Source organism: Zunongwangia pacifica (genome assembly GCF_023499215.1).
Taxonomy (GTDB): domain Bacteria; phylum Bacteroidota; class Bacteroidia; order Flavobacteriales; family Flavobacteriaceae; genus Zunongwangia; species Zunongwangia pacifica.
This window is the reverse complement of the sequence record NZ_JAKHSK010000005.1, coordinates 1-57,671: the sequence shown is the minus strand read 5'-3', so window position 1 is coordinate 57,671 and position 57,671 is coordinate 1. Positions and strand designations below refer to the sequence as shown.

The 57,671-nt window shown below is 36.3% G+C and carries 52 protein-coding genes, 1 tRNA gene and 1 other RNA gene; 36 read left to right on the top strand and 18 right to left on the bottom strand.

The window, feature by feature from the left end:
* Positions 1–228: 228 nt before the first annotated feature.
* Complete coding sequence (locus L1967_RS04770) at positions 229–1,629, top strand: NAD-dependent succinate-semialdehyde dehydrogenase (protein ID WP_249600585.1); 1,401 nt, start codon at positions 229–231, stop codon at positions 1,627–1,629.
* 301 nt (positions 1,630–1,930) lie between these two features.
* On the opposite strand, the gene L1967_RS04765 is transcribed toward L1967_RS04770, so the two are convergent.
* Positions 1,931–2,476: a phosphoglycerate mutase family protein gene (locus tag L1967_RS04765; RefSeq protein WP_249600584.1), complete on the bottom strand. Its 546-nt coding sequence runs from the start codon at positions 2,474–2,476 to the stop codon at positions 1,931–1,933.
* Between the two features lie 37 nt (positions 2,477–2,513).
* Positions 2,514–3,614, bottom strand: coding sequence for an esterase-like activity of phytase family protein (locus L1967_RS04760; RefSeq protein WP_249600583.1), 1,101 nt, complete (start codon positions 3,612–3,614; stop codon positions 2,514–2,516).
* Positions 3,615–3,731: 117 nt separating this feature from the next.
* On the opposite strand from L1967_RS04760, the gene L1967_RS04755 reads away from it, so the two are divergent.
* Complete coding sequence (locus L1967_RS04755) at positions 3,732–3,917, top strand: CsbD family protein (RefSeq protein ID WP_249600582.1); 186 nt, start codon at positions 3,732–3,734, stop codon at positions 3,915–3,917.
* Positions 3,918–3,998: 81 nt separating this feature from the next.
* Here the strand turns inward: L1967_RS04755 and clpB are convergent, their stop codons facing one another.
* Positions 3,999–6,605 carry an ATP-dependent chaperone ClpB gene (clpB, locus tag L1967_RS04750; RefSeq protein ID WP_249600581.1) on the bottom strand — a complete coding sequence of 869 codons (2,607 nt, stop codon included), beginning with the start codon at positions 6,603–6,605 and terminating at the stop codon, positions 3,999–4,001.
* A gap of 183 nt (positions 6,606–6,788) precedes the next feature.
* Between clpB and ytxJ the strand changes: the two genes are divergently transcribed.
* Together ytxJ and L1967_RS04740 are read left to right on the top strand one after the other, a co-directional pair.
* Positions 6,789–7,184, top strand: a complete 396-nt coding sequence (gene ytxJ, locus L1967_RS04745; RefSeq protein ID WP_249600580.1) for a bacillithiol system redox-active protein YtxJ — start codon at positions 6,789–6,791, stop codon at positions 7,182–7,184.
* Between the two features lie 121 nt (positions 7,185–7,305).
* A complete protein-coding gene (locus L1967_RS04740; protein WP_249600579.1) occupies positions 7,306–7,515 on the top strand; it encodes a hypothetical protein in 210 nt (69 codons plus the stop codon).
* A 57-nt stretch (positions 7,516–7,572) separates the two neighbouring features.
* Here the strand turns inward: L1967_RS04740 and fahA are convergent, their stop codons facing one another.
* Positions 7,573–8,862: a fumarylacetoacetase gene (gene fahA, locus L1967_RS04735; RefSeq protein ID WP_249600578.1), complete on the bottom strand. Its 1,290-nt coding sequence runs from the start codon at positions 8,860–8,862 to the stop codon at positions 7,573–7,575.
* 108 nt (positions 8,863–8,970) lie between these two features.
* Here fahA and glyA point away from each other — a divergent pair, with 108 nt between their 5' ends.
* Positions 8,971–10,245 carry a serine hydroxymethyltransferase gene (glyA, locus tag L1967_RS04730; protein WP_249600577.1) on the top strand — a complete coding sequence of 425 codons (1,275 nt, stop codon included), beginning with the start codon at positions 8,971–8,973 and terminating at the stop codon, positions 10,243–10,245.
* Positions 10,246–10,326: 81 nt separating this feature from the next.
* On the opposite strand, the gene L1967_RS04725 is transcribed toward glyA, so the two are convergent.
* Positions 10,327–10,668 (bottom strand): DUF6249 domain-containing protein, encoded by a 342-nt coding sequence (locus L1967_RS04725; protein WP_249600576.1) that lies wholly within the window; start codon positions 10,666–10,668, stop codon positions 10,327–10,329.
* A 148-nt stretch (positions 10,669–10,816) separates the two neighbouring features.
* Here L1967_RS04725 and L1967_RS04720 point away from each other — a divergent pair, with 148 nt between their 5' ends.
* Both L1967_RS04720 and L1967_RS04715 read left to right on the top strand, forming a co-directional pair.
* A complete protein-coding gene (locus tag L1967_RS04720; protein ID WP_249600575.1) occupies positions 10,817–11,398 on the top strand; it encodes an RNA polymerase sigma factor in 582 nt (193 codons plus the stop codon).
* Positions 11,388–11,831, top strand: coding sequence for a hypothetical protein (locus tag L1967_RS04715; protein WP_249600574.1), 444 nt, complete (start codon positions 11,388–11,390; stop codon positions 11,829–11,831). The genes L1967_RS04720 and L1967_RS04715 overlap by 11 nt, the downstream gene beginning before the upstream one ends.
* On the opposite strand, the gene L1967_RS04710 is transcribed toward L1967_RS04715, so the two are convergent.
* Together L1967_RS04710 and L1967_RS04705 are read right to left on the bottom strand one after the other, a co-directional pair.
* Positions 11,828–12,241, bottom strand: coding sequence for an acyl-CoA thioesterase (locus L1967_RS04710; protein ID WP_249600573.1), 414 nt, complete (start codon positions 12,239–12,241; stop codon positions 11,828–11,830). The genes L1967_RS04715 and L1967_RS04710 overlap by 4 nt on opposite strands.
* Positions 12,242–13,309, bottom strand: a complete 1,068-nt coding sequence (locus L1967_RS04705; protein WP_249600572.1) for a glutaminyl-peptide cyclotransferase — start codon at positions 13,307–13,309, stop codon at positions 12,242–12,244.
* 88 nt (positions 13,310–13,397) lie between these two features.
* Between L1967_RS04705 and ffs the strand changes: the two genes are divergently transcribed.
* The 3 genes from ffs (at position 13,398) to fsa (ending at position 15,080) form a co-directional block, all read left to right on the top strand.
* Positions 13,398–13,496, top strand: an RNA gene (ffs, locus tag L1967_RS04700) — signal recognition particle sRNA small type.
* 42 nt (positions 13,497–13,538) lie between these two features.
* On the top strand, positions 13,539–14,357 hold the full coding sequence (locus L1967_RS04695; RefSeq protein WP_249600571.1) for an SDR family oxidoreductase: 819 nt from the start codon (positions 13,539–13,541) through the stop codon (positions 14,355–14,357).
* 66 nt (positions 14,358–14,423) lie between these two features.
* A complete protein-coding gene (fsa, locus tag L1967_RS04690) occupies positions 14,424–15,080 on the top strand; it encodes a fructose-6-phosphate aldolase (RefSeq protein ID WP_249600570.1) in 657 nt (218 codons plus the stop codon).
* A 143-nt stretch (positions 15,081–15,223) separates the two neighbouring features.
* Here the strand turns inward: fsa and L1967_RS04685 are convergent, their stop codons facing one another.
* Complete coding sequence (locus tag L1967_RS04685; RefSeq protein ID WP_249600569.1) at positions 15,224–16,639, bottom strand: TlpA family protein disulfide reductase; 1,416 nt, start codon at positions 16,637–16,639, stop codon at positions 15,224–15,226.
* A 167-nt stretch (positions 16,640–16,806) separates the two neighbouring features.
* On the opposite strand from L1967_RS04685, the gene L1967_RS04680 reads away from it, so the two are divergent.
* Positions 16,807–18,423 (top strand): ABC-F family ATP-binding cassette domain-containing protein, encoded by a 1,617-nt coding sequence (locus tag L1967_RS04680; RefSeq protein ID WP_249600568.1) that lies wholly within the window; start codon positions 16,807–16,809, stop codon positions 18,421–18,423.
* A gap of 108 nt (positions 18,424–18,531) precedes the next feature.
* Here L1967_RS04680 and L1967_RS04675 read toward each other — a convergent pair whose 3' ends face one another.
* Positions 18,532–20,886 carry a TonB-dependent receptor gene (locus L1967_RS04675; RefSeq protein ID WP_249600567.1) on the bottom strand — a complete coding sequence of 785 codons (2,355 nt, stop codon included), beginning with the start codon at positions 20,884–20,886 and terminating at the stop codon, positions 18,532–18,534.
* A gap of 404 nt (positions 20,887–21,290) precedes the next feature.
* Between L1967_RS04675 and L1967_RS04670 the strand changes: the two genes are divergently transcribed.
* Positions 21,291–21,653, top strand: a complete 363-nt coding sequence (locus L1967_RS04670; RefSeq protein ID WP_249600566.1) for a CoA-binding protein — start codon at positions 21,291–21,293, stop codon at positions 21,651–21,653.
* Here L1967_RS04670 and L1967_RS04665 read toward each other — a convergent pair.
* Positions 21,624–23,087, bottom strand: coding sequence for a sodium:solute symporter (locus L1967_RS04665; RefSeq protein WP_249600565.1), 1,464 nt, complete (start codon positions 23,085–23,087; stop codon positions 21,624–21,626). The two genes, L1967_RS04670 and L1967_RS04665, sit on opposite strands and share 30 nt — an antisense overlap.
* Before the next feature lie 83 nt (positions 23,088–23,170).
* Here L1967_RS04665 and recR point away from each other — a divergent pair, with 83 nt between their 5' ends.
* The 16 genes from recR (at position 23,171) to L1967_RS04585 (ending at position 40,037) form a co-directional block, all read left to right on the top strand.
* Positions 23,171–23,788, top strand: coding sequence for a recombination mediator RecR (recR, locus tag L1967_RS04660; protein WP_249600564.1), 618 nt, complete (start codon positions 23,171–23,173; stop codon positions 23,786–23,788).
* A gap of 184 nt (positions 23,789–23,972) precedes the next feature.
* Complete coding sequence (locus L1967_RS04655; RefSeq protein ID WP_249600563.1) at positions 23,973–25,307, top strand: dihydrolipoamide acetyltransferase family protein; 1,335 nt, start codon at positions 23,973–23,975, stop codon at positions 25,305–25,307.
* 94 nt (positions 25,308–25,401) lie between these two features.
* A complete protein-coding gene (locus L1967_RS04650; protein WP_249600562.1) occupies positions 25,402–26,175 on the top strand; it encodes a 3'-5' exonuclease in 774 nt (257 codons plus the stop codon).
* A gap of 3 nt (positions 26,176–26,178) precedes the next feature.
* On the top strand, positions 26,179–27,123 hold the full coding sequence (locus L1967_RS04645; RefSeq protein WP_249600561.1) for a carboxypeptidase-like regulatory domain-containing protein: 945 nt from the start codon (positions 26,179–26,181) through the stop codon (positions 27,121–27,123).
* A gap of 11 nt (positions 27,124–27,134) precedes the next feature.
* Positions 27,135–27,749, top strand: coding sequence for a fumarylacetoacetate hydrolase family protein (locus tag L1967_RS04640; RefSeq protein WP_249600560.1), 615 nt, complete (start codon positions 27,135–27,137; stop codon positions 27,747–27,749).
* 5 nt (positions 27,750–27,754) lie between these two features.
* A complete protein-coding gene (locus L1967_RS04635; protein ID WP_249600559.1) occupies positions 27,755–28,093 on the top strand; it encodes an Hpt domain-containing protein in 339 nt (112 codons plus the stop codon).
* Positions 28,093–29,343, top strand: coding sequence for a competence/damage-inducible protein A (locus L1967_RS04630; RefSeq protein ID WP_249600558.1), 1,251 nt, complete (start codon positions 28,093–28,095; stop codon positions 29,341–29,343). Before L1967_RS04635 ends, L1967_RS04630 begins: the two co-directional genes overlap by 1 nt.
* A 140-nt stretch (positions 29,344–29,483) precedes the next feature.
* A complete protein-coding gene (gene rpmB, locus L1967_RS04625; RefSeq protein ID WP_013070732.1) occupies positions 29,484–29,723 on the top strand; it encodes a 50S ribosomal protein L28 in 240 nt (79 codons plus the stop codon).
* Between the two features lie 26 nt (positions 29,724–29,749).
* Positions 29,750–29,932, top strand: coding sequence for a 50S ribosomal protein L33 (gene rpmG / locus L1967_RS04620; protein ID WP_013070733.1), 183 nt, complete (start codon positions 29,750–29,752; stop codon positions 29,930–29,932).
* 8 nt (positions 29,933–29,940) lie between these two features.
* Positions 29,941–30,090, top strand: a complete 150-nt coding sequence (locus L1967_RS04615) for a DUF4295 domain-containing protein (protein ID WP_092541799.1) — start codon at positions 29,941–29,943, stop codon at positions 30,088–30,090.
* A gap of 141 nt (positions 30,091–30,231) precedes the next feature.
* Positions 30,232–31,182: a signal recognition particle-docking protein FtsY gene (gene ftsY, locus L1967_RS04610; RefSeq protein WP_249600557.1), complete on the top strand. Its 951-nt coding sequence runs from the start codon at positions 30,232–30,234 to the stop codon at positions 31,180–31,182.
* Positions 31,183–31,423: 241 nt separating this feature from the next.
* Positions 31,424–33,082: an amidase family protein gene (locus L1967_RS04605; RefSeq protein WP_249600556.1), complete on the top strand. Its 1,659-nt coding sequence runs from the start codon at positions 31,424–31,426 to the stop codon at positions 33,080–33,082.
* A 65-nt stretch (positions 33,083–33,147) separates the two neighbouring features.
* Positions 33,148–33,360 (top strand): hypothetical protein, encoded by a 213-nt coding sequence (locus L1967_RS04600; RefSeq protein ID WP_249600555.1) that lies wholly within the window; start codon positions 33,148–33,150, stop codon positions 33,358–33,360.
* Positions 33,361–33,498: 138 nt separating this feature from the next.
* Positions 33,499–36,735, top strand: a complete 3,237-nt coding sequence (locus L1967_RS04595; protein WP_249600554.1) for a S41 family peptidase — start codon at positions 33,499–33,501, stop codon at positions 36,733–36,735.
* A gap of 20 nt (positions 36,736–36,755) precedes the next feature.
* Positions 36,756–39,023, top strand: a complete 2,268-nt coding sequence (locus L1967_RS04590; RefSeq protein ID WP_249600553.1) for a GH92 family glycosyl hydrolase — start codon at positions 36,756–36,758, stop codon at positions 39,021–39,023.
* A 135-nt stretch (positions 39,024–39,158) separates the two neighbouring features.
* Positions 39,159–40,037, top strand: coding sequence for an aminotransferase class IV (locus L1967_RS04585; protein WP_249600552.1), 879 nt, complete (start codon positions 39,159–39,161; stop codon positions 40,035–40,037).
* 172 nt (positions 40,038–40,209) lie between these two features.
* On the opposite strand, the gene L1967_RS04580 is transcribed toward L1967_RS04585, so the two are convergent.
* Positions 40,210–41,325 carry a P1 family peptidase gene (locus L1967_RS04580; RefSeq protein ID WP_249600551.1) on the bottom strand — a complete coding sequence of 372 codons (1,116 nt, stop codon included), beginning with the start codon at positions 41,323–41,325 and terminating at the stop codon, positions 40,210–40,212.
* 128 nt (positions 41,326–41,453) lie between these two features.
* Between L1967_RS04580 and L1967_RS04575 the strand changes: the two genes are divergently transcribed.
* The 3 genes from L1967_RS04575 to L1967_RS04565 all read left to right on the top strand — a co-directional run bounded on the left by L1967_RS04575 (position 41,454) and on the right by L1967_RS04565 (position 45,507).
* Positions 41,454–41,705 (top strand): hypothetical protein, encoded by a 252-nt coding sequence (locus L1967_RS04575; protein WP_249600550.1) that lies wholly within the window; start codon positions 41,454–41,456, stop codon positions 41,703–41,705.
* 95 nt (positions 41,706–41,800) lie between these two features.
* Positions 41,801–43,150, top strand: coding sequence for a 30S ribosomal protein S12 methylthiotransferase RimO (rimO, locus tag L1967_RS04570; RefSeq protein ID WP_249600549.1), 1,350 nt, complete (start codon positions 41,801–41,803; stop codon positions 43,148–43,150).
* Between the two features lie 308 nt (positions 43,151–43,458).
* Positions 43,459–45,507 (top strand): LTA synthase family protein, encoded by a 2,049-nt coding sequence (locus L1967_RS04565; RefSeq protein ID WP_249600548.1) that lies wholly within the window; start codon positions 43,459–43,461, stop codon positions 45,505–45,507.
* Here the strand turns inward: L1967_RS04565 and L1967_RS04560 are convergent.
* The 3 genes from L1967_RS04560 to L1967_RS04550 all read right to left on the bottom strand — a co-directional run bounded on the left by L1967_RS04560 (position 45,504) and on the right by L1967_RS04550 (position 49,083).
* On the bottom strand, positions 45,504–46,682 hold the full coding sequence (locus tag L1967_RS04560; RefSeq protein ID WP_249600547.1) for a hypothetical protein: 1,179 nt from the start codon (positions 46,680–46,682) through the stop codon (positions 45,504–45,506). The two genes, L1967_RS04565 and L1967_RS04560, sit on opposite strands and share 4 nt — an antisense overlap.
* Position 46,683: 1 nt before the next feature.
* On the bottom strand, positions 46,684–47,946 hold the full coding sequence (locus L1967_RS04555) for a YaiO family outer membrane beta-barrel protein (RefSeq protein WP_249600546.1): 1,263 nt from the start codon (positions 47,944–47,946) through the stop codon (positions 46,684–46,686).
* A 135-nt stretch (positions 47,947–48,081) separates the two neighbouring features.
* A complete protein-coding gene (locus tag L1967_RS04550; protein ID WP_249600545.1) occupies positions 48,082–49,083 on the bottom strand; it encodes a PAS domain S-box protein in 1,002 nt (333 codons plus the stop codon).
* 206 nt (positions 49,084–49,289) lie between these two features.
* On the opposite strand from L1967_RS04550, the gene L1967_RS04545 reads away from it, so the two are divergent.
* Positions 49,290–50,138, top strand: a complete 849-nt coding sequence (locus L1967_RS04545; RefSeq protein ID WP_249600544.1) for an aldo/keto reductase — start codon at positions 49,290–49,292, stop codon at positions 50,136–50,138.
* Between the two features lie 24 nt (positions 50,139–50,162).
* On the opposite strand, the gene L1967_RS04540 is transcribed toward L1967_RS04545, so the two are convergent.
* Positions 50,163–51,737, bottom strand: coding sequence for an NADP-dependent glyceraldehyde-3-phosphate dehydrogenase (locus L1967_RS04540; RefSeq protein WP_249600543.1), 1,575 nt, complete (start codon positions 51,735–51,737; stop codon positions 50,163–50,165).
* 146 nt (positions 51,738–51,883) lie between these two features.
* Here L1967_RS04540 and L1967_RS04535 point away from each other — a divergent pair.
* A tRNA-Pro gene (locus L1967_RS04535) sits at positions 51,884–51,957 on the top strand.
* A gap of 228 nt (positions 51,958–52,185) precedes the next feature.
* The gene (locus L1967_RS04530; RefSeq protein ID WP_249600542.1) at positions 52,186–53,466 is read left to right on the top strand and encodes a site-specific integrase; all 1,281 of its coding nucleotides are present in this window, start codon (positions 52,186–52,188) and stop codon (positions 53,464–53,466) included.
* 97 nt (positions 53,467–53,563) lie between these two features.
* On the opposite strand, the gene L1967_RS04525 is transcribed toward L1967_RS04530, so the two are convergent.
* Both L1967_RS04525 and L1967_RS04520 read right to left on the bottom strand, forming a co-directional pair.
* Positions 53,564–53,839 (bottom strand): DUF4138 domain-containing protein, encoded by a 276-nt coding sequence (locus tag L1967_RS04525; RefSeq protein ID WP_249600541.1) that lies wholly within the window; start codon positions 53,837–53,839, stop codon positions 53,564–53,566.
* A 526-nt stretch (positions 53,840–54,365) separates the two neighbouring features.
* Positions 54,366–54,929 carry a Crp/Fnr family transcriptional regulator gene (locus tag L1967_RS04520; protein WP_249600540.1) on the bottom strand — a complete coding sequence of 188 codons (564 nt, stop codon included), beginning with the start codon at positions 54,927–54,929 and terminating at the stop codon, positions 54,366–54,368.
* Between the two features lie 237 nt (positions 54,930–55,166).
* On the opposite strand from L1967_RS04520, the gene L1967_RS04515 reads away from it, so the two are divergent.
* Positions 55,167–55,778 carry a TetR/AcrR family transcriptional regulator gene (locus tag L1967_RS04515; RefSeq protein WP_249600539.1) on the top strand — a complete coding sequence of 204 codons (612 nt, stop codon included), beginning with the start codon at positions 55,167–55,169 and terminating at the stop codon, positions 55,776–55,778.
* A 171-nt stretch (positions 55,779–55,949) separates the two neighbouring features.
* Positions 55,950–56,810, top strand: coding sequence for an SDR family oxidoreductase (locus tag L1967_RS04510; protein WP_249600538.1), 861 nt, complete (start codon positions 55,950–55,952; stop codon positions 56,808–56,810).
* 160 nt (positions 56,811–56,970) lie between these two features.
* Here L1967_RS04510 and L1967_RS04505 read toward each other — a convergent pair whose 3' ends face one another.
* On the bottom strand, positions 56,971–57,504 hold the full coding sequence (locus tag L1967_RS04505) for an NAD(P)H-dependent oxidoreductase (protein ID WP_249600537.1): 534 nt from the start codon (positions 57,502–57,504) through the stop codon (positions 56,971–56,973).
* Positions 57,505–57,671 lie beyond the last annotated feature (167 nt).

The following is a 57,671-nucleotide window of genomic DNA, read 5'->3' as shown; positions in this document are numbered from 1 at the left end:
ATCGCGCTTAATGCCAGAAACAAGCAAAATAATCTTCGCATACAAGTTGAAAAAATGAAAATTAAATTTACCAAAATAATGTTTAACCCTCTCTATTGTGAACAAAGATTTAATTAGCGCAATTTTTCTGTTAATAATTCTCAATTAACTTGAATTTCAAAAAGCTTTAACGGAGATTTATCAGCAAAGCCTTTAGCTGCAGTGTACCTTAGAAAAAAATTAAAAGCTATGAGTACATTAATTGAAAACAAAACAATTACCACGGTTAATCCAGCCACGGGAAAAGACCTGAAGGATTATCCGTTAATGACCAATGAAGAAGCAAGTGCAGCCGTAAAAAAATGTCATGAAGCTTTTGTGAAGTGGAAAAAATATTCTTTAGCCGAAAGGGCAGAAGTGCTTAAAAAAATAGGAAGCACATTAAAAGATTATAAAGATGAGTTTTCTAAGCTTATGACCAGCGAAATGGGAAAACTTGTTTCACAAGCTGAACAAGAAATTGAACTTTGTGCAGCTATTTGTGAATATACTGCTGAAAATGGGCAAAAAGAATTAGCTAACGAGCCAGAGCGTGAACTTCCTGATGGAGGACGCGGAATTATTACCTATTCTCCAATTGGGGTGATCTATGGAATACAACCCTGGAATTTTCCTGCTTATCAGGTTGTACGTTATGCTATTGCGAATTTAATGGCGGGTAATGGAGTGTTGCTAAAACATGCTGAAGGTACCACCGGTTCTGGCTTAATGTTGCAGGAAATTTTTGAGAAAGCCGGTTTACCTAAAGACTTATTCACGGTATTGATCATCGATCATGATCAATCTGATGACATTATCGATAATGATTTTGTAAGAGGTGTCACCTTTACCGGGAGTCCAAATGGTGGTAGAGCAGTAGCTAAAAAGGCTGCCGGAAATCTTAAAAAGACAGTGTTAGAGCTAGGATCTAATGATGCCTATTTGGTATTGGATGATGCCGATGTGGAAACTGCTGTAGAGTGGAGTGTAAAAGGTAGGATCTATAATAACGGAGAAACCTGTGTAGCGGCCAAAAGATTTGTGGTAACCGAGAAAAACTACGATGCTTTTCTAGAGTCATTTGTAGACAAAATGAAAAATGTGAAATTTGGTGATCCTACCAAAGAAGATACACAAATAGGGCCAATGGCGCGTAAGGATTTAAGAGGGAAATTGCATGATCAGGTGGAAGACAGCGTGAAAAAAGGTGCTAAAGTACTTTGTGGGGGCGGAATTCCTGAAGGAGACGGATTCTTTTACCCGGCAACAGTGCTTGCCAATGTAAAGCCCGGTCAGCCAGCTTATGATGATGAATTGTTTGGGCCGGTAGCCTCTGTAATTAAAGCTAAAGATGATGAAGATGCGATGAGAATTGCTAATGATAGTAGATTTGGTCTTGGTGGTGGAATTTTCTCTAAAGACGAGGAAAAAGCAATCGAGTTAGCCGAAAAACATTTTGATACCGGAATGGTATTTATTAATTCTTTTGGGGTAGCACAACCCAATATGCCTTTTGGCGGAGTTAAAAACTCTGGATATGGTAGAGAACATGGGGGCTTTGGAATCAAAGAATTTGTAAACGCTAAAGCAATTAATATCCTTAAAGGATAATTGAAGAAATAGCACAATATTAAAGACGCTGGATTTAGTTTCAGCGCAATTGGTTGGAAAAAAGAGGTTGTCTGAAAACATCCAAAAACGTCATTCTGAACTTGTTTCAGAATCTCATCTCATTGATTTAAAAATCGTTATGAGAACCTGAAACAATTCCGATAGCTATCGGAACAGGTTGACTGAAATTGAGTTTTTAGACAGCCTCTTTTGCTTTTCAATTTTTATGCTTTTTATATAAATTTCTCTGGAGAATTCATCTACTTAAAATGCTCGCAAAAAATTGATATTGATTTCAGAATTAGTTTATGGTCAAATTCTGAATGGTATTTTCTCCCTTTAGATGTACCTGCACGATAAATAATTTTCCATGCTGAGTTTCATCAATATCATTCTTAAAATAATCTTCTCCCAACACAGCATTTGCGAAGTACGGCGTGGTATTGGTGTGACCAACAACCAGTACTTTTTTTCCTTTGGTTGCTTTTTGAAACTCTTCGGAATTTAGTTGAGTATGGTCATAAATTTCGATAGCAAGATTTTTACTGTCTGCTGTGGGTTGCGCCGTTTCTTTGGTTCTAATAAAATCTGAACTATAAATCGCATCAAAATCAACATCAGTAAATACATTTTTCCAGTTTTCAGCACGTTGCTTTCCTTCAGCTGTTAAAGCAGGGTTGTGGTTCTCTGTATCTGTAGTATCTTTTTCAGCATGTCTTATAAAATAATACGTGCTTATTTTATCGAATTTCGGCTCCGATTTTTCCTGGTTTTTTTGCGGTTGTTGCTGGCAGGAAGTAGCGATAAAAACAAGGCTTAGCAGAAGATAAAGAATGTTCTTTTTCATGATTTTTAATATATTTTGAATTTAGCTGAAATCGGTTTTATTCTTCAAAATCGATTTCCATTAAAATAAGCTGCGTTAACTGCCTTCCGAAGCTATTAAAGTTGTTATCAGAAATTAATAATAAAGACTGTTTCCCATTTTCAAGTTTTGGGCCAAAACACATGCCTTCTATATTATCGATAATTTTATCGGTAAGTTGATTTTTAACCGATTTAAAATTGAAGACCAAACGTTTTCGAGCCGGCGAAAAACCGGCTTTTTTTAGCGATTCTTTATCTAGAATATCCGTTGCCATTTTGGTATCCACATCAAATAGCTTTACGGTATTGCTATGCGAGCCATGTCCCGCGGAATAAGCCCGTTCTAACACCAAAAAATTACCGGGTTTATATTCCAAAAGCTCAGTTACCCCGTTAACCGCAAAATACATCCAGGGGATTTTGGAAATTCCATCTAATCGATACGCAAATTGATAGGTTGCTTTTTTAATGTCTTTATCAAAATAAGTGATCCTGGTAAAGGATTTTGTAGGAAACAATTTAGGTTTTGGGCCATCTTTTTCCAGCGGAAGTTCGGTCGCAACCCAAAACCCATTACCATCATAAGATTCAGCTAAACCTTCAAAAACACCGTTATGTCTCGGTTTTTGTTCGCCTTTGGCAGTAAAATGCGGAGGAATTTCAAAAGCATCTTTAAAATTTCCATTTTCGTCCAAGATAAAAACCGATGGATCTTTTTGATTATTAATGCTTCCTTCACTACTAATGTACACCTGATTTTCTTCAGGTAAAAACCTAATCGCTTCAGGGTCTAAAGTGTGCTCTTTAAAGAATTCGGCAGATCTTTCAATCATCACCGTCTTTTTAAAGTTTACGGTATCGATTTTATTTCCAGAGAGTTTAATTTCAGCTTCATAAAAACGGGCGTCTGATGGGGTATCCACAATAAGATAATAGGTGCCGTTTTTATAATCGATCCCAGATAAACCACCAACTTTAGTATCGTCTATTTTAAGATCTTTATCAATAACATATTCATCCAGAAATTTAATTTTTACTCTGTCGTTTTCGATTTTTCTGGTGGTCGCACAGGAACAAAAAAATAGTCCTGAAATGGCCAATATTAGTAATTTTTTCATCATCATTTTTTTCAGGCTAAAAATAACAAAAGCTTAAGTAAAATATGGCGAATTATTATGATTAATCGGTGCATTGATATTGTAAATTTAACCTGTTAACCAATAAAAACCAATGTTATGAATAGTGACCAGTTAGAAGGAAAATGGAAACAGATTAAAGGTGAATTTAAACAGAAGTACGGAAAAGTGACTGATGATGATGCAACCTATTCTGAGGGGAAGTTTGATGAAATGCTCGGAAGATTACAGGAAAGAACCGGGAAATCTAAAGAAGAATTAAAGAAAGAGATCGATAGGTGGTAATTTAGAGAATCATCTCAAAAACGGAAAGGGACTGCATTTGCAGTCCCTTTTTTAATGATCATTTTTCTTTTTCTGATTTTTTTATTCAGATTCGGTTAATTCTTCCTGATTTCTGAATACTAAATTGTCATCAAATTCATCTAATAAGATGATGCTATCGGTATGAATATTTCCTGAAAGGATTTCTTTAGATAATTTATTCAATACCTCTTTTTGTACGGTTCTTTTTACTGGTCTTGCACCAAACTGTGGATCAAAACCTCGTTTTGCAAGGAAAGCCAGTGCCTGTTCTGTTGCATCTAAAACAATATTTTGTTTTGCCAGCATCTTCTTCACTCCTTTTAACTGAAGATCAACAATTCTTTTAATGTCTTTCTGAGTTAATGGAGAGAACATCACAATATCATCGATACGGTTTATAAATTCTGGTCGTACACTTTGTTTTAAAAGACCAAGCACTTCAGTTTTGGCCGCTTCCATCGCCGTTTCCACATCCTGGATAGCCTCAAACTTATCCTGAATAATCTGGCTTCCCATATTCGACGTCATAATGATGATCGTATTTTTAAAGTCAGCCAAACGTCCTTTGTTATCTGTTAAGCGTCCTTCATCGAGAACCTGTAACAGGATATTAAAAGTATCGGGATGCGCTTTTTCGATTTCATCTAAAAGGACTACAGAATAGGGTTTACGCCTTACTGCTTCAGTCAATTGTCCACCTTCATCGTAGCCAACATATCCGGGAGGCGCACCAACTAAACGGCTAACCGAGTGACGCTCCTGATATTCACTCATGTCGATCCTGGTCATGGCCCCTTCGTCATCGAATAAATATTCGGCCAGTGCTTTCGCTAATTCGGTTTTACCCACCCCTGTTGTTCCCAGGAATAAGAACGATCCAATGGGGCGATTTTGATCCTGTAAACCGGCACGGCTTCTACGAACAGCGTCACTTACCGCAACAATCGCTTCTTCCTGTCCTACCACACGGCGGTGTAGTTCTTCTTCTAATCGAAGTAATTTTTCCCGCTCACTTTGCAGCATTTTGGTTACCGGAATACCTGTCCATTTCGCAACAACTTCTGCAATATCATCGTTGGTAACTTCCTCCTGAATTAAGGATTTTCCGCTTTCTCTTTCTTTAACTTCTTTTTGAAGACGTTCCAGTTTTTCCTGAGCTTCTTTTATTTTTCCGTAACGTAACTCGGCAACCTTTCCGTAGTCACCTTCACGTTCAGCTCTCTCTGCTTCCAGCTTATATTCTTCGATTTCAGCTTTAGCTCCCTGGATATTATCTACAACTTCTTTTTCGTTTTTCCATTGTGCATGCACCTCGTTACGCTCTTCCTTAAGATTCGCTAAATCTGCGCGTAGGGATTTTAGTTTCGTTTCATCTTTTTCACGTTTAATGGCTTCGATCTCGATTTCTAATTGCATGATCTTACGATCTAAAACATCTAGCTCTTCCGGCTTCGAGTTAATTTCCATACGAAGTTTAGAGGCCGCTTCATCCATCAGGTCAATGGCCTTATCTGGTAAGAATCGGTTGGTGATATATCGTTGTGATAATTCTACCGCTGCGATAATCGCTTCATCTTTAATCCTTACTTTATGGTGTTGCTCGTATTTATCTTTAATTCCTCGAAGAATCGAGATGGCACTTTCAGTATCGGGTTCTGCCACCATTACTTTCTGGAAACGTCGTTCTAGAGCTTTATCTTTCTCAAAATACTTTTGATATTCGTCTAAAGTGGTTGCTCCAATGGCCCTTAGTTCGCCTCTGGCCAATGCAGGTTTTAGGATATTTGCAGCGTCCATTGCACCCTGGCCGCCACCTGCACCCACAAGGGTGTGAATTTCGTCGATAAATAATACAATATTTCCATCACTGCCGGTTACTTCTTTAATTACCGCTTTTAATCGCTCTTCAAACTCTCCTTTAAATTTAGCTCCGGCTATTAACGCCCCCATATCTAAAGAGAAAATTTGTTTCTCTTTTAGGTTTTCCGGTACGTCCCCGGCTACAATTCTATGGGCTAAACCTTCAGCAATGGCTGTTTTACCCGTACCCGGTTCACCAACTAGCATGGGGTTGTTTTTGGTTCTTCGGGATAAGATTTGTAATATCCTTCGTATTTCTTCGTCCCGACCAATCACCGGATCCAGTTTTCCGGTTTCGGCTAAATGGTTTAGATTTTTAGCATATTTGTTTAAGGAATTATAGGTGTCTTCAGCACTTTGCGAAGTTACACGATCCCCTTTTCTTAATTCTTCGATGGCCGTTTTTAAGCCTTTTTCAGTAGCACCCTGATCTTTTAAGATTTGTGCAACTTTACTTGAAGATTTAAATATTGCCAATATTAAATGTTCAATAGAAACATATTCATCATTCATTTTCTTAGCAATACCAGATGCTTCGTTTACTGTTTTGCCGGCTTCCCGGCTCAACATAATATCGCCGCCGCTAACCTTTGGAAAACTCTGAAGCGTATTGTCCAGAATTTGATTAAAAAGGTTCACGTTGATGTTCAATTTTTTCAGCAAAAATGGCGTTACATTTTCGTCTACTACAGTAATCGCTTGGAACAGGTGCTCATTTTCAATTTGCTGATGGCCCATTTCCTGAGCAAGCTGTTGCGCCTGCTGGATGGCCTCTTGTGATTTTATGGTGAAATTATTAAAGTTCATCGTCTCTATCTGTTTTTTGAAATTCTAAATAGCAAATGCTATACCTTCTGAATAATTAGACAAAATGGCATTAATTTTATTAAATTTTAAGACAAATCGGCAGTTTTTGTGTTTATTTTGAAAATATTGTATTAGGAATTAATCATCAGGTTTTAAGATGTATATTTGCAAAAAAATTGAAACATGGGAATTTTTGATAAAATGTTTGGAGGAGGAGAAAAAGAATCGAAAAGCGAATCTAAGATTAATTGGATACCTTTGGTTGATTTATCACAATTGGAGGAAGCTATACAACAGTCTGAACAACATCTTGTAGGGATTTTAAAGCATTCTACACGCTGTGGTATTAGTAAAATGGTGTTAAGACAATTTGAAAATTCTTATGACCTTCCGGACGACGCTCCGATTGATCTTTATTTTCTGGACCTGTTGAGTTATCGTGAAATATCTAATGAAATAGCGAATCGTTTTAAAGTAAGGCACGAGAGTCCGCAACTTATCTTGCTTCAGCAAAAAGAGGTGGTTCATCACAGTTCTCATCAAGATATTGACGTGAAAAATCTTAAAGAATTTTTATAAAATTTGAATATTTTCTTTTTTTAAATTAAATTTAGAAACCTTTGTTAAAGATTATTAATCAATCTGGTGAAATATATGACTATTTGTAATTTTGGTCCAGAGAAAAAGATTAATTAAAGTTATGGATAAAGAGACAGATTTTAAAGAACTCGAAAGAAGATGGGAAGCCATCAAGAAAGGTCAGGAAACTGAAAGACAAAAGCGAGAGTTCCAGGATCACAGTGAAGCTATTCTGCCTGAAGATCGAGAGAAGGGGGGAAGCAGTGACGAAAAAGCTGCGGAAGCTACGATGCGTGAGTCGAGGGAATTTAGAAGCTATAGCCGAATATAGAAACAAAAAGCTGCCATGATCTGGCAGCTTTTTTTATTACCTGTATAAGGGTATAGGTTATTTTTTCTTTGGTTCGAATACGGGTAAAATTTTGGTGTTAATTTCACCAAAACCAATACGTATGCTCTCATTTTCACAGAAACCTCTCATAATTACGGTATCATGATCTTCTATAAAACTGCGAAGGCTACCGTCTTTTAGTTGCACCGGTTTTTCTCCTCTCCACGAAAGTTCTAACATGCTCCCATAAGTATCTGGTGTTGGTCCCGATATCGTTCCTGAGGCCATCATATCTCCCGAGTTTACCGGGCACCCGTTAATGGTGTGGTGAGCGAGTTGCTGACTCATATTCCAATACAAATATTTATAATTAGTCTGGGATAGTAAGTTTTCTTCTCCGTCTTCTGGTTTTAGGAATACTTCAAGATTGATATCAAAACTTTTCTTGCCGGTATATTTTAAATACGACATTAATTCTTTTTCAGGCTCGGGTCCTTCGGTTCTAAAAGGTTCTAAAGCATCCATAGTGACAATCCACGGCGAGATAGAAGACGCAAAATTTTTAGCTAAGAATGGTCCAAGCGGGGCGTATTCCCATTTCTGGATATCACGAGCACTCCAGTCGTTAAACATAACCATACCAAAGATATAATCTTCGGCCTCATCTACGGGGATAGGTTCACCAAGTAAATTGGCATCTGTGGTGATAAAGGCCATTTCCATCTCGAAATCGATCTGCTTTGATGGTCCAAAAACAGGCTCTTTAGCCCCTTCAGGCATGGTTTGGCCTTTTGGACGGTGAATAGGAATGTGACTGGTCACTATAGAAGAACTTCTGCCGTGATAGCCCACCGGGATATGTAACCAGTTGGGTAAAAGCGCATTTTCTTTATCCCTAAACATACTACCCACATTAGTGGCATGCTCTTTACTGGAATAAAAATCGGTATAATCACCTACCTGCACCGGCATTTGCATTTCTATTTCATCTAAAGTAAACAAGACAACATTACGATGCTCCTGGTTATTTTTTAATGCTTCATTCTTCTCGTCAAAAAGTTCAGCAATACGATTTCTCACCAAACGCCAGGTTTTTTTTCCGTCTGAAATAAAATCATTTAAAGTGTCCTGAAGAAAAATATCATCGGTTAAAGGAATACCTTCAAAATAACCAAGTTGATGTAAAGCACCAAGATCGATAGCAAAGTCACCGATTCTTGTACCGATGGTAATGATATCATCTCGGGTTAAAAACACCCCAAAAGGAATATTCTGAATTGGAAAATCAGTGTCCTTTGGAATATCCAGCCAGGTTTTTCTTTTAGGATCATTTGCAGTAATAGACATAGAAAAATAAAAATTTGTTAAAATCTGATTGATTCAAATATATTATTTTCCTGTAATTAACCGAATGTATTTATTACTTTTGATGAATATTTAACGTAAATATTTAAGATGCAACGAGATACAAAAATTTTTGATTTAATCGAGAAGGAAAAAGAGCGTCAACTGCATGGTTTAGAGCTTATTGCAAGTGAAAATTTTGTTAGTGACCAGGTAATGGAAGCTGCCGGATCTGTATTGACCAATAAATATGCAGAAGGTTACCCAGGGAAACGTTACTATGGTGGATGTGAAGTTGTAGATGAAGTAGAGCAGTTAGCGATCGATCGCTTAAAAGAACTTTTTGGAGCCGAGTATGCCAATGTGCAGCCACATTCGGGTTCACAGGCAAACACCGCTGTTTTCCAGGCCTGCTTAAAACCAGGAGAAAAATTCTTAGGTTTTGACCTTTCTCATGGGGGGCATTTAACTCATGGCTCTCCGGTAAACTTTTCTGGTAGATTATATGAGCCTGTTTTTTATGGGGTAGATAAAGAAACCGGACTTATAGACTATGATAAAGTTGCGGAGATTGCCGAAAAAGAAAAACCAAAAATGATTATCGCGGGAGCTTCTGCTTATTCTCGTGAGATAGATTATAAACGTTTTAGAGAGATCGCTGATAGCGTGGGGGCCATTTTATTTGCAGATATTGCGCATCCTGCAGGTCTTATTGCAAAAGGCGTAATTGGAGATCCAATCCCACATTGTCATATTGTAACTTCTACCACCCATAAAACCCTTCGTGGACCGCGTGGCGGAATTATCATGATGGGGAAAGATTTTGATAATCCTTTTGGTGAAAAACTGAAAAACGGAAATCTTAAGAAAATGTCTACTATTTTGAATAGTGCTATTTTTCCAGGAAATCAGGGGGGGCCTTTAGAGCATATTATCGCTGCTAAAGCGGTTGCTTTTGGAGAAGCTTTAACCGATGAGTTTTTGCATTATGCAGTACAGGTAAAGAAAAACGCCAAAACCATGGCAGAGGCTTTTGTAGCCAAAGACTATCAGATAATTTCTGGTGGAACTGATAATCATTGTATGCTTATCGATCTTAGAAATAAACAGGTAAGTGGTAAAGAAGCTGAAGAAGCCTTAACGAAAGCTGACATTACCGTAAACAAAAATATGGTGCCTTTTGATGATAAATCACCTTTTGTAACTTCTGGGATTAGAATTGGTACTGCTGCAGTAACCACCAGAGGTTTAATGGAAGAAGATATGCCTAAAATCGTAGCATTGATCGATAAGGTGATTTCTAATATAAATGACGATACTAAATTAGCTGAAGTAAAATCTGAAGTGAATGCTTTAATGCAAGGTCGTCCACTTTTTAAATCTTAAGCGTTAATTATCAATATGATATAACAAAAAAAAAAGCTACCAATTTTGGTAGCTTTTTTTGTTTGTTTCAGGACCGATAGATTATAATTTTAATTTACGGGTAAGGTAGAAACCTAGAAGTAAAAATGCTCCCGGAGTAAAAAATAAACTGCCGGCATATACTACATCGCCTTCTAAAATGGAGTAGGATTCTAATAAACTACCTATTAAAAAACCAAAACCAACTCCCATAAGCACAAGGGATAGATTAAGTAGGATTACGGCCCAAACCGGTGATGATCTGTCCTTACTAAACTTGAATAGTGAAGCATCTTTATCATGTTCAATAAGGGCTAAGCGTTCTTTATTTCTTGTTTGAAAAAAGAGATACACAATACCAAAAATACAAGAGAAAAAGGCAATACTTATAATAACAGGTTCCATATTTTTAATTTTATTTGATTAATGATTCATTTTTTAAGCGCTTTCAAAAGTTAAGACGATACTTTTCTAAAACAGGTTACAATTAATTTTAAAAAAAAAGTAGAAATTTTGTGTAACCTGGTTTTCTTAATTGCCGTCCTATAATTAAATGACCATCAAAAAAGACCAATTCATCATCGATCAGATCCTGGGCGGAGATAAGCAATTATTCTCGGTACTGGTAGATCGTTATAAAAAATTGGTGTTTACCTTATGTTTAAGGATGCTGAAAAATAGGGAAGAAGCCGAAGAGGTGGCACAAGATAGTTTTGTGAAAATCTATAAATCTTTAGGTAAATTTAAAGGGGAATCAAAATTTTCAACCTGGGTGTATCGGGTGACTTATAATAATTGTCTAGATTTTCTTAAAGCCAGAAAACGTAAGTTTAAGGAATTAAGTGTCGATGCTTATGATGGTTTTGAGATCGAAGATTTAGACAATGCTCTTAGTGACTTAGAAGAAAAGGAACGAAAAAAAGCGATTCTTGCTTGTATAAATATGCTGAATGAAGACGATGCTTTTTTGCTAACTTTACATTATTACGAGGATCAGTCGGTTAAAGAAATTGCTGAAATTATGAAACTTTCGGTGACAAACGTAAAAGTGAAATTATACCGCAGCCGTAAACAACTGGCCATTATTTTGAAGAGGAAATTGTCGAATGATATGTTGCTGAATTATGAAAAATAAAGAAAAGAAATTAGACGAATTTACTAAGAAAGTTTTCAGTGAGACCGGTTTGGAAACCCCATCTTTTAACTTTACCGATAAGGTAATGGTAGATCTTCCTGAAATTAATTCAGCTAAAACAGCTAGCACCAATACTTCAATAAATAAAATAAAATACGAGCCATTAATCTCTAAAAAGGGCTGGGTGATGATTGCAGCTTTTATTACTTTATTGCTAACTACCTCTTATTTTTCTTCAGCAGTAGGAGCTTCAGAAGCTGTAATTGGAAATTGGAGTACAGTGAAGTCGGTTTTTAATTTTTCTCTTGAAATGCCAAATATCAGTATTTTAAATTCTAATGTTTTGGCTATTTCAGCAGTACTTTTTACCGCTTATTTCCTATTGGAGATTTTTTTGCTGAATAACTGGATGAATAAAAAGAGGTTGTATTAATCAGATTTTTTCTGAAATAAAACCTTCATATTTTCGTCGATTCTTGCAGGTCGTTTAGATGCACTGTTCATTAAACACCAGGTGGTTTTTGCTTTCGCTAGGACTTTATCGGTTTTTTTATTTTTAATGAGCACATGCCTTATAGAAGTAACGTTGGTAATCTCATCTACATAAGTTTGCAGCACAATCTCATCATTTAAAAAAGCCTGCTGTTTATAATCAATTTCATGCCGCACCACTACCCAAAAGAATTCTTCTTTTTGTGCCACTGAAGCACGATCTTCCCAATGGCCTTTAGCTACGTCCTGAATCCATTGTACATATTGCACGTTATTCACGTGGTTTTGTTCATCAAGATCGTTTGGAGTAACCTTGATTTCCATTTCAAAAATCTGGGGAGTGGGGATCATTTATTTTTCTACGATTTTTACCTCGAATAATTTGTCCCAGTGTTTTCCGGTTACAAACAATTGTTTAGTGTGAGGATTATAGGCGATACCATTAAGAACGTGGTTTACCTCATCAAGATCTTTTTCGTTCCCTAGTTTATTTCGTAAGCCTCTAAAATCGATAAGGCCCACAACAGCACCATTTTTAGGATCAATAATCGCTACGCCATCTTTTTGATAGGTGTTTGCGTAAATAAGTCCGTCAACCCATTCCAGTTCATTCATTTTAGAATTGATGCTTTTGTGGGTAGCGATCTGTATATAATCTTCTTCAGCTAAGGTTTCAGGATTTAGTAACCATATTTTTTCGGTACCGTCACTTTTGTAAATGTGTTTGCCGTCATTACAAAGTCCCCAGCCTTCTTTGCTTTGGTTATAACTAAAGGTTCCCTTTTTCTCGAAAGTTTCAAGATCATAAATATAGCCTTCTTTGGCCTGCCAGGTAAGCAAAATAATCTGATTGTTAAAAATCGTAAGCCCTTCGCCAAAAACCGAATCATCCAAATCGATTATTTTTAAAACTTCTCCGGTTTTTAGGTCTACCTTTCTAAGATCAGATTCGCCATATTCGCCGGTACTTTCATATAATGTATCGTTTAAGAACTCTAATCCCTGGGTATAAGCTTCGGGATCGTGAGGGTAGGTATTTACAATTTCGTAAGTATAGGCCTTTGGCGGGGTATCGTTATAGATTTTTATCGATTTGGTAGTGGTATCCTTTTGGCCTTCGTAAAATACTTCAGCCTTTAAGGTTTGGTTTCCTAAAAGCTGATCTTTAAGCGGAAGATCAAAAGACCAGTTTGGTGATTTTGCGGTTACTTTTTCAGCGTTCAGATAAACGATAACCGAGTCGATATTCAGCTCTTTTTTGTTTTCAACTAGCCCTGAAATATGCTCGCCAAGCTGAAATTCTTTCTTGTTTTCATCAGTTTTTATACTGAAATGCGATTTTTTTGAGCCAGAATTGCTTCCGCAGGAAAAATATAAAAAAGCTAATGTTAAGATTAACAGAGATTTAAATTTCATCATTTTTAAAAGTCATATTTTGCAAGGCTAAATTAACCAATTCTGTTTAAAAAATGCTTGCCAGAAGTACTAAAGATTGTATATTTGCACCCGGCAAGTCCCACACAACCAGCTCCTGCTGAATCCCCCAGGGCGGGAACGCAGCAAGGGTAGGCGGTCGTAGCGGTGTGATGTGGGTCGCTTGCCTTTTTTTGTATCTGGAAATTAGCAAAATTAATCGCATATTTGCCTTATGAAAACAGATACTCTTTCTCATAAAGTCGTTTTAATTACCGGAGGTTCTTCTGGAATTGGTAAAGCAATTGGCGACTATTTACATCAGCAAAATTTTAAGGTTTACGGTACCAGTAGAAATGCTACCGGAAAATCATCAAATTTTAATCTTATAGATTTAGATGTTACTGATGAAGATAGTATCTTTAAAGCGGTAAAATTAGTCGTAGCTAAAGAAAAGCGAATAGATATTTTAATTAATAATGCCGGGGTTGGGATTACTGGTCCTTTAGAGGAAACACCAACACCCGAAATTCGTAAAGCTTTTGAAACTAATTTTTATGGTCCCATAAATGTTTGTAAAGCTGTTTTACCTATAATGCGTAAGCAAAATGAAGGTCTTATAATTAATGTGACATCGATAGCAGGGTATATGGGATTGCCTTATCGAGGAATTTATTCGGCCTCTAAAGCAGCATTAGAAATTGCAACCGAAGCTTTTAGAATGGAAGTAAAGGGTTTTAATATAAAAATGACTTGTGTGGCTCCCGGTGATTTTGCCACAAATATCGCTTCTGGGCGTTATCATGCTCCTGTTTTAGAGGGTTCTCCTTATAAAAGGTCTTATGGCGATTCTTTAAAATTGATGAATGAGCATGTAGATGCAGGGCAGGATCCAGATATGATGGCCAAGGCGGTTTTAAAAATTATTGAGGAAAAAGAACCAAAAGGACATTATAAAGTAGGGGAGCTTTTGCAAAAAGCAAGTATCGTTTTAAAGAAGATTTTACCCGATAAAACCTATGAAAGAATGTTGATGAATCATTATAAATTATAAAAAGTGTATTTAATGTGTTATTTTTACACTTAAATAAATGAAGAATAAACTTATAAAACTTGCAATATGAAATTTTTTATTGACACCGCTAACCTCGATCAAATTAAAGAGGCACAAGAGTTAGGGGTTTTGGATGGTGTAACTACTAACCCTTCTTTAATGGCAAAAGAGGGAATCACCGGGAAAGAGAATATTATAAATCATTATAAAAAAATCTGTGATATCGTAACTGGGGATGTTAGCGCCGAGGTTATTTCTACAGATTTTGAAAATATTGTAAAAGAAGGAGAAGAGCTTGCAGCGCTTCACGATCAGATCGTCGTAAAGGTGCCAATGATCAAAGAAGGTGTAAAAGCAATTAAATATTTTTCTGATAAAGGTATTAGAACCAATTGTACTTTAGTTTTCTCTGTAGGGCAGGCTTTGTTAGCGGCTAAAGCAGGAGCTACTTATGTATCTCCTTTTCTTGGTCGTTTAGATGATATTTCAACCAATGGTCTTAACCTTATCGAAGAGATTCGATTGGTTTATGATAATTATGGTTATGAAACCCAAATCTTAGCAGCTTCAATTCGCCACACCATGCATGTAATTGACTGTGCGAAGATTGGTGCAGATGTAATGACCGGTCCGTTATCTTCTATTGAAGGTTTACTAAATCACCCTTTAACAGATATTGGGTTAGAGAAATTTTTAGCAGATTATAAAAAAGGAAACGAATAAATTTCTTTTTCTTATAGAACATAAAAAGCTGCCAAAAGGCAGCTTTTTTGTTTAGAATTTGTTTTAAATATCTTGAAAAACAACGAAGCCAAAATAGTATTATCTATACCTATTTTTCTTGGTTACCTTTATACTAATTACTATTACTGATTAAGAAACTCTAGCAACTGAGATTCAAACTCAGCAGAAGAACTAAGCGGAGCGTCACCTCTTGCAATTACCGCATTTTTATCCAGAAAGTTTAAACGGTATAGGTATTTTGTAGCCACATCATTACTGAATTTTCTTTTAGATAGCTGATATTGGTTTTTTTGATCGTAGTTATTTTCATCCAAAATACGTAACCATTTTTTTTCCTGACCAATATCCAGATTAACGCCTATAAAATCTAATTCGGGATATTTTTCTTCGAGCTTTTTAATGGTTCTAAATTGCCAAATGTAGCGCCTTATATTATTAGCCGACCAGAAATAAACAATAGACTTTTTATCGATAACATCACCGTAGGTGGTTTCTTCACTATTGGTGTTTAAAAGCGTAAGATTGGCCACGGATTTACCGGTAAAATAATTTTCTTGAATTTTAGAAAGCTGTCTAATCTGCTCGATTTCCTGATAATTTAAAGATTCAGCAAAATGCAGTACTTTTTTAAGATCCTCCTTATTAGTAACCATGGTAACGGCTTTGCTAAGCAATAAATCCAGGAATTTGTTTCTTATCGAAGGAGTACTGGATAACGAATCTATTAAAACAGCTCTCCTTTTTATATTATCAAAATTAGAAACATTAAAGCAGTCTCTATCCTTATGCTCATCGATGCAATATTCTACGGCACGCGTACGCAGGTAATCATCAATGGTATTGGTGTACAAATAATAATTTTTAAGCAGCTTATTATTAAAATCTAAAGAGTTTCGATAATCGTTAAAACCTTCAGGGATAAGTTTAGTGAATTCTGGATAATATTTTTTAATAAGATAGGTATAGCGCTCGCGAAGATCATAAAATTCGTAATCGATACTTTGTCGGGCTATTTTTTTGAAATTATCGCTTAAATTGTTTTTAGAGGAATTTTCGTTAAATTCTTCCAGTCTTTTTTTATGAATAGAATCACTAATATGCTTAAATTCTTCGGGTTTTATTTTGTAATAGTTAAGGATTAATTCGTTGTTTGCTCTATTCTGAAGAAAAAGATCCAATAAAAAAGAACTTTCCTGGCTGCCACGTCCACTAAAATTAAGGGATTGATCAAAATCATAAGTATTCACCCAAATCATAATACTATCACCAGGTTCAAGGTAGATAACCTGGTTTTCGGGATTATGTTGCAGGGTATAAATACCGGGGTCGATATCGTTTAGGTACTGGCCAAACTGGTTGTCGTTATTAAGCTTTAACGTGTCTATGATATCCTCGTCCCTGGATAGGATAACGTAATCTAAATTTGGATTTACAATTTTCCCGCCAATGTATACTTTATCTGTATTGGTGCTTTTATTCTGGCAGCCAACAATTGAAAATATGGTAGAAAAAATACTTAGCAGTAATAATCTTCTCATTCAAATAATTATAAATCCATTATTAACAACGGGTTTTCATTGGACAACAAATATAGAATGTGGTTAAAACCTTGAATGTTAACCACGAGTTAAAAGGAATTTTCTAAACGTTAATCTTTTAGAAAGTGTACAATATGTGCTACTTTTGCAAAAAATTAGAGGAATTTATGCTTTCAGTTTCAAATCTTTCTGTCCAGTTTGGTAAAAGAGTACTTTTTGATGAAGTGAATACGACTTTTACCGACGGGAATTGTTATGGGATTATCGGTGCTAACGGTGCGGGTAAATCTACATTTTTAAAAATCTTATCTGGAAAATCCGATCCAACTTCTGGGCATGTTCATTTAGAGCCGGGAAAACGTATGTCGGTACTGGAGCAAAATCACAATGTATATGACGATTACCCTGTTTTAGAGACAGTTTTAAGAGGTAACAAACCGCTTTTTGAAATAAAGACAGAGATCGATGCTTTATATGCAGATTATTCTGATGAAAATGCTGATAGAATAGGGGAGCTACAAGTGCAGTTTGAAGAGATGGACGGTTGGAACGCTGATAGTGCTGCTGCATCATTGTTGTCTAACTTAGGTATTAAAACAGATCTTCATTACACGTTAATGAAGGATCTTGATGGAAAGCAAAAGGTAAGGGTTTTATTAGCACAGGCACTTTTTGGAAATCCTGATGTGCTAATTATGGATGAGCCTACCAACGACCTGGATTATGAAACAATTACCTGGTTAGAAAATTTCCTTGCTAATTATGATAATACGGTAATCGTGGTATCTCACGACCGTCACTTCTTAGATGCTGTTTGTACCCATATTTCTGATATTGATTTTGGGAAAATTAATCACTTTAGTGGTAACTATTCGTTTTGGTACGAGTCTTCGCAACTAGCGGCCAGACAGCGTGCACAACAAAACAAGAAAGCAGAAGAGAAAAAGAAGGAACTTCAGGAATTTATCCAGCGATTTAGTGCCAACGTAGCAAAATCTAAACAGGCTACTTCTCGTAAAAAGATGATCGATAAATTAAATATTGAAGAAATTAAACCTTCAAGCCGTCGCTATCCTGCCATTATTTTTGATAGAGATCGTGAGGCCGGAGATCAGATTCTAAATATCGAAAAGTTAGAAGCATCTATAGAAGGAGAAACCTTGTTTAGCGGAGTAGATATTAACCTTGCAAAAGGAGATAAAGTCGTTGTTTTTTCTAGGGATAGCCGTGCGACAACTGCTTTTTATGAAATAATAAATGGTAGAGAGGAGCCGGTTTCTGGAAAATATAGTTGGGGAGTGACCACTTCACAATCCTATCTTCCGTTAGATAACTCCGAATATTTTGATAATGATCTTACGCTTGTAGACTGGTTAAGGCAATATGCGAAGACCGAAGAAGAAAGAGAAGAAGTTTATATTCGTGGTTTCTTAGGTAAAATGTTGTTTAGTGGGGAAGAAGCTTTAAAAACCAGCAACGTTTTATCGGGAGGTGAAAAAGTGCGCTGTATGTTAAGCCGAATGATGATGATGAGGGCAAACGTATTAATGTTGGATGAACCAACAAACCACCTTGATCTGGAATCGATTACCGCCTTTAATAACTCATTAAAGAATTTTAAGGGCACCGTAATGCTTACCACGCACGATCATGAATTTGCACAAACAGTGGCCAACCGTATTATTGAGCTTACACCAAGCGGAGTAATTGATCGTTATATGACTTTTGATGAGTATATGAGTGATCCTAAAATTAAAGAGCAACGTGATAAAATGTATGCTTAATTTATAGCATTTTATCTTTTTGAAAATATGAAAGCCTGAAGTGAAAACTTCAGGCTTTTCTTTGGCTAAACAAACAAATTTTATCAAAATGATATAACTTGTTTTTCTTTAAAACATTCCGCCGCCCTGGGCTTCATCGTTATCTCTTTGTTTTCTTTTTAATTTTTTGCCGTTATTTCCGCCAAAACGGTAACTAAATCCTACATATATGTTTTGGAACTCGCTTTTAAAAATACCGTTTTGTTCGTAAGGGAGTTTAGCACTAAATCTATATTCCTGAGTTCCAAAGACATCATTAAAGTTTAAACTAAGTGTCGCTTTTTTATCCAGGAAGGTGTATCGTCCACCGATATTTGCAAAAAACACATCCTCATTTTTAAACTGAAGTTCTTCGCTTGGTCCTCGATAAAACCCGAATAATTGTAGTGTTAAATCTTCAGTTACAGTAAAACTATTATTCACTCTTGCAGTGTAAACGGTATTGTCTACTTCAACCTCGCTTGTTCCTACAATTCCGCTTTGTGTTTGTTGGTACAATTCAAAACTTCCATTTGCGCTCCACCAATCGGTAAACTTATAGTTAGAAGAAAGTTCAAAGCCGTACGCATTGGTGTCATCAAAATTGGAATAAGAGATGATAAGACTTGCAGGATCTGATGGATCTTCGTTGATTAATTGATTAATATTATCATTGATATTTCTGAAGAAAACACCACCTGTAAAACTTCCGTTTTTGAGTTTTCTGGTATAATTAAATTCTACGGAGTTCGTGAATTGTGGTTGTAAGTTAGGATTACCTACTACTGTTATTGTGGGGGTACTAACCTCTCTTACCGGGCTTACCTGCCTTAAACTAGGACGATCTATCCTCCGGCTATAGCTTACCTGATAACTATTTTTTTCATTAGGCGTGTAGTTGAAAAATCCTGAAGGATATAAGGTAACATAATCGTCACTAAAAACATTTTCTCCATTTACTTCCGCATCTATGTCGAAGCTTTCTAAGCGTGCCCCAAGCTGATATGAGAATTTTTCAAAAGATTGTCCAAATGTGCTGTATAACGAATAGATGTTTCTGTCGTAATTATAATCTGAATTTTGTGCTGCCGGATTGTTGGTGTCGTAATCCTGCTTATTATTTAATAACCTGGCTTCGGCACCGGCTTCAAATTTGGCCTTTTCACCAATCGGTAGAGTGTAGTCGATATTGGTGATTAAAGTTCCCCGATTTTCGTTTACAGTTTCAGTATAAGGAACAAAGCTTGCATTTTCACTAAAGTCTGCCGCAAAATCTTCATCACTGTCATAATCATTATAATCAGCTTCAAATAATATTTCGTGTCCTTCTTTAGGGAATAAATGCTTGTATGCAAAATTGTAACTCGCATTCAGATTATTCATATCAAGATCTAAAAACTGATCGAAATTATTGGAAGGATTATCCAGGTAAATGGCATTTATCGTTGCATCTACCCCGCCATCATAGATGTTTTGGTTAGTATAAAAGCTAAATGTGTTGTTATCGTCTAAAAAATAATCTACTCCAATTTTATACAAATAAGATGCGTTATCATTTAGCATATCCAAATTTTGTTTAGCATTTCGACCCACCAGATTGATATCATTAATATTTTTTCTTTTGCCAAAATTGCTCCCAAGATTGGCGTACAGGTTTAATTTTCCCTGACGGTAATTCATATCTAAAGAGCCATTAAAACGTGCATTTTCACCATATGTTAATCCGGTGTTTAGGCTACCGTTAAATCCGTTATTGGCATTTTTATGTAAAACGATATTGATAATTCCACTCATTCCCTCGGGATTGTATTTTGCTGAAGGATTATTGATTAATTCTATTTTTTTAATCGAGCTGGAAGGGATTTGTTTTAGCAATTGGGCGGCATTCATATTCGTAGGTTTGCCATCAATTAATATGCGTACGTTAGAGTTACCGCGCAACGCGATATTTCCATCCTGATCTACGTTTACAGAAGGTATGTTATTCATGATATCTGAGGCACTGGCTCCTGCCGTAGTGAGGTCTTTACCTACATTGATTACTTTTCTGTCGATACGCTGCTCGATCGTAGAGCGTTCTCCTACTACTACAACTTCATCCATTTCAGCAACATCTGGGTCTAGGTTGATTGTGCCTAATTCAATAAGGCCACTGTTGCGTATTACCGAAATTTCTCTGCTGAATTTCTTGTAACCAATAAATTGAATGGTTAAAATGTAATTGCCAGATTTTACTTTTTTGATGATGAATGACCCATCTTCTTCAGAAGTTGTTCCGGTGATGATATTGCCTTCAGTATCCTTTAAGCTAATAGTAGCATAAGGAACAGGTTCTTTTAAATGACTATCTATGATAGTACCTGAAATTCTAGCAAAAGCTTCGTTATTTGCGACCGAATTAAGGGTACTTAAGGCAATGATGATGATTAATAATAACTGTTTCATTTTTGATTGATGTTTGGTTTTTGATGATTTTTTACTATACATAATACTTTGTATTACATAATAGGTAAAAATGTATTTCTACAATTTTGATGATTTCTACTATAAAGACGACGCTAAAAAAAGAATGTTACAAAAATCTTGAATTATTTCTGAAAAAAAGTTCGCGCCTTGCAAATAGCGCGAACCTTAACAAGCATTACTATCTTCTAACCATCAAAAAAAAGATAGCAATGACATTTTTAGACTAGTCTTACTATAAAGACTGATAAGTTTAAAACTTGTTACACTAAATTTTAAAAACTATTTTTACTCGATAATCAAGATAGCCGAGGTTGGGATGCCTCGAAATAAAAATTGAATTCTAATAAATGCCTTATGGGCTTAACCTTGAGTTAGTTTACGCTATGAAAAAGAAAACATTAGTGATAGGAGCTTCTACCAATCCTGTACGATATTCCAATATGGCAATCAAGAAACTGGTAAATAAACAACAGCCCGTTGTAGCCTTGGGATTACGGGAAGGAGAAGTGGAGGGAATTAAAATAGAAAAAGAGAAAATAATTTTCTCAGATATTGATACCGTTACCTTATATGTAGGGCCAAAAAATCAACCAGAATATTATGAATATCTGGTAGCGTTACACCCAAATCGCGTCATTTTTAATCCGGGAACAGAGAATCCTGAACTCTATAGAATTTTGAAGCAAAATAATATCGAATTTCAGAATGCCTGTACTTTAGTGATGCTTGGTACGAATCAATATTAAGCCCAAAAATGTAATTGCGCCGTTTACGATGAGTAATTCGTAATTAAATACGTAGCCTCCAAGATATTCAGGAGGAAGATTTCCAAGGATAAAAGTTAAGATGACAGAAACCAAAGATACCATCCAAACCAGGTGATCCTTTATTTGCATTTTGGTGAAAATTCCAAAGGCAAAAAGTCCAAGTAATGGGCCATACGTATAGCTAGCAGCTTTTAAGAGCAGATCGATTACGCTACTATCCAGCAGGTATTTAAATGCGATGATAACTACCACTAAAAGTACACTTATTAAAATATGTGCCCTTTTTCGTATACTGGTTTGCGTGCTGGGTTCACGTTTTTCAATATTCAGGAAATCAACGCAGAAACTGGTGGTTAAACTGGTTAATGCACTATCGGCACTAGAATATGCTGCTGCAATTAACCCCAGTAAAAATATGATCGCAAGACCTATTCCCATTTCAGCATTTAAGGCGATTTCCGGGAAAAGAAGATCGGTTTTTTCTTTTCCGTCAAGTACCGGCACGCTAATTCCGTTTTGTTCCGCATAAATAAATAAAAGTGCCCCCAGAAAAAGGAACAAAATATTCACCGGGATAAAAACCAGACTGTAGGACATTACATTTTTCTGGGCATCTTTTAGACTTTTACAGGTTAAGTTTTTTTGCATCATATCCTGGTCCAGTCCCGTCATACAAATCGTGATAAACATCCCGCCAAAGAATGCTTTCCAGAAATAATCTTTTTCGAGAAAATTGTCAAAATGAAACGTTTCAGTATAGGGAGCAAGTTCTGGTGCGGTAAAAAAGTCGTTAAACGTCCAGTTTAATTCTTGAGAAACAAAGTAAATCGCGATACCTACAGAACCTAACATAAATAGCGTTTGCAGTGTATCTGTCCACACAATGGTTTTAATCCCGCCACGAGAAGTGTAAATCCATATCAATAAAATCGAAAGAATTACGGTAACCACGAAAGGAACATTCCAAGATTCAAAAACAAAATATTGTAATACGGTCGCTACAAGAAAAAGCCTGAATGAGGCTCCTAATACCCTTGATATAAAAAAGAAAAAAGCTCCGGTTTTATAACTTACAACCCCGAAGCGATTATTTAAATACTGATAAATAGAGGTAACATTAAGGCTGTAATAAATAGGTAGCAATACAAAAGAAATTACCAGATAACCAAATAAATAACCCGCTACCACCTGCATATAACTAAATTGGGAATCTCTAACCCAACCCGGTACCGAGATAAACGTAACACCAGAGAGCGAGGCACCCACCATTCCAAAAGCTACAATATACCAGGGAGATTTACCTTCGGCCTTAAAAAAGGCATCGTTGCTATCTTCTTTTCCTGTGAAATAGGATATTAAAAGTAAAACACCAAAGTAAAGTGCGATAAGTAGTACAATATGTATAGGTTCCATAAATACGAATTTAACCAAAACATTTGCAAACTTAGCATATTACTAACTATTTGCATCGGTTTAAAAATTGTAAATTTGCGGCTATGGATTTTTCTTCGAAATTATTGGAGCAGGCTGTAGACCAAATGTCGCAGTTGCCCGGTATAGGAAAACGTACCGCGCTTAGATTGGTATTACACCTTTTAAGGCAACCCGAAGCGCAAACCGAACAACTTACCAAAGCACTTTCTAAACTAAGAGCTGAAATAAAAAGATGCCGAAATTGTTATAATATTAGCGATACCGAGCTTTGTGATATTTGCGCAAATCCCTCCCGTCAGGAAGATCTGGTTTGTGTGGTAGAAGATATACGAGATGTGATGGCGATAGAAAATACAGGACAATACCGTGGGATGTATCATGTTTTAGGAGGTAAGATTAGTCCAATGGATGGCATTGGCCCTTCCCAGCTTACTATTAAACCTTTAATAGACAAAGTGAAAGAGGGTAAGATACAGGAGATTATTTTTGCCCTAAGCAGTACGATGGAAGGAGATACCACTAACTTTTATATTTATAAGCAATTAGAGGGAAGCGGAGTTAAAACCTCTACGATTGCAAGAGGGATTAGTGTTGGTGACGAATTAGAATATGCAGATGAGGTCACTTTGGGAAGAAGTATTACCAATCGTATCCCTTTTGAAAATAGCCTTAAAAGTTAAAAAGCTTTGGATTTCTGCTTTCAGGTTGAAAGATGAAATTGTAATTTTACACAGGAAATTAATTAGAATTGAAGCAAGAATATTTTCAGTGAATTTATATTTTATTGATTTTTTAATATTTAAAAACCTTAATTTTAATTAAATTCGCAAACATAATAATGAAAAATAGCTTTCAAATATAGATATGGCAAAATTTGAACTGAAATTACCTAAAATGGGAGAAAGTGTTGCTGAAGCAACCATAACCAGCTGGTTAAAAGAAGTAGGCGATACCATTGAAGCAGACGAACCGGTACTGGAAATTGCTACAGATAAAGTAGACAGCGAAGTACCCAGTGAAGTAGACGGTAAAATTGTTGAAATACTTTTTGATACCGATGATGTAGTGAAAGTCGGTCAAACGATTGCTATTATTGAGACTGAAGGTGAGTTGGAGCAGGAAGATGATCTTGATTTAGATGAGAACGATGATGAGGAAGATTCCGAAGAAGCAGCACAACATGCTGCGGAAGCTGAAGCCGCTATGGAAACAGCGAAGGAAACTGCGGGAAGTTCAGATTATTCAGATTCAGATCGTTTTTATTCTCCTTTAGTAAAAAATATCGCTAAAGAAGAAAATATTAGCCCTGAAGAATTAGAAACTGTAAAAGGGACCGGTAAAAATGGCCGTGTAACCAAAGATGATATTTTAGCCTATGTAGAAAATCGTAGCAGTAAGCCTAAAGAAACCTCAGGCGCTCATAAATCAGCTTCAAAAACAGATCATTTAGAACCTGCGTTTAAAAATCAGGAAAATGTAGTAGCTTCAGGAGAAGACGAGATTATCGAAATGAGCCGTATGGGTAAAATGATTAGTAAGCACATGATCGATAGTGTGCAAACTTCGGCTCATGTTCAATCTTTTATAGAAGTTGATGTGACCAATATCTGGAACTGGAGAAACAAACATAAAGAGGCATTTCAGAAAAAAGAAGGCGAAAAATTAACCTTTACGCCAATATTTATGGAAGCCGTAGCCAAAGCGATTCGTGATTTTCCATTAATCAATATTTCTGTAGATGGGGATAAGGTGGTTAAAAAGAAAAATATTAATCTTGGTATGGCCGCTGCACTTCCCGATGGTAACCTTATTGTACCGGTAATTAAAAATGCAGATCGATTAAATCTTGTGGGAATGGCCAAAGCGGTAAACGATTTGGCAAATAGGGCACGACAAAATAAACTGAAGCCAGACGATATACAAGGCGGTACCTATACCGTAACCAATGTTGGGACCTTTGGGAGTATTATGGGTACCCCAATTATTAATCAGCCTCAGGTTGGTATACTGGCCTTAGGGGCCATTCGAAAAATGCCTGCGGTTATCGAAACCCCAGAGGGTGATTTCATTGGCATTCGATATAAAATGATTTTATCACATAGTTATGATCACCGAGTGGTAAATGGGGCCCTTGGTGGACAGTTTGTACAGCGAGTAGCACAATATCTAGAAGGATTCGACAAAAATAGAAAATTATAAAATTAATGTATATAAAGAGAAACCGGGATTGCTTTTTATGGGGTGATTCCGGTTTTCTTTTTATATTGCTATAAGAATAAACAAATCTTAAAAAATGGAATTAAAGCTAACAAAACCTATTTGTTTTTTCGATCTGGAAACGACCGGAACGAACCTTGCCAAAGATAGGATTGTAGAAATAGCGATATTGAAAGTATATCCCAACGGAAATAAAGAAAGTAGAACCTGGTTGATAAATCCAGAAATGGAGATTCCAAAAGAAGTCATTGCTATCCATGGAATTTCGAATGAGAAAGTGGCCAACGAGCCTACTTTTAAAGAATTATCCAAGCAAATCTACGATATGATAAAAGGTTGTGATTTGGGAGGTTATAATTCTAATCGCTTTGATATTCCGCTTTTAGCCGAAGAATTATTACGAGCAGATATCGATTTTGATATGAAAAATATGATGGCCGTAGATGTACAAACGATATTCCATAAGAAAGAGCAGCGAACCTTAGGGGCGGCTTTTAAATTTTACTGCGGAAAAGAATTGATAGATGCGCATAGTGCTGCTGCAGATACTGAAGCTACCTACGAAGTACTAAAATCTCAATTAGATAAATACGACGATCTGGAAAACGACATTAAATGGTTATCACAATACAGCGCCCGTAAAAATTTCGCCGATTTCGCCGGATTTATAAGTTTCAATAAAAAGGGGGAAGAAATTTTTTCTTTCGGAAAGTATAAAGGAAAGCTTGTAGAAGAAGTATTAGAAAAAGAACCAGGCTATTTTGGCTGGCTTCAAAATGCAGATTTTCCGCTCTACACTAAAAAGGTACTAACTGCTATAAAATTGCGTAAGTTAAATACCAAACTTTAAATAATGCGCATCCTTCTGGCTTTATTCTTTTTTGTTTCTATTAGCGCTTTTGGGCAAAAAATAAGGGCAGTAGGGCAGGTGGTAGAAGCCGAAACTTTACAGCCTTTACCTTATGTAAATATTGTTCTGGAAAAAGAAAAAAGAGGAATTTCTACAGATAAAGAAGGACGATATTCTTTTGTGGTAAAAGAAATTAGTGACAACGCAAAACTTAAGTTTAGTTACGTAGGTTACCAATCTCAATATGTACAGCTAAAAGATTTAAAGGGAAAGGTGGTAAAATTAAAACCTGCGATAGATCATTTAGCCGAAGTTCACCTTTATAAAATTAAAAGAAAAAAGAGGGAGCGGATTAACGATTTTAAATGGCGGGAAATTATTGGTCTTGGTAATTTTAGCGGAGGCCAATACCCCAGTATTGTAGCTCGTCATTACGATAAACCAGAGAAATTTAATAAGGGTTGTTTTATAAAAGATATTGAAGTACGGTATTTCGAGGTAGAGGAAACGTTTTATGGAAATGCAAAATATCGATTACGAATAATGGCGGTAGACGGTGAAGAAAAGCCTTCTTATGATCTTTTGAGCGATGATCTTATTATTGAAAAGTCACCTAACCAGATTAGGACCAAAATCGATATGATGCCGTATAAAATTCCGGTTCCAGATGATGGTTTTTTTGTTGCTGTAGAACACCTTTTTATACCAGAAAATGCTTATTTTGAGGAGAAAGATTATCGGGTGAATGATACCATTATTTACCATAATGTGAAAATGCGTAAATATGGACCTATTTTTAAGGGAGTGTTAGAAGAAAACAGTGAAGATTTTAATTCATATTATAAAGACACCAATGGATGGCGAAAAATGAACCATTTAGATAACTCGAATAAAGTTTTCTCTGGAAAGCTGCCCGTCCCGGCATTCAAAATAACATTAACAGATTAAAAGAATTGTAGATGAAGCTTATTTGTATAGGTAGAAATTATACCGATCATATTACCGAGTTAGAAAATGAAAAACCAGACGATCCTGTCGTCTTCCAAAAGCCCGATACGGCGATATTATTAAAAAAACAGCCCTTTTTTATTCCAGATTTTTCTAACGATGTGCATTACGAGGTAGAACTTTTGGTGAAAATTACAAGAGTAGGAAAGCACATTCAGCCAAAATTTGCCCATAAATATTATGATGAGATAGGGCTTGGGATCGATTTTACAGCACGTGATCTTCAGGCAAAGTTAAAAGCCAAGGGACTTCCGTGGGAAAAAGCAAAAAGTTTTGATGGTGCTGCGGTGATTGGTGAAAAATGGCTGGATAAAACTCAGTTTTCAGATTTAAACAATATTAATTTTAGTTTAAAAAAGAATGATGAAATTGTACAAAGTGGCAATAGTTCTTTAATGCTATGGAAGATTGACGAACTAATTGCTTATATTTCAACATTCTTTACATTAAAGATAGGAGATGTTATTTTTACTGGAACGCCTGCCGGTGTTGGTCCGGTGTCACCAGAAGATAATTTAACCGGATTTATTGAAGGCGAAGAAATTTTCTCTATAAATATTAAATAATCCCCATGAGTAGCTACGATTTAAAAGATGTAGAAGAAATGGCAGACGGCGATCAGGATTTTATGCTGGTTGTTGTAAAAACCTTTCTTGATGAAATCCCCCCAGATGTCACTGCCATGAATGAGGCTATAGACAGTGACAATGCTAAACTTGCTTATAGCTATGCCCATAAAATGAAACCTAACCTAAAACTTTTTGGGTTACAATTAATGCCACAGATTACCATTATAGAGCAGTGGTCCAAACAGGGAAAGAATAAAGAAGAAGTGCCGGAAGCAGGTAAAATTATTACCGTAAAGGTAGAGCAGGTGTGTAAAGAATTAAAAGAAGATTTTAATCTGTAATGAACGCAGAGATTATAACGATTGGCGATGAAATTCTTATCGGCCAGATTATCGATACCAATTCGGTTTTTATTGCTAAAGAACTTAATAAAATAGGGGTTAGTATTCATCAAATAACTTCGATAGAAGATGAAAGCAACCATATTTTAACCACATTAAGTGAGGCTCAGAAAAGAGCCAATATTGTAATTATTACCGGCGGACTTGGTCCTACTAAAGATGATATTACCAAGAAATGCCTTTGTGAATTCTTTAATGACACCCTAGTTAAAGATGAAGCGGTTTTGGCGCATGTCGAAGAACTTTTTAAAAAGTATATCGACACTCCAATTTCAGATCTTAACCGTATGCAGGCCCTGGTACCCTCTAAAGCCGAAATTCTAACGAATAAATATGGTACCGCTCCCGGGATGTGGTTAAAAAAGGAGGATACCGTTTTTATTTCTATGCCTGGCGTACCTTACGAAATGAAGGCGTTAATGCAGGATGAGGTCATCCCGAGAATTAGGCAGCGTTTTAAAAGACCATTTATTCAGCATAAAACAGTACTCACTTTTGGAATGGGAGAAAGTACTATTGCTGAAAAAATAGCATCGTGGGAAGAAGCCTTACCACCTCATATAAGACTGGCATATTTGCCAAGTCTGGGAAAAGTGCGTTTGCGGTTAAGTACCAAAGGCAGTGATCCCGATAAAATGGAGCAAGAGGTTAATGATCAGATAAAATCGCTAAGTGAGATTATTGGAGATATTATTAAAGGTATAGAGGAAGAAGATCCGATTGAAGTTCAGATTGGTAATCTACTAAAAGAGAAAAATGCGAGCCTTGCCACTGCTGAAAGTTTTACAGGGGGTAGGCTAGCTTCTTTATTTACAGAATATCCCGGCTCTTCAGCATTTTTTAAAGGCAGTGTAGTTGCCTATGCTACTGAAGCTAAAGTGAATATTTTAGGAGTACCAAAAGAACTCATAGAAAAACACTCGGTGGTAAGCAATGAAGTCGCTTGCGAAATGGCTAAAAAAGTGAAAGCTTTATATCAAACCGATTATGCAATAGCGACCACAGGAAATGCCGGCCCGGATAAAGGAGATAGCGATGCCGACGTTGGAACTGTTTTTTTAGCGATTGCTACACCACAACGCGTTTTCGCTAAGGAGTTTAATTTTGGTAACCATCGGGATAAGGTTGTGGGGAAGGCTGTTAATAAATGTATGGAGATGGTTTTGGATGAAATTTATAGCCAGAAATAGGCCGATTTTAGTCAATAATTTAATAGTCAATACTAACGAAAATAATATCGTAAATTTTTTTTACAGAATGTGTTGTGAATTAGGGATAAAAATCGTTAATTTGCACCCTGTTTTGAAATAACGAGATAAAGTATAGAGCAATGTCAAGAGTTTGTGAACTTACAGGGAAAAAAGCGATGGTTGGGAACAATGTTTCTCACGCAATGAATAAGACCAAGCGTAAATTTAACGCTAACCTGGTAAAGAAACGTTTTTTTATTCCTGAAGAGGATAAATGGATCACTTTAAAAGTGTCTACCTCTGCGCTTAAAAATATTAACAAGAAAGGAATCTCTGCCGTTATTAAAGAGGCTAGAGCAAAAGGATTTCTTCAAAAATAATCCTTTACCTATAAAAACAAATTAAGATGGCAAAGAAAGGAAACAGAGTACAGGTTATTTTAGAGTGTACCGAGCATAAAGCTTCTGGTCAGCCAGGTACATCAAGATATATCACTACTAAGAACAAAAAAAATACGCCGGATAGAATGGAGTTAAAGAAATTTAACCCAATCTTGAAAAAAATGACGGTTCATAAAGAGATAAAATAATTTGAGTCATGGCAAAGAAATCAGTAGCAGCATTACAAACAGGATCTAAGAGATTAACCAAAGCTATTAAAATGGTTAAATCTCCTAAAACAGGTGCATATACTTTCGTTGAAGCTATTATGGCTCCTGAAGATGTAAACGATTATTTAAAAAAGTAATCGGATAAAAAATTTATAATTTTTTTAAAAGGCCGTCCTGATTTGTTATCTGGACGGCTTTTTCTTTTTGCGTATATTTACCCCAAATTACAACGTCCTTTTTCAAAAAGGACTATTCTCATTAAAACGAACGATCAACAAATGAGTTTATTTAAAAAGATTTTTTCAAAAGAAAAAAAGGAAACTCTGGATAAAGGGCTAGAGAAGAGTAAAAGCAGCTTCTTTTCTAAAATGAGCAAAGCCGTTGCCGGTAAATCTAAAGTCGACGACGAAGTTCTGGACGATTTAGAAGACGTACTAGTAAGCAGTGATGTAGGAGTTGCCACAACTATAAAAATTATTAACCGTATTGAAGATCGCGTTGCTAAAGATAAGTATTTGGGAACCGATGAGCTTAACAAAATTCTGAGAGAAGAAATTGCCGGCTTGTTATCTGAAACCAACTCGGGTAATGCTACAGATTTCACTGTTCCCGATAAGAAACCTTACGTAATGATGGTTGTAGGGGTTAACGGTGTAGGGAAAACAACGACCATTGGTAAACTGGCCAATCAGTTTAAAAATCGTGGTTTAAAGGTTGTTTTAGGTGCAGCCGATACTTTTAGGGCAGCAGCGATAGACCAGTTACAGGTTTGGGCAGAGCGTACCGATGTACCTATTATAAAACAATCGATGGGAAGCGATCCTGCTTCCGTAGCATTTGATACGGTACAAAGTGCTGTGAAAATGGATGCTGATGTAGTTTTAATTGATACTGCCGGTAGATTACACAATAAGGTGAATCTTATGAAAGAGCTTTCTAAAGTGAAGCGAGTGATGCAAAAAGTAATACCAGATGCTCCCCACGAGGTACTTTTAGTTTTGGATGGTTCTACCGGGCAAAATGCTTTTGAGCAGGCGAAACAATTTACCGCCGCTACTGAAGTTACCTCTCTTGCTGTGACCAAACTGGATGGTACGGCCAAAGGAGGTGTAGTGATAGGTATTAGCGATCAATTCCAAATTCCGGTAAAATATATTGGTGTAGGAGAGCGGGTAGAAGACCTTCAGGTTTTTAACAAGTTTGAATTTGTAGATTCTTTTTTCAAATAATCTGCACCGTTTTATCGTTTTGAACTATTCTAATCGTTTGCTTAGTTTTTAGTAGGCTTTAGTAGCGTATTTCAGGCAAAATTTAAAAGTATTTTGTATTGCTTAATTTTTATGAAGAACTATTTTTCATGAAAATTCATGCTTTTTTCACAACTATTTTTCCAAAGAGATTTCACCCTAAATGAGATTTTGTTTAGAAAAATATATAAATAAACTAACCAATATTAACCAACTACCCCACATGAAAAAGATTTTATTCTTATGTAGTATTTTAGTCCTAATAGGCTGTAAAAATGAAGAAGAAAGTAGTAAGGACCCCCAAGAAATTGTGGTTTCTGACTCTACCGGAACCAGCGATTATCAGGGAGATGTAATGTTACAGTTTAAGGTTTTAGATTCTAAATATCTCGAAAAAAATATACTTTGGTCTCCTTTTGAAATTGAGCTTTATAAAGTCACAGAAAAGAAATATGACAGTTTAAAATCTATAATTCTCGAAAAATCAGTTTTAGAATTACAGAATGCAATAGCTGAAGAAGAACTTACCTACGAAGAACTTACCCTGTTTTATCTTTATAGAATGCGAAAACTGGATCGGGAAAACGATCTTTCTCTAAATGCTATTGTGGCCGTTAACCCAAATGTTCTAACCGAAGCCCGACTTAAGGACAGAAACTATAAAAATACCGAAAATAAAAGTCCGATTTATGGTATTCCGGTATTGTTAAAAGATAATATTAATACGGCTACAATGCCAACAACTGCGGGAGCTGTAGCACTGCAGGGAAATACAACTCCCAGTGCTTTTATTACAAATAAATTAGAAGAAAGTGGGGCGATAATTTTAGGGAAAACAAACCTTAGTGAATGGGCTTATTTTTTCTGTGAAGATTGCCCAAGTGGATATTCTGCGGTAGGTGGGCAAACCTTGAATCCTTACGGACGTAGAATTTTTGATACCGGAGGTTCAAGTTCTGGTAGTGCTGTAGCCGTAGCAGCTAATTTTGCTCCTTTAGCCGTGGGATCAGAAACTTCGGGGTCTATACTTTCACCATCAAGTCAGAATAGTCTGGTAGGATTAAAACCAACGGTTGGACTTTTAAGTAGAACGGGTATTGTGCCCATTTCAGAAACTTTAGATACACCCGGGCCAATAACCAAAACGGTTATGGATAATGCTATTTTGTTAAGTGCTATGGCGGGAAGAGATACATTGGATTCCAAAGTTTACGCAGATTCCATAAAAATACCTACAGATTATTATTCTGCTTTAACCGATACCACCAGTTTACGAGGAGTCCGATTAGGGGTGATCAAAGAACTTACTAAAGATTCTTTATATAATCGTGCCATCAACGAGCTTAAAAAAGTTGGAGCTCAAATCGTCGAATTTGAGGCTGAAGATATTGAATTGACTAACTTCCTTAGGTTGTTAGATCTTGATATGAGAAAAGATCTTCCAGATTATTTAGAACGTTACGCAAAAAGAGTAGCGGTAAGATCTGTGGAAGATATTATTGCCTTTAATATGGAAGATTCTGTACAGCGAGCACCATACGGACAGGCATTATTTGAAGGAATGGTGAAAGATACCGCTACAGCGGAAGAATTTCAGGCAATAAAAGATACGTTAAAAACACGTGGAAAGCGATTTTTTGATATTCCTATGCAAGAATATGAACTGGACGGTATTCTTTCTATAAATAATTATCATGCTGGTTTTGCTGCAGTTGCCGAATATCCCGCGATTACAGTACCAATGGGCTATGATGATATTGGAGAACCTAAAGGCTTAACTTTTATCTCTATTCCTTATTCCGAACAAAATTTATTACGCTGGGCGTATGCTTACGAGCAGGAATCACAGCAACGTAAACCACCAAAAGACTATTCTAAGTAATGGCACAACGATACCTGATTATATTCACTAAACTTATATTCATTTACTGCCTTTTTTATGTGATCATGAAAATACTAGCTGTTTTTCAGGGCGCATGGCTGTATGCGAATCTAATCATGGCTTTTCCGGTACTCATATTGGGCCTTTTAGGCGCTTATTTTGCAAAGTCGAAAAAGTATAACTGGTTGTATGTAATCATTTCAGCGCTACTTATCAGTATTATTAGGTATTACGAACAAGGTTGGTTATTTGGCTTGCACAATTATTTTAGCGCTTAAAACTTAACATCATATCGTTTTACAAGAAAAACCCATCTTAATGAAAGTTTAGATGGGTTTTTTATTGCAATTAATTTGCAGTAGTTAGTATCTTAGTGGCATTCTGAAAATTTAGCTAAATTAAATTCAAATTACTTTATGAGAAAATTGTACTTGCTGGTCATACTATTGCTTTGTAGCATGGCAGTTCCAGCCCAGGAAAATGCAAAATGGCTACGATATCCTTCTATTTCGCCAAATGGCAAAACTATTGTTTTTGGATATATGGGAAATCTTTATCGTGTGAGCAGCGATGGTGGTGTAGCCATAGCAATAACTACAGGAGATGCTTATGATATGCGTCCTGTTTGGAGTAACGATGGTAAAAGTATTGCCTTTGCCAGTGATCGCTATGGAAATTTTGATGTGTATACCATGCCTGCTACCGGTGGAACCCCTACAAGATTAACCTATAATAGTGCCAACGATTACCCTTATGATTTTACACCACAAGATGATAAAGTTCTCTACGGAAGTGGTCGCAATGCACCGGCATCGAGTGTAAGATTCCCTAATCCCGGATTATTTCAAAATTTATATACCATTCCTGTAAAAGGAGGAAGACCAGAATTACTTACTGCGGCGGGAGCCGAAGAAGCCCATTTCAGCAGTGATGGAAAACATCTGGTTTTTCAGGATAGAAAAGGCTACGAAGATGCCTGGAGAAAACATCATACTTCAGCAGTAACCAGAGATATTTGGTTGTACGATGTAGAAAATGATACTTACAAGAAAATCAGTGGTTTTGAAGGTGAAGATCGTGAGCCGGTTTTTAGTGCAGATGCTTCAAAAGTTTATTATCTGAATGAAAAAGACGGTACACAAAATCTTTATGTAAAAAATTTAAGTTCCGGTTCGGAAGAAAAACTGACTAATTTTAAAGATTTTCCGGTTCGTCACTTAAGTATTTCTGATAACAATACGTTGGCTTTTACCTGGAAAGGTGAGGTGTATACCATCAAGCCCGGAACTCAACCTAAAAAGTTAGAAATTAAAGTTCTGGACGATGCAGCTTTTGAAGCTATTAAAAATATGGATATCAATAGTGTAACCGAATTTGCGGTTAGTCCAAACAATAAAGAGATTGCTTTTGTAAATCGCGGAGAAGTTTTTGTAACCGGGGTGGACGATTCCCGTACAAAAAGAATTACCAATACTTCTACCCAGGAGCGTATGGTGAGCTGGTCGCCAAGCGGAAAAGAATTGATTTTTTCAGGGGAGCAGGATGGTAGCTGGAATGTGTATAAAGCGACTTTAAACCGTCCGCAGGAAGACTATTTTTACGCATCAACAATAATAGATATTGAGCCTTTGATCAATACCAATGCTGAAGAATTTCAGGCAAAGATTTCTCCAGATTCCTCCAAAATCGCCTTTATAGAAGAGCGGAATATTTTGAAGGTGATGGATCTAAAATCGGGCAAGAAAACAGTCATTCTTCCTGAAGGTAGAAACCATTCATATAGCGATGGAGACTGGTCTTTTCAGTGGAGTCCAGATAGCCGTTGGCTAATGGCAGACGATCAAAAAGGCTATTTTTTCCTTAACAACACAGCTTTGATTAAAGCCGATGGTAGCGGAGAAATATTTCATCCTGTAAATAGCGGATTTGGAGAATCTAATGCCAAGTGGGCGATGGACGGTAAAATGATGACCTATGCGAGTAGTCGTGAAGGTAGAAAATCGTTAGCACTACAGGGAAGTACAGAGCAGGATATCTATGCCGTATTTTTTGATCAAAAAGCTTACGATCGTTATACGTTGAGCGAAGAGGAATTTAAGCTTTTAGAAGAACGCGAGAAAAAAGAAAAAGAGGAGAAAGAAAAAGCTGAGGAAGACGATAAAAAATCAAAAAAGAAGAAAGAAGATAAAAAAGACGAGCCTTTAAAACTGAATTTCGATAATCTGGATATTCGTAAAGTAAAGCTTACGATAAATTCGGCCAGCATAAGTGATTATGTATTGAATAAAGATGCGAGTAAAGTTTTTTATCTGGCTTCTTTTGAAAAAGGCTATGATCTTTGGGTAACCGAGCCTAGAACAAGAGAAACTAAAATCTTAGCTAAAATGGGCGGTTCGCCAAGTGGAATCGAAATTAGTGAAGATAGTAAATCCTTATTCTTAAGCAATAATGGCCGTTTGGTAAAAGTAGATGCAGAAAGTGGCAGTGTAGAAAATATTGCTATAAACGGTGATATGGTGATAGATGCCGCAGCAGAGAGAGAATATATGTTTAACCACATGTGGCGGCAGGTAACCAAGAAATTCTACGATCCTGAAATTCACGGAATCGACTGGAAAATGTACCATGATGAATATGCAAAGTTCTTACCTCATATAAATAACAATTATGATTTTCAGGAATTGTTAAGCGAGCTTTTAGGCGAATTGAATGCGTCTCATACCGGTGGTCGTTATTATGCTTCAGGAGCTAACGGAGATCATACCGCTTCATTAGGTTTATTATATGATGAATCATATATGGGCGACGGAATTAAAATTTCTGAAGTGATTTCAGGAGGTCCATTAGATAATGCCAATAGCAAAATAAAAGCAGGTGATATTATTACTAAAATCAATGGTAAAACTATCAAATCTGATGAAAACTGGAATAAGTATCTAAATAACATTCAGGATAAAAATACGCTGCTAACGATGAAGAGCATGAATTCAACTTTCGAAGAAACCATAAAACCGGTTTCAGAAGGATCTATTCGCAGTTTAATGTACAAGCGATGGGTAAGAACCATGGAGCACAAAACCGATAGCCTTAGTGGAGGTAAATTAGGTTATGTACATATCCAGGGAATGAATGACGGAAGTTTTAGAGATGTTTTCGAAAATGCGCTTGGTAAGAATTTAGAAAAAGAAGGGCTTGTGGTCGATACCCGTTTTAATGGAGGCGGTTGGTTACATGACGATCTAAATACTTTTTTAAGCGGAGAGGAATATTTAAAATTCGCGCCACAGGGAGAAGTGATTAGTGGCGGTGAGCCTATGGCCCGTTGGACCAAGCCCAGCATCGTATTAATGAGTGAAGGAAACTATAGTGACGCTTTTATTTTCCCCTATGTTTACAAACAAAACGGAATTGGTAAACTGGTAGGAATGCCGGTAGCCGGGACCGGAACAGCCGTTTGGTGGGAAAGACAAATAGATCCTTCGATTGTTTTTGGTATCCCTATGGTGGCCACTATCGGTGCCGAAGGCGTGCCAACCGAAAATATGGAGCTACAACCAGATATCGAAGTAGCATTACCTTATAAAGAATTTTTAAATGGGGAAGATCCACAACTGCAAACCGCAGTAAAAGAACTTTTAAAAGAAACCGAATAATCTAAATTAACCCTAACCTAATGATCAAATTTTTAAAAAATAACTCGTTACCAGTACTGTTTATGCTGGTAACGGGTTTTTCTTCTTTTGCCCAAACAGTAAAAGAAAAAAGTCCGGCAGAATATGTAAACCCCTATATGGGCAATATCAGTCATATGTTGGTGCCAACTTATCCAACGATACACATGCCCAATAGTTTATTGCGTGTTTATCCAGAACGTTCAGATTATAATGGTGATCTGTTAAATGGGTTGCCATTAATTATTACCAGTCATCGTGGCAGTTCCGCATTTAATTTGAGTCCGTTTCAGGGAGAACTTTCAGCCATTAAACCGGTAGTTAAATTTAGCTATGATTTAGAGGAAATTCATCCTTACAGTTATCATGTTTATTTAGATGAGCAGGAAACTACGGTAGATTATGGATTATCATCACAGTCGGCCAAATATGCTATTAAGTTTGAAAAAGAAAAAGAAAGTCATCTCATTCTGAATTCAAGAAACGGCATGTTAGTCTGGGATGGTGAGGCCATCTCTGGCTATCAGATTATAGGAAATAACACCAAAGTTTATATCTATTTAATTCCGAAGCAAAAGCCCGAAAAAGTTCAGATTTTAGATGAAAATTCAAAACTAAGCTCAGGTACTAAAGCTGAAGGTAAAAATGCTAGTATCGTATTAAGTTTCCCAAAATCACAATCTAACTTAGAGTTACCTTACGGAGTGTCCTTTATTAATGAGCAACAGGCTAAATCGAATTATCTTAGAGAAATTAAAGGTAAAACAGTGGCCGATTTACAAGAACAAGGGAAACAAATTTGGGATGAAGCTTTAGGAAAAATACAGGTTGAAGGCGGCAGTGAAGCCGATAAAAATGTTTTTTACACGTCTTTATATCGTTCTTACGAGCGCCCGGTTTGTATTTCTGAAGAGGGAAGGTATTACAGCGCTTTTGATGGCAAGGTGCATCAGGATGATGGCAGACCGTTTTATACCGACGATTGGATTTGGGATTCGTACAGAGCGCATCATCCATTGCGTGTTTTGCTAAATCCTAAGCAAGAAGAAGATATTATCCATTCCTTTATTTTAATGGCACAGCAGATGGATCATAACTGGTTACCAACCTTCCCTGAAGTTACTGGAGACAGCAGAAGAATGAATTCCAATCACGGTGTTGCGACTATTTTAGATGCTTCAGAAAAAGGACTGGATCGTTTTGATTTAGAAAAAGCCTATCAGGCGTCTAAAGCAGCAATTACTGAAAAAACGCTGGCACCCTGGTCTGGTAAACCGGCTGGCCAACTAGATACTTTCTATAAAAACAATGGATTTATCCCGGCTTTAAGGGAATGGGAAGAAGAAACTATTTCTGAAGTTAGTGGCTTTGAGAAGCGCCAACCCGTAGCGGTAACTCTGGGAACAGCTTATGATGAATGGTGTCTGGCTGTTTTAGCCGATAAATTGAACCATAAAAGTGATCACGAGCGCTTTATAAAAGAAGCTCTAAATTATCGAAACCTGTTTAATAGCGAAACAAAATTCTTCCATCCTAAAGATGATAATGGGGAATTTATACAGCCGTTTGACTATCGTTTTTCTGGCGGCGTGGGAGCAAGAAATTATTATGGCGAGAATAATGGTTGGACATACCGATGGGACGTACAGCATAATATAGCCGATTTAATTGATTTGATGGGAGGTAGAGAAGCATTTGTAGAAAATCTGGATGCCACTTTTGCCGAGCCAATGGGTAGAGGAAAAAGAGAGTTTTATACACAATTACCCGATCAAACCGGGAATGTGGGTCAGTTTAGTATGGCTAACGAGCCTTCCCTGCATATTCCTTATTTATACAGCTATGCCGGTGCACCATGGAAAACCCAGAAACGCATAAAAAAACTAATCCATACCTGGTTTAGAAATGATTTTATGGGAGTTCCCGGAGATGAGGATGGCGGCGGAATGTCTTCTTTTGTGGTGTTTTCTCAATTAGGCTTTTATCCGGTAACGCCGGGATTACCCATTTATGTAATTGGGAGTCCGTTTTTTGAAAAATCTGAAGTGAAATTAGAAAACGGAAAAATCTTTACCATCATTGCAGAGAATTTTGCTGAAGACAATAAGTATATCCAAAGTGCGACATTAAATGGTGAAAATTGGGAAAAACCCTGGTTTACGCATAAAGATTTACAAAATGGCGGAACGTTAGTCTTAAAAATGGGCAAAAAAGCGAATAAAAATTGGGGAAGCAAACCTGAAAATGCTCCGCCTTCTTTCGAATTTTAGTATTTTATTCTATTAGATTCAGACCTTGCGTTTGTAAAACGTTCTTTTGAAACTTTGAAAACTGCCTTATGAAATTTTTTCCAAGGCAGTTTTTTTATATCCTGCAATAGTCTATTTTTAAGTTTTGCATTAAATATGAAACTAAGTTATCCCAGCAAAGTGTATTTAAACGGAGAATGGTTAAAGCCGGAAGCGGCGAAAATCTCTGTTTTTGATCGTGGTTTTTTATTTGGCGATGGCATTTACGAAGTCATTCCTTTTTACTGCGGAAAATTGTTCTTACTAAAAGAACATCTGGAAAGGCTACGATATTCTTTAAAAGAAGTCGAATTAAAATGCGATATTAGTGATTTTGAGGCACTAATTTTAAAAGCCATCGATTTGGCTGAATTAAACAAAGACGACGGGGCAATTTATATTCAGGTGAGTAGGGGAATGGCACCAAGAACACATTATTTTCCTGAAAGTTACGATGCCACCGTGCTCATGTACGCCTATAAAACCAATTTAAGAGGTTTTCAGGATCAATTTAAAGATGTGGTGGTGTCTAACGATTTGCGTTGGCATCGTTGCGATATCAAATCGGTTTCGCTAATGGCCAATATTTTGGCAAATACCGAAGCTAAGAAAGGTGGTTTTGCTGAAAATATAATGATTAGAGACGGTTTTTTTACGGAAGGATCACATTCCTCCCTGTTTTTTGTGAAAAACGATACAGTCTATACGCATCCCAACGGTAAATTCATTTTACCCGGAATTACCCGAAATTTACTTATAAAATTGTGTAAGGATAACGATATTGAAATTGTGGAAAAAGGACTTCCGGTTTCAGCATTAGATGAGGTTACCGAAGTTTTTATCACCGGAACCACTACGCAGATCACCGCAATAAAAAACCTTCATTTTCCAGACAAAATTGTTCATTTTGGAGACGAGATTGGGAAAGTGACCAAAAGACTTCAGCAATTATTTTCCGAAGAGGTAAAGAACCAAACGGGAGTAGATATAGATTGAGTTTAAAAGTTCAAAGTAGAAAGTTCAAGGATTAAGTTATATCATATCCTTTTCAAATAATCTATTTTCAAATTAATTGTATAGTCTTGTTTCCTGACTCTTGATTCTTGAATTCTCCGTTAAAGCAGTGACAAAATTCCCAGTGATCAGAAATTACGAAAGACCTAAAATCTTATTTACTTTCCAGAACTCCTTGTTTTTTCAGGATCGATAATACTTGATCTACAGGTAATTTTTTTATCTGATGGCCTTCGTATCCGGTCATATCTTCAGCCATAAACAAACTATTAATAATGGCTTCTTCTGTTGCTTCATTGGCAGCCATAAACAGCGGAGACATCCAATCGTTGGGAACGGTTTTCGTTTTATATAATGCTTTAGTTTGATGCGGAATTCGAACTTCTTCCGCAGTAGAAAAAGCAATGATATAATCCCCACTTCCGTTAGAGGCTATTCCGCCGGTTTGCGCCAGTCCCATAAACGCACGTTTCGCAAGGCGTTCTAAATTTCGATTGGTTAAAGGAGCATCGGTCGCTACCACTACCATGCAACTACCATCTACGTTATTTTGCAATTCATCTGAAAAAGCAAAATTCTTTAATTTTTCACCCATATTTACGCCGCCAATATCCAGAACTCCGCCAAAGTTTGTTTGTACCAAAACCCCTACAGTATAACCACCAAGCTTTTCTGGTAATTTACGAGAAGAAGTTCCTATTCCGCCTTTGTAACCAAAACAGATTGTGCCGGTACCGGCGCCAACATTTCCCTGCTTTGGCTTTTTGGAGTTGGCATTTTTTATGGCATTTAAAACATCTGCGGTAGCAACATGTTGCCCTCTAATATCATTTAGATAGCCATCGTTGGTTTCGCCAACAACGGCATTCACCGATCTTACATCTTCATTTCCCGGTAAATTAAGCGTATATTTTATAACCGCGTCAACAGCGGTAGCAACGTTAAGAGTATTGGTAAGGATAATGGGAGTTTCGATATTTCCAAGCTCAATTATTTGCGTGGTTCCTGCTAATTTTCCAAAGCCATTACCCACAAAAACCGCAGCTGGAACTTTATCCTGAAAAATATTGCCGCCATGGGGTAAAATTGCCGTTACACCGGTTCTAACAGAGTCTCCTTTAATTAATGTTGTATGACCAACTTTAACTCCGTTTACATCTACGATGCTATTGGTTTTTCCAACCGGCATTACGCCGGTTATAATTCCTAGATCTCGTGCGGTTTCCTGAGCATTAAGTGATAAACTTGCAATGAAAAGGAGTAAAATCAAAAAACGGGATTTCATGGTTTGTAATAGATTTTCTTAAAGATACGCTATTCTTAAAAATAACTTCTTTGTCTATAAAATAATCAAAAACTAAGATCGTTCTAGAAACTTAAGACCAAAAAACTCAATATATGTTAGATCGATTGTTTCTACGAAAACTAACACATAAAGGTAAAATCGCCTATTGGATTATTCAATTGGTATTAGATGCCCTTTTTATAGGCTATCTTTTTATTTTTATGGATTATGATATGGATCGTTTTGCGGGTGATGGTTACGGAATTGTAATTGCAGGCGTTATTGCTGCCATGCTTATTTCAGGAGTTATTTGCCTGGGACTATGGAAGAAACCTAAAGAAGAAATCAAATCTCAGGAAAATTAAAACGACAGAAAATAGCCTCAGCGCTAAATTTTGGCTGAGATCCTTAGTATTTCGTTCATCTTCACTACTTTTGCACTCCTAAACGAAGATTTTACATGAGGACTAAATCGCTAAAAAAGAACAGAATAAATGTAGTAACCCTTGGTTGTAGTAAGAATGTTTACGACAGCGAAGTGTTGATGGGGCAGTTAAAAGCGAATAATAAAGATGTTGTACACGAGCAGGAGGGAAATATTGTAGTGATAAATACCTGCGGTTTTATCGATAACGCCAAAGAGCAATCGGTGAATACCATTTTAGAGTTTGTAGAAAAAAAGGAGCAGGGCGATGTAGATAAAGTTTTTGTAACCGGCTGTTTAAGTGAACGCTATAAACCCGATTTGCAAAAGGAAATCCCAAATGTAGATCAGTATTTTGGTACGACAGAACTTCCCGGTTTACTAAAAGCTCTGGAAGCCGATTATAAGCACGAGCTTATTGGGGAGCGTTTAACTACCACTCCAAAAAACTATGCGTATTTAAAGATTGCTGAAGGTTGCGATCGTCCCTGTAGTTTTTGTGCGATTCCTTTAATGCGCGGTGGTCATAAATCGACACCCATCGAACATTTAGTTACTGAAGCTAAAAAACTAGCCGCAAACGGAGTGAAAGAATTAATTCTTATCGCTCAGGATCTTACGTATTACGGTCTTGACCTTTATAAAAAAAGGAATTTAGCCGAATTATTAGAGAATTTGGTGAAAGTAGAAGGGATCGAGTGGATTCGTTTGCATTATGCATTTCCAACAGGTTTCCCAATGGATGTGTTAGAGATCATGAAGCGTGAACCTAAGATTTGTAACTATCTTGATATCCCGCTACAGCATATTTCAGATGATCTTTTAAAATCGATGCGTCGCGGTACAACTCATAAAAAAACGACCGATCTTTTATATAAATTCCGTGAAACGGTTCCAGAAATGGCCATAAGGACCACGCTTATCGTTGGCTATCCTGGAGAAACAGAGGAGCATTTTCAGGAACTAAAAGAATGGGTTAAAGAAATACGTTTTGAGCGTTTGGGATGTTTTACTTATTCTCACGAAGAAAACACCCATGCGTATAATCTAGAGGACGATGTTCCAGATGAGGTAAAGCAGGAGCGCGCCAATGAAATTATGGAAATTCAGTCGCAAATTTCCTGGGAATTGAATCAGCAAAAGATAGGGGAAACCTTTAAGGTGATCATCGATAGAAAAGAAGGAAATTATTTTGTTGGGAGAACCGAATTTGATTCGCCCGACGTGGATAACGAAGTCTTGATAGATGCTACTGAAATTTACCTAAAAACAGGTGAATATTACGATATTAAGATCACCGATGCCGCTGATTTCGATTTATACGGCACACCATTAAATGCTGAAGCAAAGCCTACACGAAAAGAACTGAAAATAAAAACGGTATAGCTTTAAAAAATTAGTAAATGAAAAAGGATCGCATTATTTTATAATGCAATCCTTTTTTTGTTAATTATGGTCAAATAACTATAATTGAGTTTCGAAGTATGATGATGTTTAAAAATTTGATTATCCTTAATTTGTAATAATTCGTTGTTTTCGTGATTCCGTTCCGATAGCTATCGAGGAGAAGTTCAGGGTGACCAAACCTCATTATCATCTATTGCGGGCATTCAAAAATAAATCTTCGATTTTATACCCTCTTCATCAAAGAATACATCTTTTTTTGATATTTTGGTTGTAGGTAAATACAAGGTATGTCTCAGGAAACTTCATTCGATCATCTAAGTTTTAGGGAGAAATTAATTAATGCTACCAGAGATTTCTTTTCAATTGCACTGGTATGGCTATTATTATTGTTTCTGTTAAGTGCTTTAGAGCTTTTCTATAATACCGTAGTAAATGCTGTACAGGAAAATTTCTTCCATTTATTGATGTATAGTTGTTGGATGGATGTATTGCTCTGGTTGAAGTGGGGTGCGTTTTGTTATATTTTCTACACTATTTTTTATGTGATCCATCCTAAATGGGCCAAGATCATTTTTAAAACTTTTATTTGTATCGCGGCCATTATCCAAACGGCCTTGGTGTTATACTTTACCACCTCTTTAAACTTATTGGGAGCAGATCTTTTTAGTTATTCTTTAGAAGATGTTCAACAAACTCTAGGAGCTTCTGGTGGTTTAAGTTTTGTAGCGGTGTTTCAGTTTTTAATTGTAGTAAGTATTTGCATAGCTATTTTATGGTGGTTGCCAAGATTTATTAAATTGCCGTGGGTTTTAGGAATTCTTTATCCAATCGCTTCAGTAATCATTTTCTTTACGCCAACGACTTCAGCGTGGAGCCAGATAAGTTTACAAACTACTTTTGCCAGTAACCTGGTTACTAATAAATCAGACTATTTTTTTACAAGCTCATATTATTATTTCTTTCCGAAGACCGATTACGACGTCGATATTTATGCCGATAATTATATTGGTATTTACGATAACCTTGATAATTCTGTCGTGGATTATGAATATTTAGATGAAAGCAATTATCCTTTTTATCATGTAGATTCAGATACCGATGTGCTTTCGCCATATTTTAATCTGAATGAAAAGAAACCGAATGTTGTTATTATTCTGGTTGAAGGTTTAGGTCGTGCTTTTACCAATAAAGGTGCTTATTTAGGAAATTGGACCCCTTTTTTAGATTCCCTTTCTACAAAAAGTTTGTACTGGAAAAATTTTCTTAGTCAGGGTGGGCGTACTTTCGCCGTATTACCTTCTATTTTAGGGTCATTGCCTTTTGCGCAAAGTGGTTATTTAGGCTTGGGAGAGAAAATGCCGAACCAATTATCATTATTAAATCTTTTAAAACATAATGGTTATGAAACTTCATTTTACTACGGTGGCGATGCGAGTTTCGATAATATGGAGCTGTATTTAAGAAGAAATAAAATTGACGATCTAATCGACAAAGATGCGTTTTCTACAAATGCAGGATTACTACCAGAGACAAATGGATTCACCTGGGGTTATGATGATGAAGCGCTTTATGCCGAATATTTAAATACGCGACCTTCAGATAGTACAGCAAAACCTCAATTAGGCGTTTTACTTACGGTTTCTTCTCACAACCCGTTCAAAATTAATAATCAGCAGGAATTTTATGATCGGTTTGAAGAGCGGATGACCGAGCTGGAATTTACAGATTCTAAAAAACAGGATTATCTCGCTTATCGAGATCAATACGCCAGTATTCTGTATACTGATGCGATGCTGAAAAAGTTCTTTGAAAACTACGAAAAGCGTCCTGACTTTAAGAATACCATTTTCCTGATCACTGGCGATCACCGTATGCCAGAAATTCCTATGGCCACGGTTATCGATCGCTATCATGTGCCTTTAATTATGTATTCGCCAATGCTAAGTCGTACTTCAGAAATGGCATCAATATCGTCTCATTCTGATGTTGCCCCAAGTATTTTAAGATTGCTGAAATCTAATTACTCGCTTGATCTTCCTGAGAATACCAGCTGGTTAGGGAAAGGATTAGATACCGTTGCCAACTTTAGGAATATTCATCAGATCCCATTAATTCAAACCAAGGTGAACATGAAAGATTATGTGGTAGGAACCTATCATCTTAATGGTGACCGGCTTTATGAGATTCTTGAAAATATGGGGGAAAGACCGGTAAACGATCCCGATCAGCAACAAAGTATTATGGATGCTTATAACGGATTTAAGCAGAAGAACGCGATAATTACCAATGGCGGAAAAATAATTCCAGATTCGGTTTACGTAAAGTACGCCAACTAAGATTCGTTGTTTTTAGCACTGATTTTTTTCTGGTAATCTTCTAAAATGGTTTGAAGCATGGGGCGATAAAACTTCCAAAAGAAGCTGGCTCTTTCGGTTTTGTCCCTATCGTTATAAAAGAAGCGCTTAAAGAAGCCAATTCCTTTAAAATAAGAAGTTTCCATGGCGATGGGGTTATCACAAAAATCACCAGAGAAGTAATAGAACTCGTAATCGCTATCCACGTGGTAAGTTACTGCCGGAAAAGAAGTAGGTATCCCGTATTTCTTTAATTCCCGATTTCCTTCTTCTGTAGTAAAAAGTTTATAATTGGCGGCAGTTTTATTGATTGCTGAAGTATTTTGAATAATATCAAACCAAAATGGATACTTCATTTCATCGGGGAGCGAAAAGCGTTTTTTTCCGTAGTCATTACTTAAAATCTGCGGAATTTCACGTTCTAAATGAATGCTATCTTCAAGAATGGTCACCTGATCGTCCTCATGCACAAAGGCTACTCCAGATTTTTTAAAAGGCCATTTATTACCGTGTTGATTCAGGTAGTTTCTAATTAACCATCGCGGTAATTCTTTGTTGGTAAGGGTATCTAAATTATCAAAATAACGACCCGTCCAACCCGTCCATTTTAACCCAAAAGTTCGTTCGAATTTTCTTCGAATATCATAAGCGGTGGGAGAGGCAAACGTATTAAATTCGGTTATAATAAGCTTATTCTTATCCTTCATTTTCTGAAGGAATTCCATGTCGTTTTCTTTCAATCCGCCGTAAACAATACCAGATCGCTCGGTCTGATTTTTTTGCGCATACCACTCGTTGGTATAAATTCCGTAGGTATCGGTAAAATACACCAAATCGGCATCATTGCTTAGCTGTTCTATTTTGTTGGAAGGAAAACGTTCTAAACCCCGAAGATCAAATTCCTCATCGTCTTTTGGAAAAAAACCGAAATAATCTTCACTTCTTTTATAGAATTTTGTAGATGTTTTTGTGTATTTTTTGTAGTTAAGCACCCAATCTAAAGAAATGTGTTCCTGACCTTCTGTGGTTAAAACAGTTTTATCGATAATCGCTGCGACCATTTTAGTTTTAGGCGTAAAAAACCAGGCCAGAAACATAAAAACCGGCAGCAATAAAACTAAAATGATAATGATGTGTTTTAAACGCTTTTTAAGCATTTTAAAAACGTTTTAAATATCCTACGCCTATCGTTAATTGATTACCAGTTTCTCCCTGGCGATATTCCTGATTTTCAAGACTTGTTTCTATAAATACCACATTAGTTGCCCAAAGTGTTTTACGAAAACCTAAAGAAATATTGTTCGATTTTAGGCGATATTGATTGCCGTTATTGTACAAAATATTATTGGTTTGATTGTCTGGTGACAACCCGGTACCTATTCTTAAACTAAGATAATCATCTGCTCCACCAAGATAATAGCGTGTCATTAAGCTAAAGGATTGAGATACGGAATTATTTGAAGGCGTTAAAAAAGTCCTGAAATTAAACCAAAAGCTCTTATAATACTTTCCGATAGAAGCAGTGTAAATCCAGGTTTCATCGTCAAAACCTAATAATCGGAATCCCGCTTCGGCCTCTAAAGCCCAGGGAAGATTGGCATAAAGGGAGAAACCGGCGCGATACTCGGGAAAAATCCCTGCGTTATCTGAAAATCCTGCATTTACATACGCATAAAAAGTATTGGAAATACTTGGGTAGGCGTCGACTTCAAACTGAAAAGCATCGGTGTTAAATCGATTAGCGTAATTAACTCTTGCTACGACAGATCCTATTTTGGTTTGTCTGGTGTAATCGATACTGGCAAGGTGCCAGGGATCATCAAATTGCTCATCGAAATACACAAAATCGTACGTAGCGCCAATTTGATTTTTGGCAGAAAGTATGGTTAACCGCTGACTTAAAGAGCGGGCTTCAGTATTTTTCGGGTTAATTTTTAAAAGCCTGGAATTGGCTTCCTGTGCCAGTTTATATTCTTTAAGATCCCGTAGTACTTTTGCTTTCAGCAACAATAGATTTTCAGAATCCGGGTGTTGCTTTAAACCATTATTAACGATATTAAGCGCTTTTTTAGAATTATCATTCCAATATTCTAAACTTCCGTAGGCAAAAGAACCATCCTCGTGTCCGGGATTGTCTTTTAATACCTTTTCAAATTCTACCCGAGCGCTATCTGTTTTTTTACTCCAGGTGTACACTCTTCCTAGAAAAATGCGAATTCCTGTATAATCCGGACTTTGATTTAAGGCTTGTTTGGCAAGTTTAATGGCTTTAGGATAATCATCTTCTTCGAAGGCAGCGTTTCTTGCCATGCTAAATAACTCATCAGAGCCATACTCCTGAGCTTTACTATTAAGCTTTATAAAAAGGCAAAAGAAGATTAACGTAAAGTATTTAAAATAAGAACAATTTATTTTTTGCATTATAAATAGGATACTGGTGCGAAAGCACGCGATTTGGGTTTTATGAATATAAAAATTAAATACTATTTTACCTACAAAAATATTGGATAAACCAACATATCAAACAAAAATAGCAAAGCGTTTAAGGATTGTCAGTTAATCTTCTAATTCAATCTGAGCGGTTTTTTCAGAAATTTCCCGAATAATTTTATCAAATTCCTGTGCAGATTTGTTTATTTGTTCAAGATAAAATTCAGATTTATCTTCAAAATGCTCATTAAGCATATTTATAAGGGCCATCATTCGTACTAAGGGGGCTCTTACGACATGGCTTTGTGTCCAGGCAATTTCACGTAATTTTTGGTTTTGGCTTTCTATCGCCTTAATATGCTTCAGTTGTTTTGTAATATCATTGGCGAGGATTAAACGGGCCGATCTCTTATTAAATTTAATGAGATTACTATGAATTTCGACATCAATAATCTGATTATCCTTGGTTTGATGCCTAAAAATTCCTTTATAGTTTCTGGTCATATGCTTTCTGGTCTCATAAAAAGATTTAAGCATTTTCGGAATTTCTCCTCCAGATCGAATATCTGTAATTTTTAAGGATAAAAATTCACTGATAGAATAACCGTATTTATGTAATGCAGCTTCATTAACATCTAAAAATTGCAGGCTTTCGATGTCGTACACCCACATGGGTTGGGGACTTAGATGAAATAAACGGCTGTAGCGTAGTTTTGCTTCTTCTAAAGCCTGTATATAACTGCGACGATCGATATTGTGCCTTATCGCCTTATAGATCGTAAAACTATCTAAGGTATTTTTTATTAAGTAGTCTGAAGCTCCTCTTTCCAGACAGCGAATGCTAAAACACATGTTTAATTCATTACTCAAAATTACTGTGGGTATAGCGGTTGTAAAGGAAAGAATATGATCTATTTTGGTGAATGCTCTCTTACCCGGTTTTCCCAGATCTAAAAAAATGATATGGTAATTTTGCTTTTTGAGCTCGTCAATAGCATTTGTTGTAGAGTTTGCATACGTTACTTTGGTGATGATAAGCGATTTATCAAGATAATCTTTAAGGTGAAATACTTCCTCTTCAGGGTTAGCGATCATTAATATGTTGTAGGTCTGTTTTTCACTCATCATAACTAACTCTTTAAAAGTATTTAAATGATTCCTTTTAAAGCATTGACTTTCAGAAAATAAATTCTGTATTAAGAAAAATTTAAGGAACGTCAAAGGTATAATCTTAGCCCGAATAAAACAATTCAAACTTTCAGCACAAAAAAATGTCAAAATCCATTTATATTTTTCTGCCTAAAAAACACATCTTATCTTTATAAAAAAAGCTGATGAATATTACAGATATTAAAGGAACGGTACGTCTTCATAATGGTGTAAAAATGCCGTATTTGGGATTAGGTGTGTATAAATCTAAAGATGGAAAAGAGGTTAAAGATGCCATACATTATGCTTTAAAAGCAGGTTATCGACATATCGATACGGCCAGTTTTTATGATAATGAAGAAGGGGTAGGCGAGGCCATAAAGGAAAGTAAGATTAACAGAGGTGATATTTTCGTAACCAGTAAGGTATGGAATGATGATCAGGGATATGAAGGAACTTTAAAAGCCATCGAGAAAAGTTTGGATAAATTACAGATGGATTATTTAGACTTATATTTAATTCACTGGCCCGTTCCCCATACGTTAACTGAAACCTGGCGAGCGATGGAAGAAATTTATAAATCGGGTAAAGCAAAAGCCATTGGGTTGTGTAATTGTGTAGAACATCAAATGGACGAAATTATTGAAAACGGTAGCGTAAAGCCAATGTTGCTGCAAAATGAATTTCATCCAAAGCTGGTTCAACAAAATATGTTGGATTATTGTGCAGAAAGAAATATTCAGTACGAAGGTTGGTCACCATTAATGCGTGGGCAAATTCTAGACGATAAGGTTTTAAAAAATATAGCTGAAACATACGGAAAATCGACCGCTCAAGTGGTATTGCGATGGGATTTGCAGAAAGGCGTGATTACGATTCCAAAGAGTGTGCATGAAAACAGAATTCAACAAAATGCTGATATTTTTGATTTTGAATTGTCTAAATCTGAGGTACAAGAGATCGATGATTTGGATAGCAATGAAAGAACAGGAGCGCATCCCGATCATTTTATGGAGCATTTTGCCAATAAATAATCGGGATATTTTCCTGAAATGAATTTATAGAAGATAATCTGTACTCATAAAGTTAGAAGATTTGCTATGTAGTAAATTTTCTAAAATTTCGTTATTGTACGGATTATCTTTTGAAGCTACAAAAGTCCTGATGGAGAACGAGCGTAGTGCATCGTGAACACTAAGCGTACCTACAGCGGAATCTTTTCTTCCTGTAAAAGGGAAAACATCGGGGCCTCGCTGGCAAGAGCTATTAAGGTTCACCCGGCAAACAAGATTTACAAGCGTATCGATTAGTGGTGCAAGTTCTGCAATATCTTTACCAAAGAGCGACACCTGCTGCCCATAGTTGGAATCTGCAATTTCTTCCAGGATTTCTTCAATTTCTGAAAAGGGTTTTACCGGAATAACCGGACCAAACTGTTCTTCCTGATAAACCTTCATGTCTTTGGTTACCGGAAAAAGTACGGCCGGGAAGATAAAATTGTCTGAAATCTCACCTCCTTTTTTGTTTATTATTTTAGCCCCTTTTTGTTGTGCATCTTCAATTAACCCCTGAATATAAGCAGGTTTCTCTGGCTCGGGAAGCGGAGTTAATTGTACCTTTTCTTCCCAGGGATTTCCAAATTTTAAAGCATCAACTTTTTCAGCAAAACGTTTTAAAAATTCTTCCTGAACAGACTCGTGCACATAAAGGATTTTAAGTGCGGTACAACGCTGCCCGTTAAAAGAAAGCGTACCTGAAATACATTCGCTTATCGCTAAATCCAAGTCGGCATCTGGTAATATAATTCCCGGATTTTTAGCTTCAAGTCCCAAAACCAGTCGTAACCTGTTTTTATATGGGTGCTGATCCTGCAAGGCAATAGCCGATTTACTATTTCCTATAAGGGCCAATACGTCTATTCTTCCGCTTTGCATGATAGGAGCGGCAACTTCACGACCTCTGCCATAAATTACATTTACCACTCCCGCAGGAAAACTTTCCTGAAATGCCTTTAGAAGAGGAGAGATGAGTAAAACCCCATGTTTTGCCGGTTTAAAAATTACAGTATTTCCCATGATAATAGCGGGAATTAGTAAGGCAAAAGTTTCATTTAATGGGTAGTTATAAGGCCCAAGACATAAAACGATTCCTAAAGGACCTCTTCTAATATGGGCATAAACCCCGTCTTTTTTAGAAAATTTAGCACTGTTACGATCAAGGTCTTTATAATCTTCGATAGTATCTTCGATATATTCTACAGTTCTGTCAAATTCTTTGTAAGAATCTGGCATAGATTTTCCAATTTCCCACATAAGGTATTTTACCACAGTCTCCCGTTGCAATTTCATTTTGCTTACAAATGTTTCCATGCAGGCAATACGCTCGGATACTTTCATGGTGGGCCATAGGCCTTTACCTTTATCAAAAGCATTGCAGGCTGAGGTTAATACATCTAAGGCTGTAGCCTTATCCATATGTGGAACAGTACCCAATAAAGTTTTTTGATAATTTTCTGAAGAAGAAATGGTAGAAAAAACTTCGTCGGTTTTGCCATTCCACTCGATGAGTTTGCCGTCGCTTAAATAGGATTTTTGGTGTAGTAGATCGTTGATTTTTAGCTGGTCGGTTATCATATTTATAAATTCAATTTAATATAATGTGAATATACTGAATTTCCAGTCTATAGGGATTGTGAAATTATCAATTTTATTGAGTTTTATTTTTATTCAATTATATTTTGAATTTATATCTGAACCTGTTTAATTTGCCAATTCAAATTCGGGATGTGGCGCAGTCTGGTAGCGTATACGTCTGGGGGGCGTAGGGTCGCAGGTTCAAATCCTGTCATCCCGACGAATAGGGTATTAAAAGGAATTCTTTTAATACATAAATAATTGAAAGTCAGTAAAATGTATTTTTGCTGACTTTTTTTGTATCCGTTTAAAAGCATATTCATTGATGTCCTATTTCGTGTCCTATTTTTTTAGGAAATAAATTCCTAAATTTAGGGTTCATAGCCCGTATTGACTTTCGGAGCGATTTGGCTTTCGTTTAAAGGAATGTTTAACCAAAACGAAAGTGATGACGAAATTACACACATTCAATATTCATTTTTGGTTGAAAAAATCATCAATCAAAAATGATGGAACGACCCCTATCTATGCAAGAATCTGGGTAGATAGTAAACCTAGCGATATAAGTACCAAGGAATCTGTACATGCTAAACACTGGGATAATAAGGCAGACCGGGTAAAAACTAGAACAAAAAACGCGAAAATCGTCAATGATGCACTGGATGAGATAAAATCACTCATCAAGAAAGCATATAGGCAACTTAAAGATGAAAATAGGCCAATTACCTCTCAGTCTATTAAATTGAGGTATTTGGGAAAGGATAAGGCTGTATTGACGTGCAAGGACCTTATGGATTACCATAGGGAAAATGAACTTCATAAACTGGCACCCGGAACCGCTAAGAATTACCATGCTACCGAAAAATATGTGAGCCGTTTTCTCAAAAAGGAATTCAAATCGAATGATATCCCTTTGGCGCAGATCAACTATACCTTTATAGTAAAATTTGAAAACTATCTCCGCACTTGTCCCCCTTTGAGTAAATCCAGACCTCTCAATCACAACGGTATGATGAAGCATTTAGAACGTTTACAGAAGTTTACCACCCTTGCCCTGAAACATGGTTGGCTGAAATCAAATCCCTTTGCATTATATCAATTGAAGTACGAGGAATTTGATTGTCCCTTTTTGGAGCGGGATGAGCTCGACAGCATAATGATGCTTCGCATTTCCCAAGCAAGTATTCGGTTGGTTAGGGATGTATTTGTTTTTTCCTGCTATACCGGGCTCAGTTATATAGAGGTGAAAAACTTGAAACAATGCGATATCGTCAACGGTATTGATGATGAGCAATGGATAATGGTCAGGCGTCAAAAGACAAAAACCCCGGTAAAACTACCCGTACTGGATGAGGCCAAAGCAATATTGGAGAAATATGCGGATTATCCTAGTGAAAAAAATAATTATTCGCTATTACGAATGTTCAGTGATCAAAAAGTTAATAAACACCTCAAGAAAATAGCGGAGTTATGCAACATTAAGAAGAACCTGACTTTTCACGTTGCGCGACATACCTTTGCCACTACGATAGCCCTACTCAATGATGTTCCTATAGAAACGGTTTCAAAAATGTTGGGTCACACCAAATTATCAACGACTCAAAAATATGCCAGGGTTATTGAAAAGAAGATCAGTAGTGATATGACTAAATTGAAAACAAAATTAAAGAATTCAAAAAAGGAGCAAAATTACAGGTCAACAACGCACGACCATTTAAAAATTGTTTGATATAATTTCTTAGAATGATTCCCGAGAGCTTATCATACTATTCGTGATAAGCTCTCGGGAATCAATTTTTAAAAAGTATTATTATTAAAATAAATTACTATTTTTTGTTCATAGTAGTTTTTAGAACAATCTTCCTTCTACCATTTAACTCCTGCAATTTCAATTTCTCCTTACTTCCTAATACAAATTTGGGAAGCACATATACCAAGTATACCGAATGGCTGTTATAGATCTTCGAAGGCATTTTGTAGGTATAGGTTGATTTCATTTCCAGTTTTTGAAAGGAAGATTTTCTTTTTTTGTTGCCACTAACGCGGTATACCTTCAGGAAATCTATTTCGAAAGTAATTCCAGAAGTATTGGTGGTTTCCATTACCAAATATGTTTCCGAAGCATTGTAGGCGACCTTTGTAACTGAAGCCTTATACCTCTCTTACGTTTGGTCTTGTACTGTTTTTTTCCTGATTTCATCAGATTTTCTGCAAACCGCTGAAAATGTAGATTAGATATTATCTATATCTAATCTACATTTTCAAAAGTAAAATTCAGGAAATGTATTGGTACTAAAAATATTGAAATCGATTTTCGAAAAAAAATCTATATAATAGTTTATGGCTAGGGAGTTGCTATTGAAAATGGTATGCTAAGAAGAATTATGCAAGATCTTTTAAATATTCCTACTTAAAGGAAAAATTTTTTGAATTTCAGAGGAAACTCTGGCAGAAAATTGACGTGGATAAAAACGCTCTGAATGCTGAAGTAAAGTTTACAGACGTGCATCAATGTACACTCTTGGGATGCAAGCATTTTTTTTCGATCAAAAAGTAATGTATAAGTGAGTAAATTTGAGAGCTAACTACTTATCCTTTGTTAACCATACTGGAGAAATGAAATTTTCATTATTTTATATTCCTCCTAATCCTGCTCAATGCATTGGGAGTAATCCCCAAAATACTGGCCAACTGTTTTACCGGCATTTTTTGAATAAACTCCCTGTTTTTCATTAGTTTTAAATAAATGTCTTCCGCCGTTAAGGTCTGATAATTTACATTTTGCTCAATTTGCTGAATACAAATATCCTCCCAAATTTTACGTCCAAACTCTTGCCATACAGGAAATCGCGCATACAGCGTATCCATATCAGCGCGTTCGATAACCAATAACCGGCTTTTACTTATCGATTCAATCGTAAAACGTGTAGGTTTACGAGGTGCCAGACTACTAATCTCCGTAATAAATTCCCCTTCAAAAAAAGCCCAGGCTGTATGTTCATTTTCGTTTTCTCCTGAAAAGAAACGTAATCCTCCCGAAATGATAAAATAATATTGATTGGCAATCTGTCCCCGTTTAAGCAGCACCTGATGTGGCGTATATTCTTTTTCCTGAAATTTAGAAAGGACTTCCCGTAATACTTCCTCCGTAATAAAAACTTTTGATTGTATAAATTCAGTAAATGATTTCATAAGTTGAAAATGCTTTATGTTCATTTTTAATACAGCTATGGATAGTCATCTGCATCGTATTCAAAAATAGGGAAATTAGCCAGAGGATATAGGAGAAAATCTTGAAGGCGAAGAGACTCCTCCAGAATAATTTAGTATTGAAGTTTACAAGAGTTAAGTAAGCGTTAAAATTTTAAACCGAAAAATAGCTTTATTGGAAAAATTATATATTAGTAGTGACTAACAGTCATTTTAGATATGATAGACAATAAAAAGCTCCGTTCAACTTCACGCCATACCCAGATAGTAAATGGTGCCGATATTATTCTAAAGGAAAATGGAGTGCAGCGATTTACCATCGATAAGGTCGTGGATTATTTAGGGATTGCTAAAGGAACATTTTATAAATATTTTGAAAGTAAGGATGATATTTTAGCCGAGGTAAGTATAAAAGCATTAAGCTTAATGTTGAATTATTTTAAGCTGAGCCAGCGTGAAGATCAGGTGGGTATTGAAAATACCAAAGCCTTTATTCTTTCCAGTTATGCATTTTCACAAGATTATCCTGCTTATTTTGAGCTCATCGTGTATATGGAGCGACCAGAATTTAAAAGTGAAGTCGATGGCTATAAAAAAATAAGCGATAAAGTTACCGGTTTTGTGATCGATCATTTAAAAAACCAACAAGAAAAAGGAATCATCAGGAAAGATATAGATCCCTTATATGGAACTTTTGTATTATGGGGCAGTTGTATGGGGGTGATGCAGTTTATGGAAGCTAAAAAAGTTTTTATTGAGGATGTACAGCACCTGAGCCAGAACGAAATGATGAAAACCTATGTGGATATGATTATCAACGGCGTTACTTAAAAAATTTTAAATTAAAATGACTGTTAGTCATTTTTTTTCGTTTTGTAGTTGTTTTAAAGGGACGCTGATGAGTGCAATTCAATAACTAGGCTTTGATAAAAAGCAGAAATAACCAGATTAGCGATTTAAGGTCAAGTTTGTATCATTTAATAACGAATTAAAAAATAAGATATGATTTTAGTAACCGGAGCAACAAGTGATATAGGGCAAAAACTTTGTCAATTATTGACCGAATCCAATATCAATTTTCAGGCGATGTGCCGAAAAGACAAACAGATCAAAGACTTTAAGCAGCGAGGAATAAACGCCGTTCCTGGCGATTTTCAACATCCTGAAAGTTTGAAAGCTGCTATGAAAGGCTGTGAAAGTTTATTTTTAATCACGCCACCCACACAAGAACAGGTAGAATGGGAGAAAGCGGCCATAGATGCTGCCAAAACAAGCGCTATAAAATATATTGTCAAGGTTTCGGCCTCAGATGCCAACATTAGGTCAGCCGTACCCTGGGCAAAATCACACGCCATTATCGATCATTACCTACGTGGTTCTGGCATAGCGTGGACTATTCTGAAACCTACGGCTTTTATGCAGAATTTCCTTTCTTCAAATAAACCGATTTCTAGAGGTTATCTGCCTCAGGTAGCAGGAAATGGAAAAGTAGCATATATCGATTCACGCGATGTGGCCTATGTGGCCTTAGAGGTTTTAAAAGAAAAAGCTAATCATAGATTTGCTACTTATTACCTCACAGGGCCTGAAACTTTGGATATGAAAGAAATTGCAGGTCAATTGTCTAGCGTTCTAGATATGAAAGTACGCTATCTTAATCTTCCCAAGCTTGTTTTCCGAACTATCTTAAGACTTTCTGGAGCTTCGAGTTGGTTCGCCAGTGGAATTGTGGTTCAATTTGCAGATGTTGTGGCTGGAGCTCACGCTTTAGATATTTCTTATGAAGTGAAGCGTATTGGTAAAAGTGAACCAAATTCGTTTGTAGCGTTTGCTCGGGAGCATAAAAAGATTTTTAAATCCTGAATCGAATAATCGTATATGTTGTCGATGTATGTTCAAAAACATTTTTGAAGGAAATAAATTAGTTGGATAGATAGTTTACATCTGAATGATTGGGTTCTGCTAATGAAGTAATGTAAATTCAACTGTATTTCGTTTAAGTTTGTAGGGCAATGGCACAGTATTAATCAAAAGAATTAAGGTAATCCATATATTTAGAAACACTTTTTTCAATTTTCTCTGGAGATGTGTTTAAGTCCATATCATAGCTGGCGAAGAATGGTACGTAATTAGCTTTTACATATTTAAAAGTAAGTTCGAATGGAATTGTAATTTGTTTTAGGCTGTGTCCATATACTCCTTCTGGAGTATAATCATCTGATGATGCTCCAGCAGAGATTGCTAATCCTATTTTTTTATTTTTTAATTTGAATCCACTTTTACTGCCATAGGCCCAGCCATATAAAAGGACTTCATCGAACCATTTTTTTAGTAAAGGAGGGGAACTGAACCAGTACAATGGAAACTGAAAAACAATTTTATCATAAATCTCAATTAATTCTTGTTCTTTTCTTATGTCTAATTTTTCATCAGGATAGGTCTCATAGAGTTGATGAATATCAAAGCTATCAGGATATTTACGCAATTCCTCAAGCCAACGCTTATTCGTTATTGATTTTTGAATGTTTGGATGGATAACAATGATTAAAGTTTTCAAACCTAAATATTTTTGGGTTACACCTCAAAATTATATTTTCTACGATAAGAAATGATTTAAACTTTTTTTAAAAATAAAAAAGGGTTGCAGATATTTGTGTTGCGAAACATACAATTATCAAAACCAACCCTTTATGTACTCTGTACTTGACAAAGATACAATAGAAT

Bases quoted from the DNA above. Each gene is read 5' to 3' on its own strand.
- L1967_RS04695 (WP_249600571.1), top strand. From the start codon at position 13,539: ATGAAAACAGATACTCTTTCTCATAAAGTCGTTTTAATTACCGGAGGT.
- L1967_RS04665 (WP_249600565.1), bottom strand. From the start codon at position 23,087: ATGGAACCTATACATATTGTACTACTTATCGCACTTTACTTTGGTGTT.
- L1967_RS04650 (WP_249600562.1), top strand. From the start codon at position 25,402: ATGGAATTAAAGCTAACAAAACCTATTTGTTTTTTCGATCTGGAAACG.
- L1967_RS04755 (WP_249600582.1), top strand. From the start codon at position 3,732: ATGAATAGTGACCAGTTAGAAGGAAAATGGAAACAGATTAAAGGTGAA.
- L1967_RS04740 (WP_249600579.1), top strand. From the start codon at position 7,306: ATGGATAAAGAGACAGATTTTAAAGAACTCGAAAGAAGATGGGAAGCC.
- L1967_RS04545 (WP_249600544.1), top strand. From the start codon at position 49,290: ATGAATATTACAGATATTAAAGGAACGGTACGTCTTCATAATGGTGTA.
- L1967_RS04515 (WP_249600539.1), top strand. From the start codon at position 55,167: ATGATAGACAATAAAAAGCTCCGTTCAACTTCACGCCATACCCAGATA.
- L1967_RS04635 (WP_249600559.1), top strand. From the start codon at position 27,755: ATGAGTAGCTACGATTTAAAAGATGTAGAAGAAATGGCAGACGGCGAT.
- L1967_RS04685 (WP_249600569.1), bottom strand. From the start codon at position 16,639: ATGAGAAGATTATTACTGCTAAGTATTTTTTCTACCATATTTTCAATT.
- L1967_RS04525 (WP_249600541.1), bottom strand. From the start codon at position 53,839: ATGGAAACCACCAATACTTCTGGAATTACTTTCGAAATAGATTTCCTG.
- L1967_RS04655 (WP_249600563.1), top strand. From the start codon at position 23,973: ATGGCAAAATTTGAACTGAAATTACCTAAAATGGGAGAAAGTGTTGCT.
- L1967_RS04630 (WP_249600558.1), top strand. From the start codon at position 28,093: ATGAACGCAGAGATTATAACGATTGGCGATGAAATTCTTATCGGCCAG.
- L1967_RS04770 (WP_249600585.1), top strand. From the start codon at position 229: ATGAGTACATTAATTGAAAACAAAACAATTACCACGGTTAATCCAGCC.
- glyA (WP_249600577.1), top strand. From the start codon at position 8,971: ATGCAACGAGATACAAAAATTTTTGATTTAATCGAGAAGGAAAAAGAG.
- rimO (WP_249600549.1), top strand. From the start codon at position 41,801: ATGAGGACTAAATCGCTAAAAAAGAACAGAATAAATGTAGTAACCCTT.
- L1967_RS04710 (WP_249600573.1), bottom strand. From the start codon at position 12,241: ATGATCCCCACTCCCCAGATTTTTGAAATGGAAATCAAGGTTACTCCA.
- L1967_RS04705 (WP_249600572.1), bottom strand. From the start codon at position 13,309: ATGATGAAATTTAAATCTCTGTTAATCTTAACATTAGCTTTTTTATAT.
- L1967_RS04555 (WP_249600546.1), bottom strand. From the start codon at position 47,946: ATGCAAAAAATAAATTGTTCTTATTTTAAATACTTTACGTTAATCTTC.
- L1967_RS04560 (WP_249600547.1), bottom strand. From the start codon at position 46,682: ATGCTTAAAAAGCGTTTAAAACACATCATTATCATTTTAGTTTTATTG.
- L1967_RS04565 (WP_249600548.1), top strand. From the start codon at position 43,459: ATGTCTCAGGAAACTTCATTCGATCATCTAAGTTTTAGGGAGAAATTA.
- L1967_RS04575 (WP_249600550.1), top strand. From the start codon at position 41,454: ATGTTAGATCGATTGTTTCTACGAAAACTAACACATAAAGGTAAAATC.
- L1967_RS04540 (WP_249600543.1), bottom strand. From the start codon at position 51,737: ATGATAACCGACCAGCTAAAAATCAACGATCTACTACACCAAAAATCC.
- L1967_RS04675 (WP_249600567.1), bottom strand. From the start codon at position 20,886: ATGAAACAGTTATTATTAATCATCATCATTGCCTTAAGTACCCTTAAT.
- clpB (WP_249600581.1), bottom strand. From the start codon at position 6,605: ATGAACTTTAATAATTTCACCATAAAATCACAAGAGGCCATCCAGCAG.
- L1967_RS04680 (WP_249600568.1), top strand. From the start codon at position 16,807: ATGCTTTCAGTTTCAAATCTTTCTGTCCAGTTTGGTAAAAGAGTACTT.
- L1967_RS04640 (WP_249600560.1), top strand. From the start codon at position 27,135: ATGAAGCTTATTTGTATAGGTAGAAATTATACCGATCATATTACCGAG.
- ftsY (WP_249600557.1), top strand. From the start codon at position 30,232: ATGAGTTTATTTAAAAAGATTTTTTCAAAAGAAAAAAAGGAAACTCTG.
- L1967_RS04590 (WP_249600553.1), top strand. From the start codon at position 36,756: ATGATCAAATTTTTAAAAAATAACTCGTTACCAGTACTGTTTATGCTG.
- L1967_RS04615 (WP_092541799.1), top strand. From the start codon at position 29,941: ATGGCAAAGAAATCAGTAGCAGCATTACAAACAGGATCTAAGAGATTA.
- L1967_RS04670 (WP_249600566.1), top strand. From the start codon at position 21,291: ATGAAAAAGAAAACATTAGTGATAGGAGCTTCTACCAATCCTGTACGA.
- L1967_RS04605 (WP_249600556.1), top strand. From the start codon at position 31,424: ATGAAAAAGATTTTATTCTTATGTAGTATTTTAGTCCTAATAGGCTGT.
- fsa (WP_249600570.1), top strand. From the start codon at position 14,424: ATGAAATTTTTTATTGACACCGCTAACCTCGATCAAATTAAAGAGGCA.
- L1967_RS04530 (WP_249600542.1), top strand. From the start codon at position 52,186: ATGACGAAATTACACACATTCAATATTCATTTTTGGTTGAAAAAATCA.
- L1967_RS04510 (WP_249600538.1), top strand. From the start codon at position 55,950: ATGATTTTAGTAACCGGAGCAACAAGTGATATAGGGCAAAAACTTTGT.
- L1967_RS04595 (WP_249600554.1), top strand. From the start codon at position 33,499: ATGAGAAAATTGTACTTGCTGGTCATACTATTGCTTTGTAGCATGGCA.
- rpmG (WP_013070733.1), top strand. From the start codon at position 29,750: ATGGCAAAGAAAGGAAACAGAGTACAGGTTATTTTAGAGTGTACCGAG.
- ytxJ (WP_249600580.1), top strand. From the start codon at position 6,789: ATGGGAATTTTTGATAAAATGTTTGGAGGAGGAGAAAAAGAATCGAAA.
- L1967_RS04600 (WP_249600555.1), top strand. From the start codon at position 33,148: ATGAAAATACTAGCTGTTTTTCAGGGCGCATGGCTGTATGCGAATCTA.
- L1967_RS04725 (WP_249600576.1), bottom strand. From the start codon at position 10,668: ATGGAACCTGTTATTATAAGTATTGCCTTTTTCTCTTGTATTTTTGGT.
- L1967_RS04585 (WP_249600552.1), top strand. From the start codon at position 39,159: ATGAAACTAAGTTATCCCAGCAAAGTGTATTTAAACGGAGAATGGTTA.
- fahA (WP_249600578.1), bottom strand. From the start codon at position 8,862: ATGTCTATTACTGCAAATGATCCTAAAAGAAAAACCTGGCTGGATATT.
- L1967_RS04550 (WP_249600545.1), bottom strand. From the start codon at position 49,083: ATGATGAGTGAAAAACAGACCTACAACATATTAATGATCGCTAACCCT.
- L1967_RS04760 (WP_249600583.1), bottom strand. From the start codon at position 3,614: ATGAAAAAATTACTAATATTGGCCATTTCAGGACTATTTTTTTGTTCC.
- L1967_RS04520 (WP_249600540.1), bottom strand. From the start codon at position 54,929: ATGAAATCATTTACTGAATTTATACAATCAAAAGTTTTTATTACGGAG.
- L1967_RS04645 (WP_249600561.1), top strand. From the start codon at position 26,179: ATGCGCATCCTTCTGGCTTTATTCTTTTTTGTTTCTATTAGCGCTTTT.
- L1967_RS04715 (WP_249600574.1), top strand. From the start codon at position 11,388: ATGAAAAATAAAGAAAAGAAATTAGACGAATTTACTAAGAAAGTTTTC.
- recR (WP_249600564.1), top strand. From the start codon at position 23,171: ATGGATTTTTCTTCGAAATTATTGGAGCAGGCTGTAGACCAAATGTCG.
- L1967_RS04765 (WP_249600584.1), bottom strand. From the start codon at position 2,476: ATGAAAAAGAACATTCTTTATCTTCTGCTAAGCCTTGTTTTTATCGCT.
- L1967_RS04720 (WP_249600575.1), top strand. From the start codon at position 10,817: ATGACCATCAAAAAAGACCAATTCATCATCGATCAGATCCTGGGCGGA.
- rpmB (WP_013070732.1), top strand. From the start codon at position 29,484: ATGTCAAGAGTTTGTGAACTTACAGGGAAAAAAGCGATGGTTGGGAAC.